We start from the raw sequence: 48,795 nt of genomic DNA on the forward strand, positions 1-48,795 counted from the left end.
GCCGCCGCACTGTGTGCGTGGCACCCGGCCGCCGGGACCGACTGTGAGGGATCCGGTCAGAAGTCCCAGTCGTCGTCCTCGGTGACGACAGCCTTGCCGATGACGTAGGAGCTACCCGAACCCGAGAAGAAGTCGTGGTTCTCGTCGGCATTCGGCGAGAGCGCCGACAGGATAGCCGGGTTCACGTCGGTCTCGTCCTTCGGGAACAGCGCCTCGTACCCGAGGTTCATCAGCGCCTTGTTGGCGTTGTACCGGAGGAACTTCTTGACGTCCTCGGTCAGGCCTGCCTCGTCGTACAGGTCTGCGGTGTACTGGGTTTCGTTGTCGTAGAGCTCGAAGAGCAGCTCGAAGACCCAATCCTTGAGGTCGTCGCGCTCGGCCTGAGTGATCTTCTCGAGGCCCTTCTGGTACTTGTAGCCGATGTAGTAGCCGTGTACGGCCTCGTCACGGATGATCAGGCGGATCATGTCGGCCGTGTTGGTCAGCTTCGCCCGCGACGACCAGTACATCGGCAGGTAGAAGCCCGAGTAGAAGAGGAACGACTCGAGCAGCGTCGAGGCGGCCTTGCGCTTGAGCGGGTTGTCGCCCTTGTAGTAGTCCAGGACGATCTGCGCCTTGCGCTGAAGGTTCACGTTGTCCTCCGACCACCGGAACGCGTCGTCGATCTCACGCGTCGAGCACAGGGTCGAGAAGATGTTCGAGTACGACTTCGCGTGTACCGACTCCATGAACGCGATGTTCGTGAGGACAGCTTCCTCGTGGGGAGTGACCGCGTCGGGAATCAGCGAGACAGCGCCCACCGTGCCCTGGATGGTGTCGAGCAGGGTCAGTCCCGTGAAGACCCGCATCGTGAGCTGCTGCTCGTATGCGTTGAGCGTTCCCCACGACGGGATGTCGTTGGACACCGGCACCTTCTCCGGAAGCCAGAAGTTGCCGGTGAGGCGATCCCACACCTCGGCGTCCTTCTCGTCGGGAACGCGGTTCCAGTTGATCGCGGAGACGCGATCGATGAGCTTGACGCGCAGGCCGTCCGCCGGCGAGTGCGCGTGCGGTGCTGAGGTCATCGGTTACCTACCTGATCGGTGTTCGTGTGCAACGGGTGTCGTGGACGTCGGATCACAGCATGCAGGAGACGCAACCCTCGACCTCGGTGCCCTCGAGCGCCATCTGCCGCAGGCGGATGTAGTACAGCGTCTTGATGCCCTTGCGCCACGCGTAGATCTGCGCCCGGTTCACGTCGCGGGTGGATGCCGTGTCCTTGAAGAACAAGGTGAGCGACAGGCCCTGATCGACGTGCTGGGTCGCCGCGGCGTAGGTGTCGACGATCTTCTCGTACCCGATTTCGTAGGCATCCTGGAAGTACTCCAGGTTGTCGTTGGTCAGGTAGGGAGCCGGGTAGTAGACGCGGCCGATCTTGCCTTCCTTGCGGATCTCGATCTTCGACGCCACCGGGTGGATCGAACTGGTGGAGTTGTTGATGTACGAGATCGAACCCGTCGGCGGGACGGCCTGGAGGTTCTGGTTGTAGATGCCGTGCTGCTGCACCGACGCCTTCAGCTCACGCCAGTCGTCCTGCGTGGGAATCTCCACGCCCGACTCGGCGAACAACTGCCGCACCCGCTCCGTCGCCGGCTCCCAGGTCCGGTCGGTGTACTTGTCGAAGAACTCGCCCGACGCGTACTTCGACTCCGGGAATCCCTTGAAGTGCGAGCCCCGCTCGATGGCGAGCTTGTTCGACGCACGCAGCGCGTGGAACAGCACCGTGTAGAAGTAGATGTTCGTGAAGTCGATGCCCTCGTCGGAGCCGTAGTAGATCCGCTCGCGCGCGAGGTAGCCATGCAGGTTCATCTGACCGAGGCCGATGGCATGGGAATCGTTGTTGCCCTGCTCGATCGACGGAACCGAATTGATGTGCGTCTGGTCGGACACGGCGGTCAGGCCCCGGATGGCGACCTCGATGGTCTGCGCGAAGTCGGGCGAGTCCATCGTCTTCGCGATGTTGAGCGAACCGAGGTTGCACGAGATGTCCTTGCCGACGTGGCTGTAGGACAGGTCGTCGTTGTACGTCGAGGGCGTGGACACCTGCAGGATCTCCGAGCACAGGTTCGAATGGGTGATCTTGCCCGCGATCGGGTTCGCGCGGTTCACCGTGTCCTCGAACATGATGTACGGGTAGCCGGACTCGAACTGCAATTCGGCGACCGTCTGGAAGAACTCACGCGCCTTGATCTTCGACTTGCGGATGCGCTTGTCGTCGACCATCTCGTAGTACTTCTCGGTGACGTCGATGTCGGCGAACGGCTTGCCGTAGATGCGCTCGACGTCGTACGGCGAGAACAGGTACATGTCGTCGTTCTTCTTCGCCAGCTCGAACGTGATGTCCGGAATCACGACCCCCAGCGAGAGCGTCTTGATCCGGATCTTCTCGTCGGCGTTCTCACGCTTGGTGTCGAGGAACCGATAGATGTCGGGGTGGTGGGCGTGCAGATAGACCGCGCCCGCACCCTGCCGCGCACCGAGCTGGTTGGCGTACGAGAAGGAATCCTCGAGCAGCTTCATGATGGGGATGACGCCGGAGGACTGGTTCTCGATCTTCTTGATCGGCGCGCCGTGCTCGCGAATGTTGGTCAGCAGCAGGGCAACACCACCTCCGCGCTTGGACAGCTGCAGGGCGGAGTTGATCGCGCGTCCGATCGACTCCATGTTGTCCTCGATGCGGAGCAGGAAGCACGAGACCGGCTCGCCGCGCTGCTTCTTACCGGAGTTCAGGAAGGTCGGCGTGGCGGGCTGGAAGCGGCCGGAGATGATCTCGTCCACCAGGTGCGTCGCAAGGATCTCGTCGCCGTCGGCGAGAGTCAGTGCGACCATGCACACGCGATCTTCGAACCGCTCGAGGTAGCGCTTCCCGTCGAACGTCTTGAGGGTGTACGACGTGTAGTACTTGAACGCCCCGAGGAACGTGGGGAAACGGAACTTCTGCGCGTAAGCATGCTGGAACAGCGTCTTGACGAACGAGCGGGAGTACTTGTCGAGCACCTCGGGCTCGTAGTAGTTCTCCTCGATGAGGTAATCCAGCTTCTCGTCGAGGTTGTGGAAGAACACGGTGTTCTGGTTGACGTGCTGCAGGAAGTACTGGCGCGCAGCGGCGACATCCTTGTCGAACTGGATCTCACCGTTGGGGCCGTACAGGTTCAGCATGGCGTTGAGCGCGTGGTAGTCGAGGCCCTTGAGCGACTCGTCCAGCTTCGGGCTCTTGACGGGATCGGGATCGGTAATGGTCACAGTGCTGTCCCCACCTATCGAATAAAGGAACGTGGCCGCGCTGTCACGTGTGCGACGCGCGTCGAAATGGATACGAATGACGATGTGCCCCATGAATTTCGGGGCGCGGCGGTGCGGCCTATGCGGTTTGCAGCTCCGACTCCCAGAAGTGGGCGAGCCCGGCACGGACACGCTCGACATCGTCGGCGGTGCCCATCAGCTCGAATCGATACAGGTAAGGGACCCGGCACTTGCTCGCCACGATGTCGCCCGCGAAACAGTACGACTCCCCGAAGTTGGTGTTCCCTGCCGCGATCACACCCCGGATCAGACCCCGGTTGTGCTCGTTGTTGAGGAATCGGACGACCTGCTTGGGGACGTAGTGCGTGTCGCGCCCGGTGGCGGTGGTCCCGCCGCCGTAGGTGGGCACCACCAACACGTACGGCTCGTGCACTTCGAAGGTGCCCTCACGGTCGTGCAGCGGGATCCGCGTCGCCGGGATCCCGAGCTTCTGCACGAACCGGTGGGTGTTCTCCGATGTACTCGAGAAGTACACCAGCGACGTACCCGGGGACGGACCCTGCGAGGTCATCGGTGTTCACCACTCTTCAATCGATTGCGAAGACCGGCTCGGTCGGGCAAAGAACTACTGCCGCAGCGGACTGCGACCGGTCCGCGGAAGCGGACGACACGAACACTCAGGCTGCGACCGTGAGCGCCTTGATGCGATCGGGACGGAAGCCGGCCCAGTGATCGTCACCGGCGACGACGACGGGAGCCTGGAGGTAGCCCAGCGCCATCACGTAATCGCGGGCTTCCGGGTTCTCGGTGATGTCGACGACGTCGTACTCGATGCCGGCCTTGTCGAGGGCACGGTAGGTGGCATTGCACTGGACGCAGGCAGGCTTTGTGTAGACGGTGATGTTCATGGGTGCCCCTTAGTTCACGATGGCCGTGACGGCCTGACGACTGACTGCTGCGCGGTGCTCGAATGCCCACCGAATCCGCCCGATCTCACTTCCCCGAGAGACCGGCGACCCTTGGGCCATCCAGCGGTCTAGACACTACACCTTGTGTCCGACAGATACACAGAACCCAGGATCTTGTGAGTTACAGGTGTGATATTCCCAGGTCGCACCTCGCCGACATGCACGTTCAGGGGCCCGTACGGCGTGTCGCGGCGGGGCGCGCCGACCATGGCCCCGAGCACAGTGTGACGCCACCCACCGACACCCTCGCGGGGTGCCGGTGGCGCGCCCGTTACGGCAGTGCGGGCAGCAGGTCGTCGAGCCGGGCGGGCAGGCTCCGCACCCGCACCCCGGTCGCATGCCACAGCGCGTTCACGACCGCTGCCGCGCTGCCGACGATGCCGATCTCTCCGATGCCTCGTGATCCCACGGCCGTGGCGTGGAAGTCGTCTTCGTCGAGCCATGCGGCGTCCACGTTGCGGATGTCCGAGTGCGTCGGTACGTGGTATTCCGCGAGATCGTGGTTGAGCACGTGCCCGAACCGCGGGTCGCGAATGCTCTCCTCGAACAGTGCCATGGAGATACCGAACGACATGCCGCCGATGAACTGCGAACGGGCGGTGCGCGGATTGACGACGCGTCCGACCGAGAACATGCCGAACATGCGCGGCACCCGGATCTCGCCGGTGTCGCGATCGACTCGGACTTCGACGAAGTGCGCGCCGAACGAGGCGGCGGTGTAGCTCTCGAGGTCGGCGTTCTCGCCCGCTGTCGCGGACGCCTCGTCTCCCGGCTCCGGAGAGTCCCCGAATCGGGTCCGGAACGTTCCGGCCGCCGCCACGATGGCGTTGCCCCACGACGACGTGCCCGAGGAACCGCCCGCGACGGTCCCGAAGGGCAGCGCGCTGTCGCCGAGTTCGAGATCGATCTGTTCCGCGGCCACATCCAGCGCGTCCGCCGCGATGAGGGTCAGCGCGGTCCACGCACCCGTGCCGAGGTCCGCCGCCCCGATCCGGACCTGGAACCGTCCGTTTCCGCGGTACCCGATCGAGGCTGTCGAACCGGGCTTGACCATGTGGGGGTAGGTCGCGACCGCGACGCCGGTGCCGGTGAGCCACCGCCCGTCGCTGCGTGTTCCCGGCGACCGATCGGACGGATCCCAGCCGAATCGCTCCGCGCCTTCGCGGAGGCATTCGACGAGCCGGCGCGACGACCAGGGTTTCCCGGTCTCGGGGTCGGACTCCGGTTCGTTGCGAATGCGCAGTTCGACGGGGTCGATCCCGCATGCCACCGCGAGTTCGTCCATCGCCACCTCGCCGGCGAACATGCCGGGTGCTTCACCGGGCGCCCGCATCCAGAACGGTGCCGGCACATCGAGGGGGATCGCCCGATGGGACGTGCGCACGTTCGCCGCGTCGTACAGATTCCGCAGCGGCACGGCGGCCTGTTCGACGAACTCGGTGACATGGGAACTCTGGACGTAGGCCTCGTGCACGATGCCGGTGAGCCGGCCGTCGCTGCGGGCTGCGAGCCGGACGCGCGAGGCCGTCGGCGAGCGGTACCCGACATACCCGAACATGTCGTGCCGGGAGACGGCGAACTTCACCGCGCGGCCGGGCACCGCCTTGGCGGCGAGCGCACCGAGCACGTCGTGCGCGTGGGGTCCGCCCTTCGACCCGAAGCCGCCCCCGATGTACGGGCAGACCACCCGCATGGTCGAGGAGTCGAGGCCGAGGGCCGGTGCGAGTGCCGAGACGACCCCGTGCGGATGCTGCGTGGAGGTATAGAGGGTGAGGGTTTCCCCGTCCCAGAGCGCGACGACCGTATGAGGTTCGAGCGGGTTGTTGTGCTCTTCGGGGGTGGAGTACCACTCGTCGATCACCACGTCGGCAGCGGCGATCGCCCCGTCCGCGTCACCCCGCTCGGAGTCGGGCGGATATCCCCCGTTGGCCGTCTCCGGCTTGTAGGCGTCGGGGTGGTCGGGCCGGAAGCGGGCGTCGTGATCGGTGCTCGTGTACTCCACCGACAGCAGCTCGCACGCGTACCGCGCGGCTTCCGGACTCTCGGCCACGACCGCACCGATGAGCTGACCCCGGAAAAGCACGTCGGGGTTCTGCAGCACGACGTATTCACCCTCGGCCTCGTCGGTGAGGCGGGGAGCGTTCCACGGGGTGAGCACCGTGATGACACCGGGGACCGCCTCGGCGGCAGCGGTGTCGATGCGGTCCACCGTCCCCCGCGCGATCGTCGACACCAGCGGCACCAGATAGGCCGGATCGGGTACGGGGTGCTCGTAGGAGTAGGGCGCGGTCCCGGCGACCTTCTGCGGCCCGTCGACCCGGGTGGTGGATGTGCCGACGGCACGGGTGGCGCTGTGTGTCATGCGGATACCCCTTCGTCGTGGAGTCCGGCGAGGTCGCGGAGCACGGCGGCGACCGTGCGGCGCAGCAGGGGGATCTTGAACGCGTTGCCGTCGAGGGCCCGGGCATCGACCAGTTCCGCATCGGCCGCCCGCGCGAACAGGTCCTCCCCCGGGCGCTCTCCGAGAAGAGCAGCTTCGGTGCGGTGTGCGCGCCACGGCCGGTGCGCGACCCCGCCGAAGGCGATACGGCACCCGGTGATCGTGCCGCCCGAGACGGTCAGTTCGGCAGCGACCGAGACCAGGGCGAACGCGTAGGACGCGCGGTCGCGGACCTTGCGATACGTCGCCACGGTGGTCTGCGGCGGCGGAAGATGCACGCCGACAACGAGTTCGTCGCGGTCGAGGGTGGTATCGAGGTCGGGCCGGTCGCCCGGCAGACGATAGAACTCTTCGAGCGGAACGGTGCGCTCCCCGTCCGGGCCCAGAACGAGAACCTCCGCATCGAGGGCGAGCATGGCCACCGCCATATCCGACGGGTGTGTCGCAACGCAGTCCTCCGAGGCGCCGAGCACCGCGTGGTAGCGGGTGTATCCGCCCAGTGCCGAGCACCCGCTGCCCGGTTCACGCTTGTTGCACGGTGTGGATACGTCGCGGAAGTACACGCACCGGGTGCGCTGCAGGAGGTTCCCGCCGGTGGTAGCTGCATTCCGCAGTTGCGGAGACGCTCCCGACAGGAGTGCACGCGTGAGCATCGGATAGTTGCGGCGCACGTCGGGGTGCACGGCAAGCGTGCTGTTGCGCACGTTCGCGCCGATCCGGAGCCCTCCGTCCGCGGCGCTCTCCACCGAGTCGAGCGGCAGGTGCGAGATGTCGACCAGCATTCCCGGAGTCGCCACGCCGATCTTGAGGTGGTCGACGAGATTGGTGCCGGATGCGAGGAACACCGCGTCCGGGTTGTCGTGCACGGTCGCGACCGCCGTCGCGGCGTCGGCCGGTCGTTCGTAGCGAAGGGGCCTCATTCGGTCGCCCCCTTCCCTGCGACATCCTGCTCTGCGACATCCCTGATCGCGTCGACGATGTTGGGGTAGGCGGCACAACGGCACAGGTTGCCGCTCATGCGCTCCCGGATCTCGTCGTCGTCGAGGTCGGGCGTGACGCCGAGTTTTTCCGTGACATGGCTCGGGTCGCCCTGGGCGTATTCGTCGAGCATGCCGATCGCCGAGCAGATCTGCCCGGGCGTGCAGTACCCGCACTGGAAGGCGTCCCGCTCGAGGAAGCGCTCTTGCAGGGGGTGCGGTCCGTCGGCGGCCAAGCCCGCCGCGGTGACGATCTCGGCACCGTCGTGTGCGACGGCGAGCGCAAGGCACGTGACCCTGCGCCGTCCGTCGAGAAGGACGGTGCACGAGCCACACTGGCCGAGGTCACATCCCTTCTTGGGCGAGGTGACGCCGAGGCGGTCGCGGAGGGCGTCGAGCACGGTGGTGCCGGCATCGACGGTGCAGTGTCGTTCGGTGCCGTCGACCCTGAAGGTGACGGAGTGTTCGTGCAGGCCGGGCGGAGCCGTGCCCGCGTCGGCGGTCTCGGATGCCATGGGTCGTCCTCCCAACGGTGGGCTGTCGTCCGGGCATTCCCCGTCCGCCGCGACTCCAATCCCGCCGTCGGAGGTCTCTCGATGCCGGGGTCTTTCGGATCCGGTCTCGGCAGCTACCGGAGACGCAACAGCCCCGGTCCCGCTGATGCGGGACCGGGGCCGGTCGTCGCGTCGCACCCGGGTGGACGGCGGGCGGCGACGCGAACGTCTGTCGGACCTCGGGTCCGTCAGGCCTCGACGAGTTCCTTGGTGGCATTCACGAGCGCGTCGACGACGCCGGCGATCTCGGTGGCCGTCTCGGCATGCTCCTTGGCGTGTGCGTCGCCGAACTTTCCGAAGGTGCCGCCGACCGAGAGGGAAGCCCCTTCGGCGACCGTGCCGCCGGCGATCCCGACAGCCTTGACAGTGTCCTCGAGTGCCCACTTCGCGGCGTTGCCGCTCGGCGACGCGCTGACGACGGCCACCGGCTTGCCCGACAGCGCACCGGCGCCGTAGGGGCGCGAGAGCCAGTCGATCGCATTCTTGAGGACGCCCGAGGTCGATCCGTTGTATTCCGGGGTCAGGAACAGGACCGCGTCGACGCCGGCGACAGCCTCACGGAGGGCGACAGCAGCGGCGGGCACGGTCTCGCCGTCGAGGTCTTCGTTGTAGAACGGCACGTCGGCGAGGCCTTCGTGGATGCTCACCTCGACGCCCTCGGGGGCCACAGTGGCAGCGGTCTCGGCGAGCTGGCGGGTGACAGCGGCGGAGCGGAGGCTTCCGACGAGGGCGAGGACTCGAGTCTGAGCCATGAGGTACATCCTTCGATCGAGTTGGTTGATTCCGCAATCATAAACGGACCGCGGTCCACTTTCATTCCCGCGACGGTAGAATGTGACCTTGTGAACACTCACCCGCTGTGGCTGGTCGACGACGGCCCCGCAGAACGCGGCGACGCGGCGCGCAACCGGAAGCGCCTGCTCGACGCCGCGTCCGTGCTCGTCGCCGAGCACGGCGCCGACGCGATCACGATGGACGCCGTCGCAGCGAAAGCGGGTGTCGGTAAGGGAACGGTCTTCCGGCGCTTCGGATCCCGCGCCGGTCTCATGCAGGCGCTGCTCGACCACAGCGAGCGCGAACTACAGCAGGCATTTCTCTTCGGTCCCCCGCCGCTCGGACCGGGCGCGGATCCGGTCGAACGGCTCGTCGCCTTCGGCCGAGCGCGCATCGCACTCGTCGACGTCCAGGGTGAACTGCTCCGGGCCGCCGAGGCCGCAGGCGGCGGCGTGCGGTTCTCGGCACCGGCGCGCACGGTGTCGCTCACCCACGTGCAGACCCTGCTACGGGCGGCGGGAACAGGCGGCGACCTCCCGGTCCTCGCCCAGGCCCTGCTGGCACCGCTCGATGCGTCTCTCGTACTCCATCAGTGGCGCGACCTCGGTTATCCCCTCGAGCGTCTCGCCCAGGCCTGGTCCGACCTCGCGCGACGCGTCGCGCGTCCCGCCGACCGGTAGTTCCCGCCGGGTACGGTGAGCCCCATGACCGGTGCCCTCCGCGCGTTCGTCGTCCTCACCCTCGGCGGACTGCTCTGTGCGTGCGACACCGGCGCAACGGCGCCCTCGGCGTCCGATCTCGTGGGCCGCGACTTCGTATCCACCGAGGTCGTCGGCGCTCCCATCCCGGGCGGGGGCCCGTTCACCCTCGCCTTCCCGGCTCGCGAACGCGTGGCCGCGTACGCAGGGTGCAACCGGATGATGGGCACTGCGGACTTCTCCGGCGGGGTGGTGCAAGCCGATGGCCTCGCCACCACGATGATGGCGTGCCCGCCCCCGCTCGACGAGGCCGACCGGTGGGTGCAGAAACTCTTCGCCGCTCGGCCGCGGTGGCATCTGGACGGAGATGTGCTCACGCTCGCGACGGACAACCTCCGGGTCACTCTCGTCGAGCAGTCCGCCGACCGCTGACCCGCGACGGCAGCGGTGCCGTCAGTACATGTCCACGAGCCATTCCGCGAGCACCCGCGCGCTGTTGTCGATCTGCTTCGGCCAGTCCATCGCCGTTTCGTCCGCGTGATCGCTCACGTGCTTGACGAGCCTGCAGGACGCTCCCATGTGTGCCGACGCGGAGGCGATCGCGAAGCCCTCCATGTCGACGAGGTCCGCGCGGGCGGCCAGCGCATCGCGGACCTCGGCGTCGGAAACGAACGAATCCCCCGTCGCGAGGATCGTTCCGTCTCCGTCCTCGAACGTGAGCGTGTCGGCCACCGGGTGCCCGAGACTGCGCAACACCTCGCTGCTGATGTCGTGGTTGATGACGGTGGAAGGAAGATAGAGCCCGCCGTGCGCACTCCGCAGGGCGCCGGCGGTTCCGATGTTGACGACCAGCGGTCTGCGGCCCTCCGGATAGCGCGCGAGCGCGGCCGTCACCGCAACGGCCGCGGTGACCTTCCCTATGCCCGTGATCAGCGTGTCGTACCGTTCCGGAACGTGCAGTGCCTCCGACTTCGTTGCGGATACGACGAGGATCCCGTTCACCTGCTGCCTCCGTGTTCGACGGCCGACGACACTGCCGTGTGCATGCGCGTGGCCTCGTCCCGCACCGTATCGCGCGGTCGTCTCGCAGCACGGCTCCGGTGACGCTAATGTGGCGGCAATGACGAACCTGCGCGATCGGATCATCGAAGAACTCGGCGTCAAGCCCTCCATCGATCCGCGGAGCGAGATCGATTCGCGAGTACAGTTTCTCGCCGACTATCTTGCCGCTACGCCGGCGAAGGGTCTGGTGCTCGGCATCAGCGGCGGTCAGGACAGCACGCTCGCCGGACGCCTCGCTCAGCTCGCCGTCGAGAAGCTTCGACACGGCGGGCACGACGCGGAATTCGTCGCCGTGCGCCTCCCCTACGGGCAGCAGGCCGACGAGCACGACGCACAGATCGCGCTCGACTTCATCCAGCCCGACCACACGGTGCGGGCGGACATCAAACCCGGAACCGACGCCACCGCGGCCGAAGCGGGACGAGCGCTGGGCGAAATCCCCGGCCACGGAAGCACCATTCGCGATTTCGTCCGGGGAAACATCAAGGCACGCGAGCGCATGATGCTCCAGTACGCGATCGCCGGCGAACTGGGACACCTCGTGGTCGGCACCGATCACGCCGCCGAGGCCGTCACGGGTTTCTACACCAAGTACGGAGACGGCGGTGTCGACATCACGCCGCTGGCCGGGCTCACCAAGCGGCAGGGGGCGGCGTTGCTCCGGGAACTCGGGGCACCGGAGAGCACCTGGAGCAAGGTCCCCACCGCAGACCTCGAGGACGACCGTCCGGCTCTGCCCGACGAAGAAGCACTCGGCATGACGTACAGCGAGATCGACGACTACCTCGAGGGCAAGGACGTCACCGATGATCTCGCGAAACGACTCGAAGGCAAGTTCCTCGACACGTACCACAAGCGCGTGATGCCGGTGGCACCGTCCGACACCTGGTGGAGGTAGGGCAGACGCCCGGGAGGGTGCTCAGCCGCCGGCGAACGGGGGCAGCACGTCGACCCGGGCACCCGCCGGACGGGACAGATCGCGGGTGAGTTCCCCGGCGCCACCGTCTCCCGGCTCGACGAGATACGCCGCGACCGACAGAACCCGCTCCATGGCGGGGCCGTACCGCTCCACGAGCACCGTCCGCAGGGCACCGAGATCGGAGCCGGCGGGCAATGCCACGGTCTCCTTCTCGCACCCGGACGCGTCGGTCGCGGCCGCGAAATACCGGACCTCGATTCCGTTCACCACGTCAGCCACCGATCGCTCCCATACTGCGTTGCGGCGGCGCGAAGTCCGCCGCGTCGATACCGTGCCCGGCCCACTTGTTCCACATCGCACCCCGCCAGAGATCCACCAGCTCGTCGTCGGTCGCGCCGCCGCGCAGCGCAGCCCTCAGGTCCGTCTCCTGGTCGCTGAACAGGCAGGACCGGACCGTACCTTCCGCCGTGAGCCTGGTGCGGTCGCAGTCCGAGCAGAACGAGCGGGTCACCGAGGCGATGATGCCGACGGTCGCGGGACCCCCGTCGACGAGCCAGCGCTCGGCCGGTGCCGAAGGATCCTCACGTTCGGTCTCGGTAAGGGTGAAGCGCTCCCCGAGGGCATCGAGCAGGCCCTGTGCGGTCACCATCCGCGACCGCGCCCATTCGTGGTCGGCGTCGAGCGGCATCTGCTCGATGAACCGCAACTCCACCTGCTCCTCGAGACACCATCCGAGGAGGTCTGCGGCGCCGTGCAGGGTTTCGGGCATGAGGACGGCGTTGACCTTCACCCGGGCAAAGCCCGCGTCCTTCGCGGCGCGGATGCCGGCGAGCACCGACCCGAGGCGATCGCGGCGGGTGAGCTGGGCGAAGTGATCGCGGTCGATCGTGTCCAGGGAGATGTTGACGCGGGTGAGTCCGGCCTGCGCGAGCGCGTGCGCCCGATGCTCCAGACCGACCGCGTTGGTGGTGACCGCGAGCGGGATTCCGGGCGCGACACGGGAGCAGCCTTGGATGATCGCCTCGAGGTCGCGGCGTACCAGGGGTTCGCCGCCGGTGAAGCGCACCTCGCGGATGCCGAGCCTGCCGGTCGCGATACCGACCAGGCGCACGATCTCGTCGACCGTGAGGAGTTGTTCACGAGGGATGGGCGGAAGCCCCTCTTCCGGCATGCAATAGGTGCAGCGCAGCGAGCACTTCTCGGTGATGGAGACACGCAGGTCGCGGGCCACCCGACCGAAGCGGTCGAGAAGATCCGGTACGTCGGGCCGGTCGGAGGTGTCGTCTGCGCGTCGACGCACCGACGGAATCCCCACGTTCACCGCCGTCATCCGATCACCATCGCCATACGCCCAGTATGCCCATTGCCCGCGAACGTGAACACAGAAGCACCCGACGAGTCCGCTCTAACCGAGTACGCGGCCGGATGCGGACGGCGATATGCCTAGGATTGGCCGCATGACGAGCGGCAGGCGGTCCGTGGAAGAACACGAGCAGTACGTGGGTGAACTACTCGCCGTGCTGCGGGCGGGGTCCACCGCGACCGTCCCGCTTTCCCGGGCTCTGCACCGCACGCTCGCGGAGACGATCAGTTCCCCGCTCGACCTTCCGTCGTTCCGGAACTCGCAGATGGACGGCTACGCGGTCGCATCCGGCACCGTGGCCGACGCGCCGGTGACCCTGCCGGTGCAGGGCGTCGTGGCGGCGGGGGACACCGCGGGAGTCCTCGAACCGGGACACGCACTGAAGATCATGACCGGTGCGCCGATGCCCGAGGGGGCCGACGCCGTCGTTCCCGTCGAGGACACCACCGCTGACGAAGCCGCCGGCACGGTGACGATCGGCCGCGGGACGACGCCGGGCACCTACGTCCGGGAAGCCGGCAGCGATGTCCGGGTGGGCGACTGCCTGCTCACCGCGGGCACGGTGCTCGCGGCCCGCCACATCGCTGCGCTCGCCGCAGTCGGACTGACGGATATCCCGGTCCGGGCACGACCGCGCGTCGCGGTGATCTCCACCGGAAGCGAACTCGTCACCGCGGGCGAGGTGCTCGGCCCCGGCCGCATCTACAACTCCAACGGCCCGGCCCTGGCCGCGAGTGCCGCCGCCAACGGCGCCGATGTCGTCTCGGTCGACCATTGCCACGACGACCCCGACGAGTTCGCCACGATGCTCTCCTACGCCGTGCGCGTGGCCGATGTCGTGTTCACCTCGGGAGGGGTGTCGAAAGGCGACTTCGAAGTCGTCAAAGACACTCTTCAGCCCAGGGGCGGCAGGTTCGTCTCGGTCGCGATGCAGCCCGGTGGCCCCCAAGGTTCCGCGGTGATCGACGGCGTTCCGGTGCTGACCTTTCCCGGCAACCCCGTCAGCGCACTGGTTTCCTTCGAGGTGTTCGCGCGCCCAGCACTCCGAGCCGCAGCGGGATACCCACCGCCCGTAACCGAAATGCTTCCCCTTGCCACCGATCTGACCTCGATCGCGGGCAAACGCCAGTTCCTGCGCGGTGTCCTCGACGGTCGCACCGTGAGACCCGCCGCCGGGCGCGGATCGCACCAGGTGGCCGGTCTGGCCGCTGCCGACGTCCTTCTCGACATCCCCGCCGACACCGTCTCACTCGAAGCCGGAGACCTCGTGAAAGTGCTGACACTGTGAGCGAATTGAGCCATCTCGACGACCAGGGCCGCGCCCGCATGGTCGACGTGTCCGCAAAGGCCGACACCACGCGGACAGCACTCGCCGCCGGCCACCTCGTCACCACGCCGGAAGTCGTCGCGCTCGTGCGGGCCGACGACATGCCCAAGGCCGACGTCCTCGCCACCGCCCGCATCGCCGGTATCGCCGCGGCGAAGCGGACCTGGGAACTGATTCCCTTGTGCCACCAGCTCGCATTGTCGTCGGTGAAGGTGACGTTCGGATTCACCGACACCGCGATCACCATCGAGGCGACCGCCAAGACGAAGGGCCCTACCGGCGTCGAGATGGAAGCACTCACCGCCGTTGCCGTCGCAGGACTCACGTTGCACGACATGGTCAAAGCCGTCGACCCCGCCGCGACCCTGGACGGGGTCCGACTCGTTTCGAAGGAAGGCGGCAAGCACGGTCGCTGGCGTCGCGGCGACTCCGACACCCAGCGCGCCGAACCGCAGGCCGATACCGCGCCGGACGGTGGCGATTCGGCAGAGCGCTCGGCAGTTGTCGTGGTGGCGTCCACCGGCGTCGCCGCGGGAACTCGCGAGGATCGCACCGGACCGGTGATCGAGAAGTGGCTGGGCGAGCGCGGATTCAGCGTCCGCGGCCCGCTCGTGTATGCCGATGCGCAGATCGCTGCCGGCCTTGCAGATGCGCTCCGAGGAGCACCGGCGTTGATCGTGACCACCGGGGGCACCGGCGCGTCGCCGACCGACGCCACCCCCGAAGCGACCCGCGCGGTGCTCGATCGCGAACTACCGGGGGTCGCGGACTCGATCCGCAGACGCGGACTCGAGGTCACCCCTCACGCGGTCCTCTCACGTGGGGTCGCCGGGCTCGCGGGCCGCACGGTCGTCGTGAACCTGCCGGGCTCGCCCGGTGGCGTGAAGGACGGACTCGCCGCGCTCGAACCGATCCTCGATCATCTACTGGCGCAAGTGGCAGGAGGCGGAGCACATGAGTGAACCGGGGCGCGTAAGTGCAGCAGACGGCGTCGGCACGACGGGACGGACCGACGAGACCGGCGGCAAGAGCCAAGTGCTGGCCAGGATTTCGGCGGAGCCGCTCGACCCTGCGGTAGTGGACGCCGCGGTCGCCGGCCCCGAACACGGAGCGGTGGTGGTGTTCACCGGTGTCGTGCGCAACCACGACGGCGGCCAGGCCGTGACCGCGCTCGAGTACCAGGCACATCCCGACGCGGAAGCCTTCCTGCGCCGCTGCTGCGAGGAGGCCGCCGCGGCGTCGGGACTTCCCGTGGCCGCCGTCCACCGAGTGGGACATCTCACCATCGGCGATCTCGCCCTCGTCGCCGCCGTCGCCGCGCCGCATCGCGCCGAAGCCTTCTCCACCTGCGCCGACCTGGTGGAACGCATCAAACACGAAGTGCCGATCTGGAAGCGCCAGCACTTCGCCCACGGTGTCACCGAGTGGGTCGGCCTGTAACCGAGCGGGCCGTACCCGTCCGGGTGTGCGGTAGGGTGATGTGGTTCGGGTGTCACGAAGACACCCACCGTCGTGGGATACCGGCGGGATCGGGATCGTGCCCGACCCGCATGCATACTGCAGCTCTCTGCACACGCACCGGCTTTCCTTGCGGCGATCACGTCAGCACCACGGGAACACTTCCCGTCGAGTGCACACACGCCGCAGTGAAAGGCAGCGCTGTTCTATGACCACATCTTTTTCCGATCTCGGTGTTCCCCGTCCTCTCGTCGCTACGTTGAGTGACTCCGGAATCACCAGCCCCTTCCCGATCCAGGTCGACACCCTCCCCGACACGCTCGCGGGACGCGACGTGCTCGGCCGCGGCCGTACGGGTAGCGGTAAGACCCTTGCTTTCTCGATCCCCCTCACCGCGCGTCTCGCCGGTGGCTCCACCCGCGCTGCGGGCCGTCCCCGCGGCCTCGTACTTGCGCCCACCCGCGAACTCGCAACGCAGATTGCAGCGGTCGTCGAGCCTCTCGCGCATGCGTCCGGCCTTCGGGTGACCACGATCTTCGGTGGCGTGTCGCAGAGCCGCCAGGTCGAGGCCCTGCGCCGCGGCGTCGACATCGTCATCGCCTGCCCGGGACGCCTCGAAGATCTCATGCGCCAGAAGTTCGTCTCGCTCGACGCGATCGAGATCACGGTGCTCGACGAGGCCGACCACATGGCCGATCTCGGCTTCCTCCCGGGCGTCACGCGCATCATGAACGCAACGCCGAGCAACGGCCAGCGCCTTCTGTTTTCGGCGACCCTGGACAACGGAGTCGACAAGCTCGTCAAGCGCTTCCTCCACAACCAGGTGATGCACTCGGTCGACGAGGCGAACTCCCCCGTCGCGGCGATGACGCACCACATCTTCGATGTGGCCGGCGTCGACGCCAAGAAGGATCTCATTCGCACCCTTGCCTCGGGCAACGGACGCCGAATCCTGTTCATGCGCACCAAGCATCAGGCCCGCAAGCTGGCCAAGCAGCTCACCGACTCGGGAATCCCGGCGGTCGATCTGCACGGCAACCTGTCGCAGAACGCTCGCGACCGGAACCTCGCAGCGTTCTCGTCGGGTGAGGCACGGGTTCTCGTGGCCACCGACGTCGCGGCCCGCGGCGTGCACGTCGACGACGTCGAACTCGTCGTCCACGTGGATCCGCCGGCCGAGCACAAGGCATACCTGCACCGTTCGGGTCGCACCGCGCGCGCCGGAAGCGCCGGCGACGTCGTCACGCTCGTCCTTCCGGACCAGCGCAGGGATCTCGCCGTCATCATGCGGAAGGCCGCGATCAACGTCACGCCGATCAAGTCGACGGCGAACTCCGAGCACGTTCTCGCGCTCGTCGGTGAAATCGCTCCGTATGTCGCGCCGAAGCCGGTCCAGGCTCAGGCCACCGGTACGTCGCGTCCGCAGCGGTCCGGTGGGTCCGCCGGCGGACGCCGCCGCACCCCGTCCCAGGGCGGCGCAGCACGTCAGGGCTCGGGTTCCTCGTCCCGTCAGGGTTCCTCGTCCCGTCAGGGCGCCGGTTCCGCCACCCGCCAGGGTGCGCCGGCCGGACAGCGTTCCTCGACCGGACACGGCGGAGTCGCTGCCACCGGTCGTCGTCGTTCGACGCGCCCGACTGCTACCCCGCGCTGATCCCCAGCCGGGTTCAGCGTGGCGTGAACCGGTGGACGGCGTACAGTGCGTCGCCCGACACCGGTTCGGTCGCAATGCATCCCGTCAATCGTTCGCGGACAGCGTCCGTGTCGAGATCGGCACCGATCACCACCAATGTTGTGCAGTCGGGGACGCTCTCGCCGCGGCCGACGGGTTCGAACCGGATGTGATCGCCCACCGTGTGCACCAGGTACGTGCTCACTCGTAGTCCGGCGGCGACGCGCACATAGCCTTTGATACGAAACACCCCTGCGGGCTGGTTCTCGAGTAAATCGACCAGCGCGCGGGGGTGTAGTGCGTCCCGGGTCTCGAACGTGACGGCGTTGTACCCGTCGTGCAGATGCACGTGGTCGTGTTCGTCTTCCGGGTAGAGCAACCGGTCGAGGGTGAGTTGTTCGCCCGGCTGCGGTTCGGGCCGGTCGGGTATGTCGAACAGCAGAGCCGGATCGATCCGCGCGTGCTCGGTCGAGACGACGGCGGCGCGGGAGTTGAGGCCGCACACTACGCCGAGCAGGTCGTCGTGCGCGTCGCTGTCGATACGGTCGGTTTTGTTGAGCAGCACCAGGTCTGCGAGCGCGACGTGCTGTTCGATCTCGGGATGTGCTGCCCGGACCCCGTCGAATTCCACGGCGTCGACAACGAGTACGAGGCCGCCGTAGGTGACGAACGGATTCTCCGACCCGACGACGAGACGGATCATGTTCCGGGGTTCGGCGAGACCACTGGCTTCGACGACGATGACATCGAGATCCGACGACCGATGGGCGAGCCGGTCGAGCATCGCATCCATGTCGCTGACATCGACTGCGCAGCACAGGCATCCGTTGCTGAGCGAGACCATCGAGTCGACCTGGCCGGCCACCATCATCGAGTCGATGTTGACCGAGCCGAAATCGTTGACGATCACACCGATCCGCGCGCCGCGCGTGTTGCGCAGGAGATGGTTGAGGAGGGTCGTCTTTCCCGAGCCGAGGAACCCGGCGACCACCACCACCGGTATCTGCTTCTTCACCATACGGTGAGGGTAGCGGCGAGCACTACGCCGCCCACGCGGGTGGTTCCGGCGGCGTCCGGCCCCGGAACCACCTGCGACGGGTGTCAGCTACCCCGCTTGATCCACTCTTCGAGGTGCGGAGACTCCGTGCCGATCGTGGTTCCGTCACCGTGCCCGGTGTGCACCGTGGTCTCGGCGGGCAGCGCGAACAGTTTGTCGCGGATCGACCCGATGATCGTCGGGAAATCCGAGAAGGAGCGTCCGGTCGCACCCGGGCCGCCCGAGAACAACGTGTCGCCGGTGAACAATTCGCCGGCTTCGGGCAGGTACAGGCAGACCGAACCCGGTGAGTGACCCGGTGTCGCGATCGTCTGAATGTCGGTACCCGCCACCGAGATCCGTTGCCCGTCTTCGATTGTGCCGTGGGCGACGCCCGGGTGGGTCATCTCCCAGAGCATGTCGTCTGCGGGGTTGAGGAGGATCGGCGCGTCGAGCTTGTCCGACAGCTCGGGTGCGACGGTGATGTGATCGTTGTGCGCGTGGGTGCAGACGATCGCCACCACGTTGCGGCCGCCGACGGCATCGATGATCGGCTGCGCTGTGTGCGCGGCGTCGATCACCACCACCTCGTCGTCGTTGCCGACCAGCCAGATGTTGTTGTCGACTTCCCACTCCCCGCCGTCGAGGGCGAAGATCCCGCGGGTGACGACCCGATCCACCCGGATCGGGGACACGGTGCTCACAAGACCACCACCGATCGGAGAACCTCACCGCGGTGCATGGTCTCGAACGCCTTCTCGACATCGTCGATGCCGATACGTTCGGTGACGAACTTCTCGAGGGGCAGACGTCCCTGCTGGTACAGGTCGACGTACGTCGGGAAGTCACGTTCGGGCAGGCAATCCCCGTACCACGAGCTCTTGAGGGAGCCGCCGTGCGAGAAGAAGTCGATGAGCGGCATCTCGAGGGTCATGTCCGGAGTCGGAACACCCACCAGAACGACGGTGCCCGCCAGGTCGCGGGCGTAGAAGGCCTGCTTGTAAGTCTCCGGGCGACCGACGGCGTCGATCACGACGTCGGCACCGAAGCCCCCGGTGATCTCCTTGATCGCCTCGACCGCGTCGGTCGAGGTGGAGTTGATCGTGTGGGTCGCTCCCAAGTCGGTGGCCCACTCGAGCTTCTTGTCGTCGCGGTCGACGGCGATGATCTTGCCGGCGCCGGCGAGCCGGGCACCCATGATCGCGGCGTCGCCGACGCCGCCGCATCCGATGACCGCGACCGACTGGCCGCGCGTCACGCCCCCCGTATTCACGGCGGCACCGAGGCCCGCCATCACGCCGCAGCCGAGCAGGCCCACCACGGCGGGATCCGCGCTCGGATCGACCTTGGTGCACTGGCCGGCGTGCACGAGGGTCTTGTCGGCGAACGCGCCGATACCCAGCGCAGGGCTCAGTTCCGTGCCGTCCTCGAGGGTCATCTTCTGGGTGGCGTTGAACGTCGAGAAGCAGTACTGGGGCTGACCACGCTTACACGCGCGGCACTGCCCACACACGGCACGCCAGTTCAGGACCACGAAATCGCCCACGGCGACCGACTCGACACCTTCGCCGACCGATTCGACGACACCTGCCGCTTCGTGTCCGAGCAGGAACGGGAACTCGTCGTTGATTCCACCCTCGCGGTAGTGCAGATCCGTGTGGCACACACCGCACGCAGCGATCGCGACGACGACTTCGCCCGGCCCGGGATCGGGTATCACGATGGGGACGACCTCGACGGGGACTCCCTTCGCGCGTGCGATAACTCCGCGGACTGTCTGCGACATGGTGATGTCTCCTTCGTACTGTGGCTCGCGCCGATCGGTGATATCGACCCTATCGCCTCCCGGCAGGCCCCAACGCGTCGTCGAGGAGGAGCCCGGCCGGGGGAAAGATCAGAACGGGCAGCCCGGCGGGCGAACGCTGGATTTGGATCACTCGTCCCGGAAGCGCAGGCCCCGTCCGGCGAGTTCCTCACCCAGAATGCGGATCGCCTTCGGGCCGACGCCGTGGATGGTCAGCAGTTCTTTCGACGTCACCGAGGTCAGGTCGTCGAACCGCGTGTATCCGTGCTTGGACAGGGCACGCCGAGACACCTTTCCCATCGCGGCCGGGAGCTCGGTCCCGGACGAGCCGTCGGATGTGTCCATGCGTCTCTCCTCCGCCGCGGGCTTCGATGTAACACAGGGACGGGTTTGTACGACGTGTGATGTGACCCGCCCGCATCCTCGCACCGGATGTTCGACAGGTGAAACGGATTGGAAAAGCCCATGGCTAATGGAACGTCGCCGTCACGCGGCAAGATTTTCGCGGGCGTGCTCGCGCCTCTCGCGCTCGGGGTCGCGGCGGCAGTCGCCATCGCGTGGCCGCAACCGACCCCGCCCACCGTCGCCGACCCCGCTCTGGCGGGTATGGCCTCGACGACCGAATGCCATGACATGGTCAGCATCGGCGTCGGCGGACGTGGAGACACCCCCCGCGACCAGACCAAGATGCTCGTCGATGAGAACGGCAACAGGTTGCCCGCGGCGCAGCAGGGCGCGTACCGGAGCCACTGGGTGGATCCGGTGATCAACGCGCCGATGAAGGACCACGAGGGCGAGAACGGGTACGCGGCGATCTACGTCGAGTACCCCGCCGACCTGTCGAGCTACGAAGACGCCGTGAACACGGGCGCCGACAACACCATCAAGGTCATGAAGGCGATCCAGGCCTCGTGCCCCGATACGCAGTTCGCCATCGTCGGCTTCAGCGAAGGCGCGGATGTCGCCCGGCGTGCGGCGATGCAGATCGGCAACCAGGAGCAGAACCCGGACGGCACCTGGCCGAACGGCGATCCTTCTGCGGTCACGGGAGTCGTCATTCTGTCCGACGCCGGCCGCGGCGTCGACGGAGGATTCTTCCCGGGCGCCGACGATCCCAGCAACCCCAACGGCTTCGACCGTCCCTACGAGCCGGGCGCGGGCCCCGCTCCCGGTGGCGGAGTGCTGCCCGGAACGGGCGGCGGGTTCGGCCATCTGGACGGCAAGGTTGCCTCCTTCTGCTCCGAGGGAGACTTCGCATGCTCGACGCCCGACAACATCGCCCTGATCGAACTGCTGGTCAACCTCGGCCGTCAGGTCAACGGTGATGCGTTCGAGCGGGAGGGGCTGTCCCCTGCCACGGGTGCCGATCTCGCGCAGGTCGTGGGCCGGGTCGCGCTGCTGGCCCTCGCCGATGTCTCCGCCAACGAGGACTGGATGCAGTCGGATGAGACGTTCCTCGACGTTCTGATCAAGGTGTCCGACCCCGATTACGTCCCGGCGGCTCCCAAGACCACGCCGGTCGCCGACGGCGCCCAGCCCATCCCCGCGGACCGCCTGGCCAACCTCGCGTACCTCCCGGAGAAGCTCCTCAAGGAAGTCGTCGGATTTGTGCGGAGCAACCAGAACACCCTCGCGGTGATCATGAGCGATCCGTACGACCAGACCTTCGGTTACAACAAGGAGACGGACGACCATTACGGTCACCACTTCGACTACTGGGACGACGACATCGACGGCAAGGGCACCAGCACCGTCGACTATGCGGCCGCATGGCTCAACCACCTTGCCGAGCAGGCCAAGCAGGGCAAGCCCGTGTCCAGGGACGCCGAAGCCAAGGCGATGCGGATGATGGCCGCCGCCGAGGCTGCGGAAGGCTCCGAGACCCCGGAGACCTCCGAGACGACACCCGCGCCCGCTCCCAGCGAGCAGACGGACACCTCGCCGACACAGGACGGCGTTGTACCGGCACCCTCCGCTCCGGCACCGGGTGCTCCCGCACCGAGCGTCGCCCCCGCACCGGCCGCACCGTCGGGCACGCCGCCCGTCGTCGCACCGGCTCCGGGCACAGTTCCCGCTCCCGAAGGTGCCGGCGCGCCGGCGCCGGCGACGGGCGAGACCACCGCCGGTCAGCCGACCACCGGTGAGCCGACGACGGAGCAGCCGACGGGCACCACCGCCCCGGCCACCACGACGGTGCCTACGACGACCCCGTCGCCGCAGCCCGTTTCCTGACCACCAGGTAACTCGGCGCCAGTACTCGCAGCTTCGACCCCGGCCTCCCCCGAGCGCCGCGGCCGTACCGCGAGTCCTGGCGCCGAGTTTTTTTCATCGGCTCCAGTACCGTGAGGAAAGACCGGTCCGAATCCTGACACCGGTAGGTGTTCCGGACGGAATCCCTTACCGGCAGTCTCGACAGCGCGCTCCCCTGACCAGAAGGGTCGGCGAGGCGGCTGCTTCTTCACCGCCTGCGCGGAGGGACTCACAGCATGGCCGAGCACGACGAACCGCAGAGTTCCCTCCCCACCTCGATTCGCGTGCGTGGCGCGCACGTGAACAACCTGCGGCACATCGACGTAGATCTACCGCTGAACACGCTCGTCTCCATCGCGGGCGTCTCCGGATCCGGAAAATCGTCGTTCGCTCTAGGGGTGCTCTACGCGGAAGGATCGCGACGCTATCTCGAGGCGCTGTCCACGTACACGCGTCGGCGGCTGACGCAGGCAACGCGCGCGGCAGTCGACAGCGTCGAGCACGTCCCCGCCGCGCTCGCACTCCGCCAGCGGCCCGCGATCCCCGGCGTGCGATCCACGTTCGGAACCTCCACAGAGCTGCTGAACAGCCTCCGGTTGATCTTCTCCCGCCTCGGCCACCATCGGTGTCCCAACGGGCACCTGATGGAACCCACGATCGATGTCGCCCGCGATCTGCCACTGACCTGCCCGGTGTGCGGGGTCGTGTTCGGCCCGCCGAGCGCCGAGTCCTTCGCGTTCAACAGCGAAGGCGCGTGCGAGCGTTGTGGCGGTACCGGCATCGTGCGCGACGTCGACGACACCACCCTGGTCCCGGACGAGTCGCTGACCATCGACGAGGGCGCGGTCGCGCCGTGGGGCATGTTCGGACTCGTGGCGAACCCGAAAGTTGTCGCCGAGATGGGTGTCCGCACCACGGTGCCGTTCGCCGAACTCACCGAGCAGGAACGGAAGATCGTGTTCGCCGGCCCGGAGGAGAAGCGCTCGATCCTGTACCCGTCGAAGAACGGGAAGCTGTTCGACCTCAACGTCACCTACCGCAATGCCCACCAGTCCGTCGTCGAAGCGTTGAAGAAGGCGGAGACGGAGAAGGGTCTGGGACGGATCGAGCGGTTCCTGAGCGTGCAGACCTGCCCGGCCTGCGAGGGCACGAGACTCAGCACCCGGGCCCGCTCGACTCTCGTCGACGGAATATCCCTCGCCGACGCGACAGCGAAAACCCTGGAAGACGTCACGGCCTGGGTTCGGACTCTCCCGGCTCTCGTGCCCGCGGACATGACGGCGATGGCGGACAGCATCGTCACCCAGATGGTCGAGACCGCCCGGATGCTGCTCGGCCTCGGGCTGGGCTACCTCACCCTCGACCGCGCGTCGTCGACTCTCTCCACGGGGGAACGTCAGCGCGTGCAGCTCTCGCGCGCCGTCCGCAATCGCACCACCGGCGTTCTGTACGTGCTCGACGAGCCCTCCATCGGGATGCACCCGTCCAACATCGACGGGCTCATCGCGGTCATCAGGAAGCTGCTCGCGGACGGGAACTCCGTCGTGGTCGTAGACCACGACACCCAGGTCCTCCGGGAAGCGGACTGGCTCATCGAGATCGGTCCCGGCTCCGGCGCAGAGGGCGGCACCGTCATCGCGTCCAGCACGCTGCCGGAACTCGAGGGCAACCCACGGTCCCGTATCGCGCCGTTCCTCACGGACACGGTGCACGAGCGTGTCCGTTCACTGGCCGAGGCCGGTGCGGTGTTCGATCACGGGCATATCCGGATGTCCACCACCCCGATCCACACGGTCCATGCCCTCGACGTCGACCTGCCCAAAGGACGACTCACCGCTGTCACGGGCGTGTCCGGTTCGGGTAAGACGACCGTGATCCTCGAGAGCCTCGTCCCGGCGCTCACCGCGGTCGCCGCGGGGAACAGGCTTCCCCCACACGTGACGAGCGTCGATCCCGCCGGCATCGGCAGCGTCGCAGTTGTCGACGCCGCCCCCATCGGACTGAACGTCCGTTCGACCGTGGCCACCTACAGCGGCGTCCTCGACGAGTTGCGGCGCGCGTACGCCGCCACCCCCGACGCGAAGGAACGCGGCCTGAAAGCCGGCGATTTCTCCTACAACACCGGGTCGTTGCGGTGCCCGGACTGCGACGGCACCGGGCAGATCTCTCTCGACGTGCAGTTCCTCCCCGACGTCGACATCGTCTGTCCCGGATGCGAGGGGGCCCGCTACAACGCCGCTGCCCACGACATCGTCCGCACCGTGCGCCATGCCGACGGAGAGCAGCGAGAAGCACTCTCGCTACCCGCGGTACTCCGGCTCACCGTCGAACAGGCCCTTCCCGAACTCGCCGACCTCAGAAAGGTGCACAGCCGGCTCCGGGTGCTCGCGGACCTCGGCCTCGGGTATCTCACCCTCGGTGAAGCGACCACGACCCTTGCCGGTGGTGAGGCACAACGGCTCAAGCTCTCCGCCGACATCGACCGAGATCAGCACGACACCCTGTTCGTGCTGGACGAGCCCTCGATCGGACTGCATCCCCTCGACGTGCAGACGCTTCTCCGTGTGCTCGACCGTCTCATCGTCCGCGGCGCCACCGTCGTCATCATCGAGCACGATCTCGACATGATCCGCAACGCGGACTACGTGATCGACCTCGGTCCGGGAGGGGGCACCTCAGGGGGACGCATCACCGCCACGGGAACGCCGGACGAGATCGCCGCGGACGCTGACAGCATCACGGGCCGGTATCTCTGAAGTGGCGGCGACTCCGCGAAGCTGACTACGGGGTGCACGGTGAGCGATGAACGAGTCGACCTCATCGACCCACCCACAAACGAAACTTGCCCCGCCATCAGGCGGGGCAAGTTTGTGTTCGGGTTACGTGGAGCTAAGGGGACTCGAACCCCTGACCCCCACACTGCCAGTGTGGTGCGCTACCAGCTGCGCCATAGCCCCGTATCCATTTTCTGCGCGTCGGGGGCAACCCCGTGCGCTGAAAGAAAGTTACACCATTGCGCTCGCCGCCAACAAATCGCCTGGTCGGCGGGGGAACGGTGGGAGGCGCCCTGCCGGGGCCTCCCACCGCGCCGCTATCCGGACAGTTCCGCGATCCAGTTCTCGTTGCCAAGGGCATCGATGACGGTGCCGTTGTAGATCACGGCAGGCGTGCCGGTCGCGCCGGTCGTAGCAAGCTTCTGCCGACCGGCCTCCGCGTCGGCGGCCGCCTGCTCCACGCGGGCTCCGTCGGCGATGCACTGCACGGTTTCGTCGGATGCGCCCGCATCGCGTGCCAGTTGCGCGAGTGCAGCGTTGTCGAGGTCGCTGTCGCCGCCCTCCGCCGGTTGCGTATCGGGCGAGAGGAGCGTGTCGTGGAACTTGGAGAAGACCACCGCGTCACCGCTTTCCGCGACGCACTGCGCTGCGGCCACAGAACGTGTCGAGTAGTCGCCGCTGCTGGACAGCCGGTCGAGGAACGCAAGGATGTGGTACCGGACAGCAACCTCGCCGTTGTCGATCGCCTGGGCGAGTTCCTGCGAGTGCTTGTGCTCGAGTTCGGCGCAGTACGGGCACATCGGGTCTTCGTACAGATCGATGGTGGCCGCGGCGTCGGGCCGACCGAGGAGAATCGCTCCGTCGTCGAGGCTCACCTCCACCGCGGCGTTCTGCACCGTCCCGTATCCGTCGTTCCGGGCGTCACTACCGCCCGAGGTCCACAGCACGCCGCCGATGACGAGCGCGGCGATCACCACGACAGCGACGCCGCCGAGGATGTAGGTGAACTTGTTCGACGTCGGTTCCGGCGTGTACTTCACCGGTTTGACCTTCTTCGCATTCACGACTTCTGCCCTTTGTTCGTCGGAGAATGTCCGGGTTCACTCTGCCACTGTGGGCTGAGGACGCACTGAGAGCGTCCGCGATCCGGGGCCCAGCGCGGCGGGGGTGCGCGGGAACACCATGAGCCAGACGGCTGCCGCGAGGAATCCCAGGTCTCGCAGGATCTCGGAGGCGTAATCCCACGCGTCGGCGTCGGCGACGGTGCCACCACCACCGAAGCATCCGCAATCGATCGACAAGCCGCGCGCCCATGCCGAGGCAATCGCCGCGATGAGCACTACCAGGCCTATCGCACTCGCCACCGCCGCCGGGCGTACCGCCAGCCCGATGAGCAGCAACAGTCCCAGGATGAGTTCGACCACCGGGAAGACTGCGGCGAACGGCCGCACCAGGTCGGCGGGAAGGAGTTGGTACGCCCGTACCGCGACTACGGTCTGCGTGGGGTCGGAGAACTTGCTCCACCCCGACACCAGCCACACGGCTGCCAAACCCACGCGCGCAGCCGTCGAGACGATGCGAATCCACACAGGTTCGACACTACCGATCCCGTGCTCAGCTGCCAGTGTCCTTGATCACCTCGTCCGCCGGGGCGATGCGGTCGGGGGTGCGGCGGCCGGCGAGGAACCACGGAACCGCAGCGACCAGCATGATCACGCCCGTCACGGCGAACGCCGTCGAGAACGACAGGTGCTGGGCGAGCAGTCCCGCCACGACCGGCCCGATCACCGTGCCGACGTCTGCCGTCATCTGGAACGTGGCGAGGACTGGGCCACCGCGCGCCTTGCTGCCGACGACGTCGGCGACCGCGGCCTGCTGTGACGGGTTCGACAGACCCGACCCTAGCCCTGCCACGAACGACGTGATGAGGAAGAGCGCCACGCTCTCGGTCAGTCCCATCACGATGGTGCCGACACCGCAGATCATCAGTCCGGCGAGGACGAACGGCCGCCGTCCGTACCGGTCGGACCACCTGCCCGCGCGGATGAGCACGACAGCATTGCCCACGGCGAATGCGGTGAGAGCGATGCCTGCGAACGCCTCTCCCTGCCCCAGGGCTTCGACGACGAAGAGCGGCACCATCGCGACGCGCACCCCGAACACGGCCCAGCCGTTGGCGAAGTTCGAACCGAGAGCGGCGCGGTAGATCGGGGAGCCCAGCGCTTCCCGCAACCCCATGATCCGGAGCCGTTCGCCCGTGGTGGGCTGCGCCAGGTGCGACGAGCGCAACATCACGCCCACCACAGCGGCGGCGATCAGCAGGGCCACGGCGTAGATCAGGAACGGTGCCCGCAGACCGAGGCCTGTCAGAGCGCCGCCCACGAGGGGGCCGAAGATATTTCCGAGCAGGAAGCTGGTGGCGTACAGGCCCGAGACGCGACCACGGGCATCGGGCGGCGCGATACGCACCAGCAGGCCCAGTGCCGACACCGTGAACATCGTAGAACCGATACCGCCGAGCCCCCGGAAGACGAGCAGCTGCCAGTAGGTTTCCGCGAAAGCGCACGCGCCGGTCGAGACGGCCACAATGAGCAGCCCCGTGATGTAGATGGGCCGCTCCCCCAGCTTCTGGACGAGCCGCCCGCTGAACGGGGCGAATATCAGGCGCATCGCGGCGAACGCCGAGATCACGACCGATGCGGCGGTCACTCCCACGTCGAAGCTGCGTGCGAATTGCGGAAGTGCCGGGGCGACGAGGCCGAAGCCGAGCGCGATGACGAAACTCGCCGCGACCAGAACCCAGATCTCCCGCGGCAACGCCGCCTCACGTGTACGCATGATGCCCACGATGTTAGCTACGCGCACGACCCGGCCGGCGCCGCGGATCCCCGCGCCGCACGCCGACCGGGACGGGACCGATCAGGACAGGACCGACGAGACGAGGTCCCGGGCCGCCTGCTGTACCTCCGCGAGGTGCTCCGGTCCCCGGAAGGACTCCGCATAGATCTTGTAGACGTCCTCGGTCCCGGAGGGCCGGGCGGCGAACCATGCGTTCTCCGTGGTCACCTTCAGGCCACCGATAGGGGCCCCGTTGCCCGGGGCGGTGGTGAGCGTCGCGGTGATCGGCTCCCCGGCGAGTTCGGTGGCGTCGACCTGGTCGGGAGACAGTTTCGCGAGCACCGCCTTTTGGTCGCGCGTCGCCGGTGCGTCGACCCGGGCGTACGACGGACTGCCGTACCGGGCCGCGAGGTCTCCGTAGTACTGCGAGGGGCTCTTGCCCGCGACGGCCGTGATCTCGGCAGCGAGCAGAGCCAGGACGATGCCGTCCTTGTCGGTGGTCCAGACCGAGCCGTCGTGCCGGAGGAACGACGCACCCGCACTCTCCTCACCTCCGAAACCCAGCGAGCCGTCGAGCAGGCCGGGCACGAACCACTTGAAACCGACCGGTACCTCGAGCAGGGACCGGCCGAGACCCGAGGCGACCCGGTCGATCATCGACGAGCTGACCAGGGTCTTGCCGACCTTACTTTCGGCAGACCACCCGGGCCGGTTCCGGAACAGGTAGTCGATGGCCACCGCGAGGTAGTGATTCGGATTGAGCAGACCGGCGTCCGGAGTGACGATGCCGTGCCGATCGGCGTCGGCGTCGTTGCCGGTCGCCAGGTCGAAATCGTGACGCGCCTCGATCATGGACGCCATCGCATTGGGCGACGAGCAGTCCATGCGGATCTTGCCGTCGGTGTCGAGTGTCATGAAACGCCAGGTTCCGTCGACGAGGGGGTTCACGACCGTCAGGTCCAGATCGTGCCGTTCGGCGATTTCGCCCCAGTAGTCGACGCTCGCGCCGCCCATGGGATCGGCACCGATGCGCAGTCCTGCGGCGCGGATCGCACCGAGGTCGACGACGTTCGGCAGGTCGTCGATATAGGTCGCGAGGAAGTCGTATCGCCCTGCCCCGCCCAGGGCGGAAACCACCGAAACCCGTTTCACTCCGGCGAGTCCGGCGGCGAGCAGTTCGTTGGCGCGTGCCGCGATCGCCGAGGTCGCGTCACTGTCGGCAGGACCACCCGACGGCGGGTTGTACTTGAAGCCGCCGTCGCGCGGAGGGTTGTGGGAGGGGGTCACCACGATCCCGTCTGCACGGTGGCCTGCCCCTGCGTTGTGCCGCAGGATCGCATGGCTGACCGCAGGCGTCGGGGTGTAACGATCGCGGGAATCGATGACGACTTCGACGTCGTTGGCGACGAGCACCTCGAGCGCGGTGGCCCACGCGGGTTCGGACAGTGCATGCGTGTCGCGGCCGAGGAACAGCGGTCCCCCGGTGCCCTGCCCCGCGCGGTATTCGACGATCGCCTGCGTGGTGGCGAGAATGTGGTCTTCGTTGAACGCACCGGCGAGGCTCGAACCGCGATGCCCGGACGTTCCGAATGCCACCTGCTGCAGCGGGTCTTCCGGGTCCGGTTTCACGGTGTAGTACGCGGTGACCAAGTGTGCGAGGTCTTCCAGATCCTCCGCAGTCGCCCGCTGCCCCGCTCGTTCGTGCGCCATGTGACCTCCTCGTCGACGGTATAGGTCTCATCTTGCCCGTGTGCGCCGAGGCATGCGCGAGGTACACCCCTGATCGAGAGCCAACAGAACATGATTCGAACGACGGGTGTAGCCCCTCACGTGCCGGGTACCGCGGCGGGCGAGACGCCGCGAGAGGGCTCTCGGACCGAACGACGATCATCCGAAAGGAGAAGTACCGATGCCTGATTCGAACAACCCCGGACAGTTCGGCAACCGTGAGGACACCGAAGAACAGGCCCGTCGCGGTGGCGAAGCCGGCACCGGAAGATTCGGCGACAAGAACAGTGCCGATCCCAGCGAGGCCGGGCAGCAGGGGCGCGCAGGCGCAACCCACCGAAGCCAAGGCCCGCGGCGGCGAGAACAGCGGAAACTCGTCACCGAGGATGCAGGACGCGGCGGTGCCGCATAGCCGCCCCGCACCTGGGTATGCGGCGCGTGACCGTTCCCATCTCGACCAAGGAGCCATGGCTACCGGTGAAACCGGATTCGACGACGTCAGTTTCGATTTGATCTCGGTGCAATACCACTCGCTCAAGGCCGGTCACGATTACGGCCAGTATGTGCGCGACGCGAAAAATGCCGGCCTCGACGACATCGCCGCATTCTTCGAGCAGGTCATGGCCGAAGATTCCGAGCGCGCACGTCGTTGTCACGAATTCCTCGCGCAGATCACAGGCTCGTCCCAGGCCGGGCCGGCGATGTCCCGATCCCCGCAACCCGATCCAGACCCGGGCGGGCTGTCCCCGCCCGGGTCGACCAGCCGAGGGGCCCGTCGGCCCACATCACGAGACCGAAGAGTGCTCGTCACGTAAGCCGCGGTGCGCCACACGTTTTCACGCGAACAACCGCGCCTATTGACGGTAGGATTCGACCTCTCCTGCCGGGCGCGGCTCCGCATCGTCGGGGTCTCCGCCGAACTCCGCTTTTGCCCGCCGTTGCCGCAGCAGATCCCAGCACTGATCGAGACGCTGCTCCACCATGCGCAGTTCCTCGCGGTCCTCGCCGGTGACCCCGTCGCTTCCTGATTGCCTGCGCAACTCCTGCTCCCGCTGGACCAACTGTTCGATTCGCCCGAACAGATCTTCTTCTGTCATCGTCGGTCTCCTTCTACACAGCGCGTGTCGAACCAGTGCATTCCGAAGGCATAGCCGGTGGCGTGTATGCCAAACACTGTCCAACCAATGCACGGCGGCATCCCCCGCCCCGTTGCGCCGGACCCGAAAAAAATCTCCGGTCTCGCGTGTATGCCCCGGCGACTCGGGTATAGATCCGAACGAGCCGCAATGAGGGCTGTCGCAAGACAGGAAGTTCATCCGAAAGGAGCTGTACCAGTGGCAGATTCGAACAATCCCGGACAGTTCGGCAATCGTGAGGACACCGAAGATCAGGCCCGTCGCGGAGGCGAGGCCGGCACCGGAAGCTTCGGCGACCAGAACAGTGCCGATCCCAGCGAGGTCGGCAGCAAGGGCGCCCAGGCGCAGCCGACCGAGGCCAAGGCCCGCGGAGGCGAGAACAGCGGCGGCGGTAACTCGTAGCCCACGCACGGAAGGGCCCGGCACGATGCCGGGCCCTTCCGGTGTGTTCGTGGCAGTAGACCGGTCGGCGGCACACGATGTCGCCGGTCCCTGTTGATCGGGATCACACCCGCGTACCCGGAATACCGCGGAACGAGAGTGTGTTGAACGGGGCGGATCGGGACGGCACCGTGTCCCCCGGGCTCAATCCCGTTGCCGTCGCAGAGTTCCGTTGGGCTGGAGCTGCGATATGCCTTTCGCCGTGAGGCGACCGGACGTCCCGATCCACTTCGTACTTACCGGGAATCCCCATCCTCTGCGGAGGACGAGGCCTCGTCGGCGTCGCCGAACATGACCGCGAGGCGCGCTTTGATCTCTGCTGTACTCATCGATCCGCTTCGGCTGGTATGGCGAACAGGGTCCGAGGACGAACCAGACGACGTGCCGATAGCTGAAAACGTGGAATCACTCATTTCGACCGGGTGGTCCTTTCAGGGCAATACCTCGATACGACCTCTGTGCCTGACTGGAGAACCGCCTCGATGAGGACGGGTAAGCCCGCTCCGGGAGAGAACCCCAGACAGGCGGGCAACTGGCTGTACCCGGGTCTCCCGGCGCGATCGCGCCGGAGAAGACCTATTCTTTCTACCTCTGTTCGGTCGTCGGCGCCACTCGGACAACCGACCAGCGCCGTCGAAATCTGTTCTTGCCCACAAGATCAGCTACGCATGCGCGGAGTACCCACCGACGTAAGCTGGGCGATCAGTCGAGACGGTGCTCGGCCGGATCGACCGCGGACCGGGCCACCGCCTCGAGCAGCGCCAGATCTTCCGGGTGAATGTCGGTGCGGTCGGAGGCGGTTTCGAGAACCATCCGGATCTGCCGCTCGAGGGCGGGCACATGCTCGGGCCGGCCCGCGTCACGGACGTGCTCGACCAGCATCCGCAACACCCGGATCAGCGCCAGCGTCACATGCACCTGACCGGCACTGGTGCGACGGATCTCGTCGAACGCATGCCCGATGTATTCGTCGGGCGAGAGCAGCCACGGTCGCACCAGCACCCGCCCGTCGGGGCCACCCACCGACACTTCCTGCTCCGGTGCAACGAGGACGATTCGCAGCAGACTGCCCAGTCGCAGAACGACCTCGATTGCCGTCGTGGGGTCGTTGATCGCGGGACTGAGCGCGCGCAACGCGATGTCGACGAGTTGCCGCAGTCCGAAGTCGAAATCCTGCTGCATGGTTCGGGCGTCGCCGATCGTGACCGTGGCGAGGAGGCGGGCGCGTACACGTTCGGCGTCCTGCGGTGCGGGATGAATGCGCATGAGAACTTCCCCGCGGTGGATATACGCGCCCGGTCGCGTCTCGAGTCGCACGACCGTCGACGGCGGGATCGCGTGGAGGATGTACTCGGTCGGCGCCTGCGAGACCCACCCGTCCGCATGGGCCAGCACTGTGACGTCGTCTGCGGACTCGTCGAACCGCACCGGCCCGGCCGGGACTTCCCGTTCTGCCGCACGGGTCATCGCCTCGATCACCAGGTCCGCTTCGTTGCTGATGGACCGGACCACCTCGCCGACCTGTAGCCGGTGTGCAAGCCGGTCGAGGTACGCGACGATCAGCATCACCGTCGCGACGGTCAGGACAAGTGACACCGTCATCGCGATGCTCGGTGCGGGCGACGTGGCGTCACCACCGACGTGACGCAGGGTGAGGACGCAGAATACGAACGTCGCGACGAGCATGCCTATTACGGTCTGGCTGAAGCGATCCCGGATGAACGAGCGCATCACGCGAGGAGAGAACTGACTGCTCGCCAGTTGCAGGCTCACGACCGTCAGCGAGAAGACCACTCCCGCGGTGGTGATGGTGGCGCCGGCGACGGTGCTGAGCAACCACGTCGCCGCGTTGGTCTGCATGTCCACGGTCCACGGCGCCGAGTCCGCGTCCTCGACGGTTCGGTCGAGCACCGCGGTCACCTCCGCGGCGACCACGCCTGCGACGACGATGAGCGCGGGCAACGCGAACAGGCTTTCCCGGAATCGGTACACGGCCGACGCCAGGCGCAGACGGGGCAGCGGAGCGGGGGCGGTCCTCATGCCTGCCGACTGTATCCATCGAGCGACCCGCCGGCGGAACATCCGTCGACGTCGGCGGTCACACGTATTCGTTTTCACAGCCGCGGGTTCCGATGATTTCTTCCCGACCCGCAGGTCATACCCGACGACCGCGTCCGATCCACCCCGACAGGAGGGCACCGTGCCCGATTCCTTCGATGTCGTCAGCACCCGCACGTTCAGCGCACCAGCCGAGGAGGTGTGGCGCGCGTGGCAGGACCCGGAACATGTCAAGAGGTGGTGGGGACCTCACGGTTTCACCGTGCCGGTCGCGGACCTCGACTTCCGGGTCGGTGGCACGTCACTGGTAGGCATGCGCGCTCCGGCCGAGTACGGCGGACAGGACATGTTCAACACCTGGACCTACCGCAGGATCGAGCCGACCAGTCTCCTCGAGTTCGACCTCGCCTTCACCGATGCGTCGGGCACGCGGGTCGCATCCCCGCCCGGGGTCCCCGAAGACGTGCGGCACGTCATCACGTTCGTGCCGGGCAGCGACGGCCGGACAATGCTGACCGTCACGGAGTTCGGGTACGCGGATGAACAGGCACGCGACCTGTCGAAGGCAGGGCTCGAGCAATGCCTCGACAAGATGACGGATCTGCTGACGAGCTAGCTAGCCTTCCCTCGTCAAAAAAAGGACCCCGGGTGGGATACCTCGAAAGGTCTCCCACCCGGGGTTTCGGTGGAGCTGCCGGGAATCGAACCCGGGTCCTCCGCCGCCTCGCCAGGGCTTCTCCGTGTGCAGTTCGCTATGTCTCTACTTGGATCTCCCGTTCCCGCGAACAAGACGAGATGACGATCCCAGTCGCTGTTTGATGTCCCATCCGACTCCGCGACCGAGCCGAACGGTAAAGCTCTCTAGTCGATGCCAGGATCCGGGTCGAGAGCAAACCCGGTCTGACAGAGACGCAATCGCTACTTAGGCAGCGAGGGCGTACTCGCGCTGAGTGGTCTCGGCGCTTAATTGGTTGCAGCGACGCTTACGGTGGTCTCTTGCCTGCACCGACACGCTTCCCCTAGCTCAACGTACGCAGTCGAAACCGTTCAGCCCCGCACGTCCCTGCGAGGTCGTGTAACCCCGCAGGACTACCCACTGTAGCGACGAATCCGCCCGTTGTCATTCTCATTGTCACAGCGGGCCGACGAGAGGGAATGAGCCTGATCACACCGCATCCGCTACCACTGGCGGACGCGGACCGGAATCACTCGGACCGGCACCGAGTAGTCGTCGCGAAAGCGGGCGGGCGTGTAGTCGAGGGAGGCCATCTGCTGCTCGTACTTCTCCACGTATCGGTTCCAGTCGTCGTCCGGAACGTCGGCGTCGAGGACGGCGTGGCCCGTGAACACCGCGACGTCGCCGCCGTGGGCATCCGAGTTGAGGTTGAGCGCCACGCGGGGATCGGCGGCGATGTTTGCGAGTTTGCGTGTGCCCGGCTGCGAGAACAACAGGAAGCTGCCATCCCTCCACAGAAACCACACGGGGGTCGGCACCGGCGTGGACTTCGCGTCCACCGTGGTCAGCCAGATCACCGATTCGTCGGCGAGCCTCCGCGCGACGGTGACGGACAGGTCGAGAGTATCGGTCATCGGTCGCCTCCCGGCAGCTCACACGGACTCGCGGCAAGCAGAGACGAGCTCGCAGGTCGCTGTCCCGAACAACCTTCAGGCTACGGTCGGCGCGCAGGTTCCGGCCGGGCTTCGAGCAGACTCACGCCGCGACACTGATGAGCGCTACCGCAACACCTGCCGCGAGCATGCCGAGCAGCCGGAGCCGGCCCACGCGTTCCCCCAGCACGATCATCGCGAGGAGGACCGTCGCGGCGGGGTACAGGGCTGCGACGACACTGACGAGCGACAGCATGCCCTGCTGGTACGCGAAGATGAGGGCACCGTTCGCGAGGACGTCGAGCGCACCGATCCCGATCAGGACCGGCATCATCGATTTCGTCGGCCACACCACGCCGCGCCAGACGGCACCGATGACACACCACACGACGAGCGTCGCGGTCACGCGCGATACGGCGAGCCCCCACAGCCCGGTTCCCTCCTCGATCCGGCCGAGGGCGATGAACGACAGGGCGAACGCGACGCCCGATCCCACGGTCAGCCACGCCACCTTCGCGGTGAAGCGCGGGTGTTCCGTGCCGACGACGGTCTCGTCGGATTCCCAGCTGACGAGTGCGACTGCCACGACGGCAACGAGGATGCCGACGTAGGAAAGTGCGCCCGGCCGCTCACCGAGCGAGATGCCGACGACCACCGGGATGCCCGCCACGAGAACCGCGGTGAGCGGGGACACCACCGACATCGGGCCCGACGCGAGTGCCAGATAGAACCACCAGATCGCGATGCCCCCGGCGACGCCCGCAACGGCTCCCCACCCGAGGGACGACACGGTCGGTTCGCCGCCCACGAGCGGCGCGACCGCCAACGCGAGCAGGAGAGAAATCGGATAGGTGACCGCGACGACGCCGAGGGCGCTGGCACGACGCGAAGAGGCTCCACCCGCGAAGTCGCTGAGCCCGTACGCGAGGGCCGCGACCAGCGCGAGGGCGACCGCGATCAGCGGCGCATACCCTTCACGCGTCGTCCCAGTTCGCGGGTCACCTCACGTTCGGCAGTCCGGCGCGCGAGATCCTGACGCTTGTCGTAGTCCTGCTTACCGCGCGCGAGCGCAAGCTCGACCTTGACCTTGCCGTCGGAGAAGTACATCGACAGCGGCACGAGAGTCTGGTTGCCCTCGCGGGTCTTGCCGACGAGAGTGTCGATCTCGCGGCGGTGCAGCAGCAGCTTGCGGGTGCGGCGCGGAGCATGGTTGGTCCATGTGCCGTGCCCGTATTCCGGGATGTGCAGTCCGCGCAGCCACACCTCACCGTCGTCGACTGTGGCGAATGCGTCGACGAGCGATGCCTTGCCCTCCCGGAGGCTCTTCACCTCGGTCCCGACGAGAGCGATCCCCGTCTCGAAGGTGTCGATGATGGCGTAGTTGTGACGTGCCTTGCGGTTGGTCGCGATGACCTTCCGGCCCTTTTCCTTCACTTACAGGCCCTTCCGGTCCTCGAACGGTCGATACAGAACACACTCCAGCATAGGAACCGCGGCAACTCGTTATTCACGCACGTACAGGCGAAGGGTCACGTACGAGGTCAACGCCGCCATTCCCACGCCGACGAGAACGAGGAACGGCGCGATGAACAGGACGTCGCTGTCGGTGATGCGGGCGACGATGTTCGCGTCGTACACCTCGGAGAGCATGTCGTCGACGAACATACTCTTGGCTGCGAAGAGCCCCCCGATCGCCAGCGCGGCACCGACCACCGCGGCAACCACGGCCTCGAGCAGGAACGGCAGCTGGGTGTACCAGCGGGTCGCGCCGACCAGCCGCATGATGCCCACCTCGGTCCGGCGGGTGAACGCCGCGATCTGCACCATGTTGGCGATGAGCAGCACCGCCGCGATCGCCTGGATGGTCGCGATGGCGAAGGCGGCGTTGCGGATACCGCCGAGCACGCCGAACAGCCGCTCGACGAGGTCCTGCTGGTTGAGGACGCTGTCGACTCCGGGTCGCGTCCCGAATTCGTCCTGGATCATGGCGAACCGGTCCGGGTCCGACATCTTGATCTTGAACGATGCGGGGAAGCTGTCGGCGCTCACGAGTTCGGCGAGCTCGGGCTGGTCCGCGAACACGCGATCCGTCGCGTCGGCCACCGCGTCGTCGCGGCTGAGGTACTGCACCGAGACGACGTCGTCGGTGTTCTCGATGTCGCTGCGCAGCGTGCTGCAGATCTCCTGCTCGCACTCCGGGTCGAGTGAGGAGACGTCTTCGGTGAGGAACACCTGCACTTCCACGCGGTCGAGGAAGATCTGCTGCGTCTTGCCCGCCATCTGGACCACCAGCAGGCCGGCTCCGAACAACGCGAGAGAGATCGCGGTGGTGAGGATCATCGCGATCGTCATGGTGAGGTTTCGGCGCAGGCCGGTGGTGACCTCGCTGAACAGGAAACTGGCACGCATCGGGTGGGGGATCCTTCGGTTGCCGGGTGGAAGGCGGGAGCGGGACTGGTGCTAGCGGCCGACGCCGTACACGCCGCGTGCCTCATCGCGGACGAGCCGCCCGAGATCGAGTTCGACGACCCGTCGCCGCATCGAGTCGACGATGTGGTGATCGTGCGTCGCCATCAGGACCGTGGTGCCGGTGCGGTTGATGCGCTCGAGCAGCAGCATGATGTCCTGGCTGGTTTCCGGGTCGAGGTTGCCGGTGGGCTCGTCGGCCATCAGCACGAGCGGACGGTTGACGAACGCCCGCGCGATCGCGACGCGCTGTTGCTCGCCGCCGGACAGTTCCGCGGGAAGCCTGTCGGCTTTACCCGAGAGCCCGACGAGGTCGAGAACCTCGGGGACGGTGCGCTCGATCACCGTGCGGGGTTTGCCGATCACCTCGAGAGCGAAGGAGATGTTCTCGGCGACGGTCTTCCGTTGCAGCAGCCGGAAGTCCTGGAAGACGCAGCCGAGGTTCTGCCGCAGTTTCGGCACCCGGCGACCGGACAGCCGATTGACGTGGAAGTCCGCGACGTGGATTTCTCCGCTCGTCGGCCGGTCCTCCCGCAGCAGCAGACGCAGAAACGTCGACTTACCGGAGCCGGACGGCCCGATGAGGAACACGAACTCGCCCTTCTCCACTTCGACGGACACGTTGTCGAGGGCAGGACGCGTGGACGTCTTGTAGGACTTGGACACATTCTCCAGCCGGATCACGACGCCATGCTAGCCGTTACCGGACGGTGATCTACTGCTCCGGCCCACCGGTCTCCGAGGTGTCGCTCTGCTCGTCCACGCTCGGGAGTCCCGGAATCTGCAGATCGAAGGGCATCTGCCTGGTCGTCGTGGTCGTGCCGGTCGTGGGTGCCGGCGGAGCAGGTTCGGTCCTCGTGGCGGTCGGCACGCCCGGGTTCGGCGGCACCGTCGTCGTCACGGACGGCGGGGTGCCGGTCCCGGACGGATAGGTGGTCGCCGTCGGAGGCAGTGTCGTCGCCGTCGGTGCGGTCGACGCCGGAGGCACATACGGAACGTAGGGCGTCTCGGAGATGATCACCGCCGACGGGGGAACTTCGGCAGGCTTGTCGGGCTGGTTGAGGAACAGGTAGAGCATCCACAGCGCGAGCCACAGCACGCACAGGCCCAGCGTCGCGGTGCGGACCTTGCCGCCCAGCAGATGCGACGGTATCCGGGACCAGAAAGGCTTTTCGCCGCTCACGGGGCCTCCGACCGATCGACGACACTCGCGGTGCCGAGTTGCGGGGTGACGGTGATCCCCTGGACCCGCAGAGCACGCGCGATCCGTGCACGGAGCAGGCGACCGACCTGGAACTGTTTACCGGGGAGCGTACGAGCCACCATCCGGACGCTGAGCTGATCGACCTCGAGGCTTTCGACGCCCATCACGCTGGGTTCGTCGAGGAGCAGTTCGCGTACGCGGGTGTCGTTGTACGCCGCGACGCCGACCTCGCGGAGGATGTCGGTGACGTCGGAGATGTCGGCGCTGACCGGAATCGGCACGTCGACCACGGCGCGCGCCCAGTCCTTCGACAGGTTGACCGCCTTGTTGATCTGGCCGTTCGGCACGATGATGACCTCACCGGCGGTGCTCCGGACCCGGGTGACCCGCAACGTCACGTCTTCGACGGTGCCGACGGCGTCCTCGGAAGCACCCGTGACGGAGATCTGCACGGTGTCGCCGAACCCGTACTGACGTTCGGTGATGATGAAGAAGCCGGCGAGGATGTCCTGGACGATGCGCTGCGCCCCGAAACCGAGCGCTGCACCGATCACCGTCGCCGGCGCGACCAGGCTGCCGAGCGGCAGGTCGAGGTGGTCGAACACCTTCAGCGTCGCGATGATGTAGATGAACGAGATCAACATCCACGTGATGACCTGCGCCATCGAGTGGCGATGCTTTGTGGCCTCCGATCGCACCAGGTCGTCGGATTGCTCGTAGGTCTCGTCGATGCGCCGGGTGATCCGCTCGCCGCCCCAGGACACGAACCGGGCGATCAGTGTCGCACCGAGGACGGTCAGGACGATCAGCAGCCCGTTGCTCGAGAGCCAGTCGAGGAGACTACTCCCGGGAAACACCACGCGACCGCCTCTCACCCCTCATCACGACTTCTGTTCCTCCCGCATCCGCCAGCGGATCCCGGCTTCGAGGAAGCCGTCGATGTCGCCGTCGAGTACAGCGGACGGATTGTTGACCTCGTACTCGGTACGGAGGTCCTTGACCATCTGGTACGGATGCAGCACGTACGAGCGCATCTGGTTGCCCCACGAGCTGCCGCCGTCGCCCTTGAGCGCATCCATCTCGGCGCGCTCTTCCTTGCGCTTGCGCTCGAGCAGCTTCGCCTGCAGCACGCGCATCGCGGCGACCTTGTTCTGCAGCTGCGACTTCTCGTTCTGACAGGTCACGACGATGCCGGTCGGGATGTGGGTCAGGCGCACCGCGGAGTCGGTGGTGTTGACCGACTGGCCACCCGGGCCGGACGAGCGGTAGACGTCGACGCGCACGTCGTTCTCGTCGACCTCGATGTGGTCGGTGGTCTCCACCACGGGAAGCACTTCGACCTCTGCGAAGGACGTCTGACGACGGCCCTGGTTGTCGAACGGGCTGATCCGCACGAGGCGGTGGGTTCCCATCTCGACCGAGAGCGTCCCGTAGGTGTACGGGGCCTTGACCGTGAAGGTCGCGGACTTGATGCCCGCTTCTTCCGCGTAGGACGTGTCGTAGACCTCGACGCCGTAGCCGTGCTTGTCGGCCCAGCGGATGTACATGCGCATGAGCATCTCGGCCCAGTCCGCGGCGTCGATTCCGCCGGCGCCGGCGCGGATGTTGACGAGGGCGTCGCGCTGGTCGTACTCGCCCGACAGCAGCGTCCGCACCTCCATCGCCTGGATGTCGACCCGCAGGCTTGCGCGTTCGGCGTCGGCGTCGGCGTGTGCCGCGACGGCGGCGTCGTCCTCTTCACCTTCGGCCAGCTCGTAGAGCACCGGCAGGTCGTCGAGCCGCTCGCGCAGGTTCTCGACGCGCCGCAACTCGCCCTGCGCGTGCGACAACTCGCTGGTCACCTTCTGCGCGTGCTCCTGGTTGTTCCACAATTCGGGGTCCGCGGCCTGGTGCTCGAGTTCGTCGATCCGGCGGCGCAACTCCTCGACGTCGAGGACGGACTCCACGGTGCGGAGGGTCGTATCGAGTTCGGCCAGGTCTGCGGAAACATCGGGGTGCACGATTTTCAAGGGTAGCCGCTAGCGTTTCCTTCATGCCCACCGACTACACCGCAGATCTGGACCTCGCCCTCCGCCTCGCAGACGACGCGGATGCGATCACCCGCAACCGCTTCGGCGCGCTCGACCTCGAGGTCGACGACAAGCCGGATCTGACTCCCGTGTCGGACGCCGACCTCGCTGTCGAACGGTTGGTGCGTGAGGTTCTCGAAGCCGAGCGCCCGGGTGACGCGGTGCTCGGTGAGGAGTTCGGCGGTGACGCGGTGTTCTCGGGCCGCCAGTGGGTCGTCGATCCGATCGACGGCACCAAGAACTTCGTGCGGGGCGTCCCGGTGTGGGCGACATTGATCTCGCTGCTCGACGACGGCGTGCCCGTCGTCGGTGTGGTGAGCGCTCCGGCCCTGAATCGGCGCTGGTGGGCAGCCGCCGGTGCAGGCGCCTTCGTTTCGTACGACTCGGGCGAGCCCCGGCGACTCGCGGTGTCGCAGGTACGCGCGCTCGAGTCCGCGTCGCTGAGCTTCTCGAGCCTGTCCGGCTGGCGCGAGCGCGGACTGCGGGAGCAGTTCGTCTCCCTCACCGACGAGGTGTGGCGGGTACGTGCGTACGGCGACTTCTTCTCGTACTGCCTGCTCGCGGAAGGTGCGCTGGAGGTCGCGCTCGAACCGGAGGTATCGCTGTGGGACCTTGCCGCATTGGACGTGCTGGTTCGCGAGGCGGGCGGGCGGTTCACGAACCTCGAAGGTGCCGCCGGCCCGCACGGTGGGAGTGCCATCGCAACCAACGGACACCTGCACGACGAGGTTCTCGCGCGCCTGCGGTGACGACGTGACGGGGCGATGCGGCCAGGGGGCACTTACCCAGTAGTAGACATCACACCTTACTCAGAAGTAAGATCGGTTATCGTCCGCTCCCGCATCGAGAAACCTCTGGTGATCATGAGCAAGCAAGACAGCGTGCCCCGGAACACACCTCGCCGCGACACCTCCGCCGTCGGTCTCAACCCGTTCAAACGCGACGCCATGGGTGCCGCGATGCGCGTTCTCACGCGGATCACCGGGTCCGAACTCGCCGATCGGTACAACATCCGGCAGACCATCGACCGGGTCACGTACCAATCCACGAAGACCGGATTCAAGACGCTCGGCGCCGCGACCCGCACCTTCAAGAAGGTCTCGGGCGGCAGTTCGCCGCAGCGCCTGACGACGGCGAAGAACGCCGACTTCTTCGACCTCACGCCCACCGACGATCAGCAGATGATCACGGAAACGGTGCGCGAGTTCGCCGCGGAGATCATCCGCCCGGCCGCCTACGACGCCGACGCCGCCGCGGCCGCCCCCGCGGACCTGCTCGCACGCGCCGCCGAACTCGGCATCACCATGGTCAATGTCCCCGAGGCGTTCGACGGTGTCGCCACCGAACGCGGCGTCGTCACCAACTCCCTGGTCGCCGAAGCGCTTGCGCACGGCGACATGGGTCTCGCACTTCCGATCCTCGCCCCGAGCGGTGTCGCCGTCGCGCTGACCCAGTGGGGCACCGACGAGCAGCAGCAGACCTACCTTCCCGCATTCGCGAGCGAGGACGTCCCCCAGGCGTCGGTGGTGGTCGCGGAACCGCGTGCTCTGTTCGACCCGTTCGCCCTGCAGACCAAGGCGGTCCGCTCCCCCAGCGGTTACCGCCTCAACGGAGTCAAGGCGCTCGTACCGGCCGCGGGTAGCGCCGAACTTTTCATCGTCGCAGCGGAACTCGACGGAAAGCCGTCGTTCTTCATCGTGGAGGCGAAGAGCAAGGGCGTCGTCATCGAGGCGGACCCCAGCATGGGCCTGCGCGCCGCCGGACTCGGACGTCTCCTGCTCGAGGACGTCGCGGTTCCGCAGTCCGCCCTGCTCGGCGACGAGAACCCGGACGTGCGCGCCGAGCAGTACGCCGACGCCGTGCGGCTCTCGCGCCTCGGCTGGGCGTCGCTCGCACTCGGCACCTCCCAGGCGGTGCTCGACTACGTGATCCCCTACGTCAACGAGCGGCACGCGTTCGGCGAACCGGTCAGCAATCGTCAGGCCGTCGCATTCATGGTCGCCGACATCAAGATCGAATTGGACGGCATGCGTCTGGTGACCCTGCGCGGCGCATCGCGCGCGGAGAAGGGCCTGTCGTTCGCCCGCGAGGCCGCGCTCGCCCGCAAGCTCGCGACGGACAAGGGCATGAAGATCGGCCTCGACGGCGTGCAGCTGCTCGGTGGCCACGGTTTCACGAAGGAACATCCCGTCGAGCGCTGGTACCGCGACCTGCGTGCCATCGGTGTCGCCGAAGGCGTCGTCCTCATCTGAGCGGCCCGATCCGAACAAGGAACCTGTGATGATCAATCTCGAACTTCCCAAGAAGCTCAAGGCTTCCGCGAACCAGGCCCACCAGGTCGCCGCGCAGATCTTCCGTCCGATCTCCCGCAAATACGATCTCGCCGAGCACGAATACCCCGTCGAGCTCGACACGATGGCGGCCATGGTCGAGGGCCTCAACGACTCGGGTCAAGGCACCGCGGGCGCAACCCTCGGACGAGACGCGAAGGCCAAGACGGAAGCGTTCGGAAATCTCAACGGCGGCAACATGGCCGGCCTCCTCAATGTGATCGAAACCTGCTGGGGCGACGTCGGCCTCACGTTGTCGATCCCCTATCAGGGCCTGGGCAACTCCGCCATCGCAGCCGTCGCCACCGATGAGCAACTCGAGCGCTTCGGCAAGGTGTGGGCCTCGATGGCGATCACCGAGCCCGGATTCGGGTCCGACTCCGCAGCGGTGACCACCACCGCCGTGCTCGACGGCGACGAGTGGGTTCTCAACGGCGAGAAGATCTTCGTCACCGCGGGCGAGCGCTCGACGCACGTCGTCGTGTGGGCGACCGTGGACAAGTCCCAGGGCCGGGCCGCGATCAAGTCGTTCGTCGTGCCGCGGGAAGCACCGGGTCTCAGCGTCGCCCGGCTCGAGCACAAACTCGGCATCAAGGCGTCCGACACTGCGGTCCTGCTGCTCGACAACTGCCGCATCCCCAAGGACAACATCCTCGGCTCACCCGAGGTGAATGCCGAAAAGGGTTTCGCCGGGGTCATGCAGACCTTCGACAACACCCGTCCGATCGTGGCAGGCATGGCCGTCGGTCTCGGCCGCGCGGTGCTCGAGGAGTTGCGGGTGATCCTGAAGGACGCCGGCGTCGAGGTGTCGTACGACGTTCCCGCCAACAATCAGCACGCTGCGGCGGCCGAGTTCCTGGCGCTCGAGGCAGATTGGGAAGCGGCGTATCTGCTCGCCCTCCGGGCGACGTGGATGGCCGACAACAAGAAGCCCAATTCCCTCGAGGCGTCGATTTCCAAGGCCAAGGCCGGCCGGACCGGCACGGCGGTGTCGCTCAAGGCGGTCGAACTGGCCGGCACGTACGGGTATTCGGAGCGCCCGCTGCTCGAGAAATGGTCACGCGACTCGAAGATTCTCGACATCTTCGAAGGCACCCAGCAGATTCAGCAGCTCATCGTCGCGCGACGCGTACTCGGAAAGTCGTCGGCCGAGTTGAAGTAGACCGGCCGCACAGCAACTGCGCCACAAGCCGACAGACGCAATGGGCGGCACCTTCGGGTGCCGCCCATCGCTCGTCGAAAGCTCCTACCCCGCCCGCAGAGCGCTGAGGATGTGCGGCCGGGCCCGCCACAGTTCCTCGGACCAATACGGCCAACTGTGGGTGCCGACGTTCGGGAAGTTGTACGTCGCACCGATGCCCAGGCTGTCCAGCCGCGCCTGGAACGCGCGGGTGGTCGCGAGGGACAACGCTTCGAGTCCCATGCCGTTGGCGGTGTTGACCACATCCACCATGTTCTCGACCCGGTTCGCATATCCGGGGATTCCGCTGCCCGCCGAGACGTACATCGGCAACCCGCGCAGGCTCTCGGCCTGAGTGAACGGGTCGTTGCGCGCCCACGACTCGTCCCACGGCGGACCGTACATCGCATCGACGTTGTACAGACCGGCGTCGAGCATCGCGATCCGGATCGCCGAGCGCATGCCCGGAGCATTGAGCCAGAGGTATCCCGAGAAGGATGCGGCGAACTTGAACTGATCGCGATGGTGCGCCGCGAGGTTCAGCGCCGCCGTGCCGCCCATCGACAACCCGGCGATGCCGGTGCGGGTGCGGTCCACTCCGCGTGCGGCGAGCGCGGCGGGCAGGTGACGGGTCAGGAACGTCTCCCACTTGTACGTCACGCCCTGCTGGTTGAAATTGCTCGCGTTGTACCAGTCGCTATACCAACTGGACTCACCGCCCACCGGCATCACGAGGGTGACGTCGTCGAGTGCGAACTGCTCGAAGGCGTTCGTCTCGAACGACCACGCGTTGGCATCCGGGCGGGCACGCATCCCGTCGAGCAGGTACAGCGACGCACTGCCGCCCCGCTTGGCCCACTGCACCTGGCACTTGATCGGGCCCATCTCCGAGGGCACCCAGATCTCTTCGTACCCTCCCCGGGGTACTGCCCTCGCAACGCCCGGTGCGGAGGTGGCCAGGGCCGCGGCGCCGGCGAGTCCGGCTGCGCCCGCGAACGCTGTCTTGAGCATCGTTCGCCTGCTGAGTGAGGGGTTGTCGGAGCGGGTCACGCGTAGCACCTGCACCCTTTCTGTGGGCATGTCACCCACGGACGTCGATCGAGTGTTCTCCGATTTCATCGACGCCCGGTGCGTCCGTATTACCCCGATCGACCTCCGCTCGGCGCGAATCGCCTGGTCGCCGGCGTTCTTCAGTGACATGTCCCACCATGCGCAGACTGCTGGGCGGTCGGCGCTCCCGAAAATACGGACATTCCGCCCCATGTGACGTGTATCACTACTAGGGTGAGGAGCGCACGCCGTTACCTCCATCCATGTATGCCGCCGAAAGGGCCTCCCGATGCCGGTGCTCGACCTCGCCAAAAATGTCCGCGGTGCCCTCGACAGCGTCACCGACGCGGTCGGTGCTCTCGCCGTGATGCGGCGGGCGGGCCTCCTCCACTTCCCCCGGGTCGACCAGAGCCTCGCCACCATGGCCGCCGCACGTAAGTACGGGCCCTTCGCGGGGCCCGTGCACGCTCACGCCGCCCGCGGGTCGGACGTGGCCGCCATCATCGACGAACGGGGCGAGGTCACCTACCGGGAACTCGAAGACTGGTCGAACGGACTCGTGCACGCGTGGAAGAACGCCGGCGTCACTCCCGGCTCGTCGATGGGGATCATGGCCCGCAACCACCGTGGGCTCGTCGTCACGATGCTCGCAGCCGCCAAGCTCGGTGCGCGGCTGGTGATGATGAACACCGGGTTCGCCCCGCGCCAGCTCGCGGAAGTAGCGGAGCGGGAGGCGGTCACGACGTTCGTGTTCGACTCCGAGTTCGCCGATGTCGCCGCCGCGCTCCCCGAGAGTGTGCGTCGTTACGTGTCGTGGAAGGACGACGAGGTCCCTGGTGTTCCCACGCTCGAGGAAGCGATCGAAGGAGTCGACGTCTCCGCACCTCCGGCACCGCCGGTCTTCGGAGGATTCGTGCTTCTGACCAGTGGCACGACCGGAACGCCGAAGGGCGCACCGCGCGGTCGCACCTCGCCGCTCGCCTCTGCCCAGTTCCTCGACCGGGTGCCGCTGCGTCCGGGTCAGACCATGCTGATGGCCGCTCCCGCGTTCCACGGCACCGGGGTGTCGCAGTTCGCGATCGCCCTCGCCCTGGGGCAGACGATCGTGATGATGCGCCGCTTCACGCCGACGGACACACTGAGCCTGATCGATCGGCACCACGCGAACGTGCTGGTCGTGGTGCCGACGATGCTCCAGCGAATTCTCGACCTCGGTCCGGAAAAGATCGCGGAGTACGACACGTCGAGCTTGAAGATCATTTTCTCGGCGGGTTCGGCGCTCTCCCCCGATCTGTGCCGCCGCACGCGCGAGTCGTTCGGAGATGTGCTGCACAACCTGTACGGGTCCACCGAGTGCGCCGTGGCGACCGTCGCGACACCCGAAGACATCCGCCTCGCCCCGGGTACCGCGGGGCGCCCTCCCGTGACCTGCCGGGTCGCGTTGTTCGATCCGGACGGTCGCCGCATCACCGAACCCGGCGTCGTGGGCCGCATCTTCGTCTCCAGCGGACTGAGTTTCGCCGGGTACACCGACGGCCGCGACAAGGAGCGCATCGACGGGATGCTCTCGATCGGCGACCTCGGGCACTGGGACGAGGAGGGACGGCTCTTCGTCGACGGCCGCGACGACGACATGATCGTCTCCGGCGGAGAGAACGTCTATCCGCTCGAGGTCGAGAACCTGCTCGCCGAGCGCGACGACGTGCTCGACGTGGCGGTGGTGGGCATCTCGGACGCGGATTTCGGGCATCGGCTGCGCGCGTTCGTCGTGCCGTCCCCGACCTCCGCCCGCGACGGCGAGGACATCAAGGTCTTCGTACGCTCCAACCTCGCGCGGTACAAGGTCCCCCGCGACGTGATCTTCCTCGACGAACTGCCGCGCAACGCGACCGGGAAACTGCTGCGGCGGGTTCTCGTCGAGATGGAGCCGCCACACAGCGGGGCCGACGAGGGCGAGTCTGCCGCGCCCACAGGCTGATCCGCAGTAGACAACGTTGCAAGGCCCGGGAATCACATGTGATTCCCGGGCCTTGTCGTGGTAGCGGGGACAGGATTTGAACCTGCGACCTCTGGGTTATGAGCCCAGCGAGCTACCGAGCTGCTCCACCCCGCGTTGCATGATCGAACCTACAGGAGCGCGGAATCGGAAAGCAAATCGCTCGGTCGGCCGCCCCGAATGCACAGATGCGGCCCCTCCGACGAGTGAGGGGCGCCACGACCATCGCATGATCCCCAACACATAACGTTGCGGTAACGATCTTGTCTCTACCAGCGCAACACGCCGCCGCGACCTGCGACGACATGTTTTTTCTTTCCCATATATCGGACGAGCGTCGTAACAATTCGCGGGATGAACCGGCCGAAAGGGACTTGTACCTTCGGTGCCGGTTCGACACAACCGAACCTCCGCCGGCCCGCCGCCGTCCACTCTGCCCCGCGGGATCCGGTGGCTACGACACGTCCGAGGGGCGGAGAGCGCGGACACGCGCCCAGACCTCGAGCACCTCGAGTGCGCCGGTCTTCGTGGCCACCGCAGTCCGCGAGCGCGAGAGGATCACAAAACCGATGACCAAATTCTTCAGCAAACGTACTGTCGGCACCGTGCTCGTCACCGGAGTCCTGGCGACCGTTCCGCTCGCTCTGACAACCGGTACCGCGTCTGCCGCCACCCACAACTGGGATGCGGTGGCGCAGTGCGAGTCCGGTGGCGACTGGTCCATCAACACGGGCAACGGTTACTACGGCGGCCTGCAGTTCTCGCAGAGCACCTGGGAGGCCAACGGCGGCACCGGCATGCCGCACCAGGCCACCAAGGAAGAGCAGATCCGCGTCGCGGAGAACACGCTGCAGACGCAGGGGCCGGGCGCATGGCCCGTGTGCGGTCAGTATCTGACGACGGTCGAAGAGCCGGCACCCGCGCCGGCACCGGCACCCGCACCGGCACCTGAGGTTGCACCGGCACCGGCACCGGCTCCCGTCCAGGAAGCACCGGCCCTCCCGGCCGAGGTGCAGCCGTACGTCGACATCGCGGTCCCCGCCGTTCCCGCCGAGGTCCATCAGTACATCGACGTCGCGCGCGGCGTGGCCGTGGAGCTGGGCTACGGCGAGCAGTTCGACCAGGTCCTCGACGCCCTGCCCGGCGTCTGATCCGGCCGACCCTCGGCATCCGCCGTCACGAAACGAAGCGGGGCCCCGCGGTAGAAACCTTCATCCCGTAGATCACCAGCGGAAAGATCACCAGCGTGGACACGGCATAGCCGAGCCACAACGGAATATGCAGCCCGAGTTCGAGACCCTGCGCCATGATCGAGCCTTCGAGGGCGAAGAAGATG

At 67.0% G+C, this 48,795-nt stretch carries 47 protein-coding genes, 2 tRNA genes, 1 other RNA gene and 1 pseudogene; 18 read left to right on the forward strand and 33 right to left on the reverse strand.

Annotation, left to right across the window (positions count from 1 at the left end; all coding sequences use genetic code 11):
* Positions 1 to 56: 56 nt before the first annotated feature.
* The 8 genes from nrdF to ACFWBU_RS15840 all read right to left on the reverse strand — a co-directional run bounded on the left by nrdF (position 57) and on the right by ACFWBU_RS15840 (position 8,973).
* Positions 57 to 1,064: a class 1b ribonucleoside-diphosphate reductase subunit beta gene (gene nrdF / locus ACFWBU_RS15805; protein WP_169619674.1), complete on the reverse strand. Its 1,008-nt coding sequence runs from the start codon at positions 1,062 to 1,064 to the stop codon at positions 57 to 59.
* A 52-nt stretch (positions 1,065 to 1,116) separates the two neighbouring features.
* Positions 1,117 to 3,198 carry a class 1b ribonucleoside-diphosphate reductase subunit alpha gene (gene nrdE, locus ACFWBU_RS15810; protein WP_378528717.1) on the reverse strand — a complete coding sequence of 694 codons (2,082 nt, stop codon included), beginning with the start codon at positions 3,196 to 3,198 and terminating at the stop codon, positions 1,117 to 1,119.
* Positions 3,199 to 3,400: 202 nt separating this feature from the next.
* The gene (gene nrdI, locus ACFWBU_RS15815; RefSeq protein WP_378528698.1) at positions 3,401 to 3,853 is read right to left on the reverse strand and encodes a class Ib ribonucleoside-diphosphate reductase assembly flavoprotein NrdI; all 453 of its coding nucleotides are present in this window, start codon (positions 3,851 to 3,853) and stop codon (positions 3,401 to 3,403) included.
* Positions 3,854 to 3,959: 106 nt separating this feature from the next.
* Positions 3,960 to 4,190 carry a redoxin NrdH gene (locus ACFWBU_RS15820; protein ID WP_169619677.1) on the reverse strand — a complete coding sequence of 77 codons (231 nt, stop codon included), beginning with the start codon at positions 4,188 to 4,190 and terminating at the stop codon, positions 3,960 to 3,962.
* A gap of 331 nt (positions 4,191 to 4,521) precedes the next feature.
* Positions 4,522 to 6,612, reverse strand: a complete 2,091-nt coding sequence (locus ACFWBU_RS15825; protein ID WP_169619678.1) for a xanthine dehydrogenase family protein molybdopterin-binding subunit — start codon at positions 6,610 to 6,612, stop codon at positions 4,522 to 4,524.
* Positions 6,609 to 7,610, reverse strand: a complete 1,002-nt coding sequence (locus tag ACFWBU_RS15830; RefSeq protein ID WP_378528699.1) for an FAD binding domain-containing protein — start codon at positions 7,608 to 7,610, stop codon at positions 6,609 to 6,611. The genes ACFWBU_RS15825 and ACFWBU_RS15830 overlap by 4 nt, the downstream gene beginning before the upstream one ends.
* Positions 7,607 to 8,182: a (2Fe-2S)-binding protein gene (locus ACFWBU_RS15835; RefSeq protein ID WP_378528700.1), complete on the reverse strand. Its 576-nt coding sequence runs from the start codon at positions 8,180 to 8,182 to the stop codon at positions 7,607 to 7,609. Before ACFWBU_RS15835 ends, ACFWBU_RS15830 begins: the two co-directional genes overlap by 4 nt.
* A gap of 227 nt (positions 8,183 to 8,409) precedes the next feature.
* Positions 8,410 to 8,973 carry an NAD(P)H-dependent oxidoreductase gene (locus ACFWBU_RS15840; protein WP_169619681.1) on the reverse strand — a complete coding sequence of 188 codons (564 nt, stop codon included), beginning with the start codon at positions 8,971 to 8,973 and terminating at the stop codon, positions 8,410 to 8,412.
* A gap of 90 nt (positions 8,974 to 9,063) precedes the next feature.
* On the opposite strand from ACFWBU_RS15840, the gene ACFWBU_RS15845 reads away from it, so the two are divergent.
* The gene (locus ACFWBU_RS15845) at positions 9,064 to 9,675 is read left to right on the forward strand and encodes a TetR/AcrR family transcriptional regulator (protein ID WP_296549439.1); all 612 of its coding nucleotides are present in this window, start codon (positions 9,064 to 9,066) and stop codon (positions 9,673 to 9,675) included.
* A 24-nt stretch (positions 9,676 to 9,699) separates the two neighbouring features.
* The gene (locus ACFWBU_RS15850; RefSeq protein WP_169619682.1) at positions 9,700 to 10,125 is read left to right on the forward strand and encodes an META domain-containing protein; all 426 of its coding nucleotides are present in this window, start codon (positions 9,700 to 9,702) and stop codon (positions 10,123 to 10,125) included.
* 21 nt (positions 10,126 to 10,146) lie between these two features.
* Here the strand turns inward: ACFWBU_RS15850 and ACFWBU_RS15855 are convergent, their stop codons facing one another.
* The gene (locus ACFWBU_RS15855) at positions 10,147 to 10,695 is read right to left on the reverse strand and encodes a nucleosidase (protein ID WP_296549438.1); all 549 of its coding nucleotides are present in this window, start codon (positions 10,693 to 10,695) and stop codon (positions 10,147 to 10,149) included.
* A gap of 118 nt (positions 10,696 to 10,813) precedes the next feature.
* Between ACFWBU_RS15855 and nadE the strand changes: the two genes are divergently transcribed.
* Positions 10,814 to 11,653, forward strand: coding sequence for an ammonia-dependent NAD(+) synthetase (nadE, locus tag ACFWBU_RS15860; RefSeq protein ID WP_378528701.1), 840 nt, complete (start codon positions 10,814 to 10,816; stop codon positions 11,651 to 11,653).
* Between the two features lie 21 nt (positions 11,654 to 11,674).
* Here nadE and ACFWBU_RS15865 read toward each other — a convergent pair whose 3' ends face one another.
* Together ACFWBU_RS15865 and moaA are read right to left on the reverse strand one after the other, a co-directional pair.
* Positions 11,675 to 11,953: a MoaD/ThiS family protein gene (locus ACFWBU_RS15865; RefSeq protein ID WP_169619685.1), complete on the reverse strand. Its 279-nt coding sequence runs from the start codon at positions 11,951 to 11,953 to the stop codon at positions 11,675 to 11,677.
* Positions 11,946 to 13,004 carry a GTP 3',8-cyclase MoaA gene (moaA, locus tag ACFWBU_RS15870; protein WP_169619686.1) on the reverse strand — a complete coding sequence of 353 codons (1,059 nt, stop codon included), beginning with the start codon at positions 13,002 to 13,004 and terminating at the stop codon, positions 11,946 to 11,948. Before moaA ends, ACFWBU_RS15865 begins: the two co-directional genes overlap by 8 nt.
* A gap of 127 nt (positions 13,005 to 13,131) precedes the next feature.
* Here moaA and glp point away from each other — a divergent pair, with 127 nt between their 5' ends.
* The 4 genes from glp to ACFWBU_RS15890 all read left to right on the forward strand — a co-directional run bounded on the left by glp (position 13,132) and on the right by ACFWBU_RS15890 (position 17,473).
* Positions 13,132 to 14,325, forward strand: a complete 1,194-nt coding sequence (gene glp / locus ACFWBU_RS15875) for a gephyrin-like molybdotransferase Glp (RefSeq protein ID WP_169651733.1) — start codon at positions 13,132 to 13,134, stop codon at positions 14,323 to 14,325.
* On the forward strand, positions 14,322 to 15,326 hold the full coding sequence (moaCB, locus tag ACFWBU_RS15880; protein WP_378528702.1) for a bifunctional molybdenum cofactor biosynthesis protein MoaC/MoaB: 1,005 nt from the start codon (positions 14,322 to 14,324) through the stop codon (positions 15,324 to 15,326). The genes glp and moaCB overlap by 4 nt, the downstream gene beginning before the upstream one ends.
* A complete protein-coding gene (locus ACFWBU_RS15885) occupies positions 15,319 to 15,804 on the forward strand; it encodes a molybdenum cofactor biosynthesis protein MoaE (RefSeq protein WP_378528703.1) in 486 nt (161 codons plus the stop codon). Before moaCB ends, ACFWBU_RS15885 begins: the two co-directional genes overlap by 8 nt.
* 226 nt (positions 15,805 to 16,030) lie before the next feature.
* Positions 16,031 to 17,473 carry a DEAD/DEAH box helicase gene (locus ACFWBU_RS15890; protein WP_296549436.1) on the forward strand — a complete coding sequence of 481 codons (1,443 nt, stop codon included), beginning with the start codon at positions 16,031 to 16,033 and terminating at the stop codon, positions 17,471 to 17,473.
* A gap of 13 nt (positions 17,474 to 17,486) precedes the next feature.
* On the opposite strand, the gene ACFWBU_RS15895 is transcribed toward ACFWBU_RS15890, so the two are convergent.
* The 4 genes from ACFWBU_RS15895 to ACFWBU_RS15910 all read right to left on the reverse strand — a co-directional run bounded on the left by ACFWBU_RS15895 (position 17,487) and on the right by ACFWBU_RS15910 (position 20,676).
* Positions 17,487 to 18,509 carry a CobW family GTP-binding protein gene (locus ACFWBU_RS15895; protein ID WP_378528704.1) on the reverse strand — a complete coding sequence of 341 codons (1,023 nt, stop codon included), beginning with the start codon at positions 18,507 to 18,509 and terminating at the stop codon, positions 17,487 to 17,489.
* Between the two features lie 83 nt (positions 18,510 to 18,592).
* Positions 18,593 to 19,231, reverse strand: a complete 639-nt coding sequence (locus ACFWBU_RS15900; RefSeq protein WP_296549434.1) for an MBL fold metallo-hydrolase — start codon at positions 19,229 to 19,231, stop codon at positions 18,593 to 18,595.
* Positions 19,228 to 20,313 (reverse strand): S-(hydroxymethyl)mycothiol dehydrogenase, encoded by a 1,086-nt coding sequence (locus tag ACFWBU_RS15905; RefSeq protein WP_169651730.1) that lies wholly within the window; start codon positions 20,311 to 20,313, stop codon positions 19,228 to 19,230. Before ACFWBU_RS15905 ends, ACFWBU_RS15900 begins: the two co-directional genes overlap by 4 nt.
* A gap of 147 nt (positions 20,314 to 20,460) precedes the next feature.
* A complete protein-coding gene (locus ACFWBU_RS15910; protein ID WP_169619693.1) occupies positions 20,461 to 20,676 on the reverse strand; it encodes a hypothetical protein in 216 nt (71 codons plus the stop codon).
* 120 nt (positions 20,677 to 20,796) lie between these two features.
* Here ACFWBU_RS15910 and ACFWBU_RS15915 point away from each other — a divergent pair, with 120 nt between their 5' ends.
* Together ACFWBU_RS15915 and ACFWBU_RS15920 are read left to right on the forward strand one after the other, a co-directional pair.
* Complete coding sequence (locus tag ACFWBU_RS15915; protein ID WP_169651729.1) at positions 20,797 to 22,563, forward strand: cutinase family protein; 1,767 nt, start codon at positions 20,797 to 20,799, stop codon at positions 22,561 to 22,563.
* A gap of 254 nt (positions 22,564 to 22,817) precedes the next feature.
* Positions 22,818 to 25,337 carry an excinuclease ABC subunit UvrA gene (locus ACFWBU_RS15920; RefSeq protein WP_378528705.1) on the forward strand — a complete coding sequence of 840 codons (2,520 nt, stop codon included), beginning with the start codon at positions 22,818 to 22,820 and terminating at the stop codon, positions 25,335 to 25,337.
* A 128-nt stretch (positions 25,338 to 25,465) separates the two neighbouring features.
* Here the strand turns inward: ACFWBU_RS15920 and ACFWBU_RS15925 are convergent.
* From ACFWBU_RS15925 to pgm, 5 genes are all read right to left on the reverse strand, one after another.
* Positions 25,466 to 25,538 (reverse strand) — tRNA-Ala (locus ACFWBU_RS15925).
* A 134-nt stretch (positions 25,539 to 25,672) separates the two neighbouring features.
* On the reverse strand, positions 25,673 to 26,419 hold the full coding sequence (locus tag ACFWBU_RS15930) for a DsbA family protein (protein WP_169619696.1): 747 nt from the start codon (positions 26,417 to 26,419) through the stop codon (positions 25,673 to 25,675).
* Positions 26,420 to 26,455: 36 nt separating this feature from the next.
* Positions 26,456 to 26,944, reverse strand: coding sequence for a MauE/DoxX family redox-associated membrane protein (locus tag ACFWBU_RS15935; RefSeq protein WP_378528706.1), 489 nt, complete (start codon positions 26,942 to 26,944; stop codon positions 26,456 to 26,458).
* A gap of 25 nt (positions 26,945 to 26,969) precedes the next feature.
* Positions 26,970 to 28,193: an MFS transporter gene (locus tag ACFWBU_RS15940; protein WP_378528707.1), complete on the reverse strand. Its 1,224-nt coding sequence runs from the start codon at positions 28,191 to 28,193 to the stop codon at positions 26,970 to 26,972.
* 81 nt (positions 28,194 to 28,274) lie between these two features.
* Entirely contained in the window at positions 28,275 to 29,903 is a 1,629-nt protein-coding gene (gene pgm / locus ACFWBU_RS15945; protein ID WP_378528708.1) for a phosphoglucomutase (alpha-D-glucose-1,6-bisphosphate-dependent), read from the reverse strand.
* 199 nt (positions 29,904 to 30,102) lie between these two features.
* On the opposite strand from pgm, the gene ACFWBU_RS15950 reads away from it, so the two are divergent.
* On the forward strand, positions 30,103 to 30,333 hold the full coding sequence (locus tag ACFWBU_RS15950) for a hypothetical protein (RefSeq protein WP_367113029.1): 231 nt from the start codon (positions 30,103 to 30,105) through the stop codon (positions 30,331 to 30,333).
* 55 nt (positions 30,334 to 30,388) lie between these two features.
* Positions 30,389 to 30,622: pseudogene (locus tag ACFWBU_RS15955) on the forward strand (acyl carrier protein); the annotation flags it as partial.
* A gap of 153 nt (positions 30,623 to 30,775) precedes the next feature.
* On the opposite strand, the gene ACFWBU_RS15960 reads toward ACFWBU_RS15955, so the two are convergent.
* Entirely contained in the window at positions 30,776 to 31,018 is a 243-nt protein-coding gene (locus tag ACFWBU_RS15960) for a DUF2630 family protein (RefSeq protein WP_296549428.1), read from the reverse strand.
* Positions 31,019 to 31,255: 237 nt separating this feature from the next.
* On the opposite strand from ACFWBU_RS15960, the gene ACFWBU_RS15965 reads away from it, so the two are divergent.
* Entirely contained in the window at positions 31,256 to 31,459 is a 204-nt protein-coding gene (locus ACFWBU_RS15965) for a hypothetical protein (protein ID WP_378528709.1), read from the forward strand.
* Between the two features lie 741 nt (positions 31,460 to 32,200).
* On the opposite strand, the gene ACFWBU_RS15970 is transcribed toward ACFWBU_RS15965, so the two are convergent.
* Positions 32,201 to 33,538 carry a DUF2254 domain-containing protein gene (locus tag ACFWBU_RS15970; protein WP_206038545.1) on the reverse strand — a complete coding sequence of 446 codons (1,338 nt, stop codon included), beginning with the start codon at positions 33,536 to 33,538 and terminating at the stop codon, positions 32,201 to 32,203.
* A gap of 160 nt (positions 33,539 to 33,698) precedes the next feature.
* Between ACFWBU_RS15970 and ACFWBU_RS15975 the strand changes: the two genes are divergently transcribed.
* A complete protein-coding gene (locus tag ACFWBU_RS15975; protein WP_169619702.1) occupies positions 33,699 to 34,172 on the forward strand; it encodes an SRPBCC domain-containing protein in 474 nt (157 codons plus the stop codon).
* A gap of 67 nt (positions 34,173 to 34,239) precedes the next feature.
* On the opposite strand, the gene ssrA is transcribed toward ACFWBU_RS15975, so the two are convergent.
* The 9 genes from ssrA to prfB all read right to left on the reverse strand — a co-directional run bounded on the left by ssrA (position 34,240) and on the right by prfB (position 40,834).
* Positions 34,240 to 34,611: a transfer-messenger RNA gene (gene ssrA, locus ACFWBU_RS15980) on the reverse strand.
* Between the two features lie 124 nt (positions 34,612 to 34,735).
* On the reverse strand, positions 34,736 to 35,146 hold the full coding sequence (locus tag ACFWBU_RS15985; RefSeq protein ID WP_169651721.1) for a TIGR03667 family PPOX class F420-dependent oxidoreductase: 411 nt from the start codon (positions 35,144 to 35,146) through the stop codon (positions 34,736 to 34,738).
* A gap of 121 nt (positions 35,147 to 35,267) precedes the next feature.
* On the reverse strand, positions 35,268 to 36,125 hold the full coding sequence (locus ACFWBU_RS15990) for an EamA family transporter (RefSeq protein ID WP_378528718.1): 858 nt from the start codon (positions 36,123 to 36,125) through the stop codon (positions 35,268 to 35,270).
* The gene (smpB, locus tag ACFWBU_RS15995; RefSeq protein WP_169619705.1) at positions 36,122 to 36,598 is read right to left on the reverse strand and encodes an SsrA-binding protein SmpB; all 477 of its coding nucleotides are present in this window, start codon (positions 36,596 to 36,598) and stop codon (positions 36,122 to 36,124) included. Before smpB ends, ACFWBU_RS15990 begins: the two co-directional genes overlap by 4 nt.
* A gap of 69 nt (positions 36,599 to 36,667) precedes the next feature.
* A complete protein-coding gene (gene ftsX / locus ACFWBU_RS16000; RefSeq protein WP_296549426.1) occupies positions 36,668 to 37,573 on the reverse strand; it encodes a permease-like cell division protein FtsX in 906 nt (301 codons plus the stop codon).
* A gap of 51 nt (positions 37,574 to 37,624) precedes the next feature.
* Entirely contained in the window at positions 37,625 to 38,314 is a 690-nt protein-coding gene (ftsE, locus tag ACFWBU_RS16005) for a cell division ATP-binding protein FtsE (RefSeq protein ID WP_169619707.1), read from the reverse strand.
* Positions 38,315 to 38,345: 31 nt separating this feature from the next.
* Positions 38,346 to 38,813, reverse strand: coding sequence for a hypothetical protein (locus ACFWBU_RS16010; RefSeq protein ID WP_378528710.1), 468 nt, complete (start codon positions 38,811 to 38,813; stop codon positions 38,346 to 38,348).
* A complete protein-coding gene (locus tag ACFWBU_RS16015; protein WP_378528711.1) occupies positions 38,810 to 39,694 on the reverse strand; it encodes a mechanosensitive ion channel family protein in 885 nt (294 codons plus the stop codon). The genes ACFWBU_RS16010 and ACFWBU_RS16015 overlap by 4 nt, the downstream gene beginning before the upstream one ends.
* 21 nt (positions 39,695 to 39,715) lie before the next feature.
* Positions 39,716 to 40,834 carry a peptide chain release factor 2 gene (prfB, locus tag ACFWBU_RS16020; protein WP_378528712.1) on the reverse strand — a complete coding sequence of 373 codons (1,119 nt, stop codon included), beginning with the start codon at positions 40,832 to 40,834 and terminating at the stop codon, positions 39,716 to 39,718.
* A 32-nt stretch (positions 40,835 to 40,866) separates the two neighbouring features.
* Between prfB and hisN the strand changes: the two genes are divergently transcribed.
* The 3 genes from hisN to ACFWBU_RS16035 all read left to right on the forward strand — a co-directional run bounded on the left by hisN (position 40,867) and on the right by ACFWBU_RS16035 (position 44,395).
* The gene (gene hisN / locus ACFWBU_RS16025) at positions 40,867 to 41,652 is read left to right on the forward strand and encodes a histidinol-phosphatase (protein WP_378528713.1); all 786 of its coding nucleotides are present in this window, start codon (positions 40,867 to 40,869) and stop codon (positions 41,650 to 41,652) included.
* A gap of 108 nt (positions 41,653 to 41,760) precedes the next feature.
* Positions 41,761 to 43,155, forward strand: a complete 1,395-nt coding sequence (locus ACFWBU_RS16030; protein WP_378528714.1) for an acyl-CoA dehydrogenase family protein — start codon at positions 41,761 to 41,763, stop codon at positions 43,153 to 43,155.
* Positions 43,156 to 43,183: 28 nt separating this feature from the next.
* On the forward strand, positions 43,184 to 44,395 hold the full coding sequence (locus ACFWBU_RS16035) for an acyl-CoA dehydrogenase family protein (RefSeq protein WP_378528715.1): 1,212 nt from the start codon (positions 43,184 to 43,186) through the stop codon (positions 44,393 to 44,395).
* A gap of 84 nt (positions 44,396 to 44,479) precedes the next feature.
* Here ACFWBU_RS16035 and ACFWBU_RS16040 read toward each other — a convergent pair whose 3' ends face one another.
* Entirely contained in the window at positions 44,480 to 45,424 is a 945-nt protein-coding gene (locus ACFWBU_RS16040) for an alpha/beta hydrolase family protein (RefSeq protein ID WP_169651825.1), read from the reverse strand.
* 328 nt (positions 45,425 to 45,752) lie between these two features.
* On the opposite strand from ACFWBU_RS16040, the gene ACFWBU_RS16045 reads away from it, so the two are divergent.
* Complete coding sequence (locus tag ACFWBU_RS16045; protein ID WP_296549425.1) at positions 45,753 to 47,441, forward strand: acyl-CoA synthetase; 1,689 nt, start codon at positions 45,753 to 45,755, stop codon at positions 47,439 to 47,441.
* A 58-nt stretch (positions 47,442 to 47,499) separates the two neighbouring features.
* Here ACFWBU_RS16045 and ACFWBU_RS16050 read toward each other — a convergent pair.
* Positions 47,500 to 47,576 (reverse strand) — tRNA-Met (locus tag ACFWBU_RS16050).
* Between the two features lie 452 nt (positions 47,577 to 48,028).
* On the opposite strand from ACFWBU_RS16050, the gene ACFWBU_RS16055 reads away from it, so the two are divergent.
* Positions 48,029 to 48,610 carry a transglycosylase family protein gene (locus ACFWBU_RS16055; RefSeq protein ID WP_378528716.1) on the forward strand — a complete coding sequence of 194 codons (582 nt, stop codon included), beginning with the start codon at positions 48,029 to 48,031 and terminating at the stop codon, positions 48,608 to 48,610.
* Positions 48,611 to 48,795 lie beyond the last annotated feature (185 nt).

The sequence above is a fragment of the Rhodococcus sp. NPDC060084 genome (genome assembly GCF_042730335.1).
Lineage (GTDB): Bacteria > Actinomycetota > Actinomycetes > Mycobacteriales > Mycobacteriaceae > Rhodococcus.

Excerpts from the sequence above, each read along its gene's own strand:
- nrdI (WP_378528698.1), bottom strand. The coding sequence starts at position 3,853 with ATGACCTCGCAGGGTCCGTCCCCGGGTACGTCGCTGGTGTACTTCTCG.
- ACFWBU_RS15885 (WP_378528703.1), top strand. The coding sequence starts at position 15,319 with ATGAGTGAACCGGGGCGCGTAAGTGCAGCAGACGGCGTCGGCACGACG.
- nrdF (WP_169619674.1), bottom strand. The coding sequence starts at position 1,064 with ATGACCTCAGCACCGCACGCGCACTCGCCGGCGGACGGCCTGCGCGTC.
- ACFWBU_RS15920 (WP_378528705.1), top strand. The coding sequence starts at position 22,818 with ATGGCCGAGCACGACGAACCGCAGAGTTCCCTCCCCACCTCGATTCGC.
- ACFWBU_RS16040 (WP_169651825.1), bottom strand. The coding sequence starts at position 45,424 with ATGCTCAAGACAGCGTTCGCGGGCGCAGCCGGACTCGCCGGCGCCGCG.
- nrdE (WP_378528717.1), bottom strand. The coding sequence starts at position 3,198 with ATGCTGAACCTGTACGGCCCCAACGGTGAGATCCAGTTCGACAAGGAT.
- ACFWBU_RS16055 (WP_378528716.1), top strand. The coding sequence starts at position 48,029 with ATGACCAAATTCTTCAGCAAACGTACTGTCGGCACCGTGCTCGTCACC.
- ACFWBU_RS15915 (WP_169651729.1), top strand. The coding sequence starts at position 20,797 with ATGGCTAATGGAACGTCGCCGTCACGCGGCAAGATTTTCGCGGGCGTG.
- hisN (WP_378528713.1), top strand. The coding sequence starts at position 40,867 with ATGCCCACCGACTACACCGCAGATCTGGACCTCGCCCTCCGCCTCGCA.
- ACFWBU_RS15820 (WP_169619677.1), bottom strand. The coding sequence starts at position 4,190 with ATGAACATCACCGTCTACACAAAGCCTGCCTGCGTCCAGTGCAATGCC.
- ACFWBU_RS15910 (WP_169619693.1), bottom strand. The coding sequence starts at position 20,676 with ATGGACACATCCGACGGCTCGTCCGGGACCGAGCTCCCGGCCGCGATG.
- ACFWBU_RS15950 (WP_367113029.1), top strand. The coding sequence starts at position 30,103 with ATGCCTGATTCGAACAACCCCGGACAGTTCGGCAACCGTGAGGACACC.
- glp (WP_169651733.1), top strand. The coding sequence starts at position 13,132 with ATGACGAGCGGCAGGCGGTCCGTGGAAGAACACGAGCAGTACGTGGGT.
- ACFWBU_RS15830 (WP_378528699.1), bottom strand. The coding sequence starts at position 7,610 with ATGAGGCCCCTTCGCTACGAACGACCGGCCGACGCCGCGACGGCGGTC.
- pgm (WP_378528708.1), bottom strand. The coding sequence starts at position 29,903 with ATGGCGCACGAACGAGCGGGGCAGCGGGCGACTGCGGAGGATCTGGAA.
- ACFWBU_RS15970 (WP_206038545.1), bottom strand. The coding sequence starts at position 33,538 with ATGAGGACCGCCCCCGCTCCGCTGCCCCGTCTGCGCCTGGCGTCGGCC.
- ACFWBU_RS15850 (WP_169619682.1), top strand. The coding sequence starts at position 9,700 with ATGACCGGTGCCCTCCGCGCGTTCGTCGTCCTCACCCTCGGCGGACTG.
- ACFWBU_RS16045 (WP_296549425.1), top strand. The coding sequence starts at position 45,753 with ATGCCGGTGCTCGACCTCGCCAAAAATGTCCGCGGTGCCCTCGACAGC.
- nadE (WP_378528701.1), top strand. The coding sequence starts at position 10,814 with ATGACGAACCTGCGCGATCGGATCATCGAAGAACTCGGCGTCAAGCCC.
- moaA (WP_169619686.1), bottom strand. The coding sequence starts at position 13,004 with ATGACGGCGGTGAACGTGGGGATTCCGTCGGTGCGTCGACGCGCAGAC.
- ACFWBU_RS15840 (WP_169619681.1), bottom strand. The coding sequence starts at position 8,973 with ATGGCTCAGACTCGAGTCCTCGCCCTCGTCGGAAGCCTCCGCTCCGCC.
- ACFWBU_RS15835 (WP_378528700.1), bottom strand. The coding sequence starts at position 8,182 with ATGGCATCCGAGACCGCCGACGCGGGCACGGCTCCGCCCGGCCTGCAC.
- ACFWBU_RS15890 (WP_296549436.1), top strand. The coding sequence starts at position 16,031 with ATGACCACATCTTTTTCCGATCTCGGTGTTCCCCGTCCTCTCGTCGCT.
- ACFWBU_RS15985 (WP_169651721.1), bottom strand. The coding sequence starts at position 35,146 with ATGACCGATACTCTCGACCTGTCCGTCACCGTCGCGCGGAGGCTCGCC.
- ftsX (WP_296549426.1), bottom strand. The coding sequence starts at position 37,573 with ATGCGTGCCAGTTTCCTGTTCAGCGAGGTCACCACCGGCCTGCGCCGA.
- ACFWBU_RS16035 (WP_378528715.1), top strand. The coding sequence starts at position 43,184 with ATGATCAATCTCGAACTTCCCAAGAAGCTCAAGGCTTCCGCGAACCAG.
- ACFWBU_RS15895 (WP_378528704.1), bottom strand. The coding sequence starts at position 18,509 with ATGGTGAAGAAGCAGATACCGGTGGTGGTGGTCGCCGGGTTCCTCGGC.
- ACFWBU_RS15960 (WP_296549428.1), bottom strand. The coding sequence starts at position 31,018 with ATGACAGAAGAAGATCTGTTCGGGCGAATCGAACAGTTGGTCCAGCGG.
- ACFWBU_RS15905 (WP_169651730.1), bottom strand. The coding sequence starts at position 20,313 with ATGTCGCAGACAGTCCGCGGAGTTATCGCACGCGCGAAGGGAGTCCCC.
- ACFWBU_RS15940 (WP_378528707.1), bottom strand. The coding sequence starts at position 28,193 with ATGCGTACACGTGAGGCGGCGTTGCCGCGGGAGATCTGGGTTCTGGTC.
- ACFWBU_RS15825 (WP_169619678.1), bottom strand. The coding sequence starts at position 6,612 with ATGACACACAGCGCCACCCGTGCCGTCGGCACATCCACCACCCGGGTC.